The organism is Stenotrophomonas sp. STEN021, from assembly GCF_056760175.1.
The window spans coordinates 1-49,581 of the sequence record NZ_JBRREH010000031.1; the positions used below are offsets into that span (position 1 = coordinate 1).

Below are 49,581 nucleotides of genomic sequence, written 5' to 3' on the forward strand. Positions count from 1 at the left end.
CGAGTTCGAGGCACGCTGGGACAAGGAGTACCTGCCGATTGGCCAGTCTTGGCGGCGTAACTGGACACGGTTAACCCCATTTTTCGACTATCCACCCGAGATCCGTAAGGTTATCTATACAACCAACGCAATCGAGTCGGTGAACATGGGGCTACGAAAATTAACCAAGCACCGCGGCGCGTTTCCGAGCGACGAAGCTCTCATCAAACTGCTCTACCTCGCGTTGCGCAACATCAGCAAACGATGGACCTTACCCATCCGTGATTGGAAGGCAGCCTTGAACCGATTTACCATCCAGTTTGAGGGGCGACTCCCTCAGCTGTAACCCGAATCCCGTTTACACAAAAATCTGCACACGCTCTCATCAGACACGTCGATGGGGTAATGAGATGCTCCGAGACGCATTTGCACGCGGCTCGAACGAACTAGACAGAAGGGACGTTCCACCTATATTTGTGTTTCGCAACACTGGAAACTACAGAGATGTCGTCTTCTTAGGGCTGGCGGTACCAGGTGCAATTGGAGTCCGCCCACCGGAGAGCTTAGTTGCAACATGGCACCAGCTTGACGGAAGGAGATTCCAAAACTATCGAGCTACATTCACGATCCTAGACGCTGGGCGTATCAATCGTGCATGGATATCAGACATTCAACGTGGCGTCGCCCACACATCAAACGCCCCTCTTGCATGGAGTGCATGGATTGATCATGGGCAATACGAACCACTTAGGGCAAGTTCGAGCCAAGCTTACCGTTCAAAAGCAGAACAAACTCCCGCCAAACAGAAGGACGTGGAGCTAATCAATGCTCTGATTGGGCACTACGAAGTAGACCCAGTGGGATTCGAATGGTGTGCGGCTGAGATTACTCGTATGCTACTTCCCAACATAGCATCCATTGATGTAACCAGACCGTCCCGGGACGGTGGACGCGATGCTGTGGGTCGCTATCGAATCGGCCCGGTCGGATCTCGTGTCGAGGTCGAATTTGCTATGGAGGCAAAATGTTACTCAATCCATAACTCAGTAGGGGTACGACAAACCTCACGGCTAATTTCACGACTTCGCCATCGCCAATTCGGCGTAATGGTCACGACATCTCACGTGAACAGCCAAGCATATAAAGAGATTGTCGACGACGGACATCCAATACTCGTTGTTTCCGCCATCGACATTGTTTGCGCACTCAGGTCTCTCGGGATCAGAAACCACTCTGATCTGATGGAGTGGCTCCAATCGGTCGACCGAAAAGCTGGTGCTGCGCCTGCCTGAAAGCCGCCGAATAGCAATGAATAGCAAGCTAGGGCGACCCCTTGAACTGGCCGCCCTAACTAATTCAAACAGACCTCGCATCAAACCCCAACAGGATTAGCCTTCTCCGGATCAATCCCATACTGCTTGATAGCCCGGGCAACATCCTTCGCCGTCATCTTCCCGTCCTTCGCCAGCGCCGCAATTGCAGCGTGAGCGATGTAATAACGGTCAACCTCGAAGAAGCGACGCAGGTTCGCACGCGTGTCCGAACGGCCGAAGCCATCGGTGCCCAGGATCGAATAGGTGGCCGGCACGAAGGCGCGGATCTGGTCGGTGTAGGCGCGCACGTAGTCGGTTGCGGCGATGACCGGGCCCTGGCGGCCTTCCAGCAGCTCGGTGACGTACGGCTTGCGCGGTTCGGCTTCCGGGTGCAGGCGGTTCCAGCGCTCGGCGTCGAAACCATCGCGACGCAGTTCGTTGAAGCTCGGGCAGCTCCAGATGTCGGCGGTGACGCCGAAATCCTTGTCCAGCAGTTCGGCCGCTGCAATGGCTTCGCGCAGGATGGTGCCGCTGCCCAGCAGCTGCACGCGCAGCTCGCCCTTCTTCGGCTTGCCGGCATCGGTGAGCAGGTACATGCCCTTGATGATGCCTTCGGCTGCGCCTTCCGGCATGGCCGGGTGGGCGTAGTTCTCGTTCATCAGGGTGATGTAGTAGTACTCGTCGATCTGGTCTTCCATCATGGCCTTGGTGCCGTGCTGGAGGATGACGGTTACTTCAAAACCGAAGGTCGGATCGTAGCTGCGCACGTTCGGGATGCCGCCAGCAACGATATGGCTGAAGCCATCTTCGTGCTGCAGGCCTTCGCCGTTCAGCGTGGTGCGGCCGGCGGTGCCGCCGAGCAGGAAGCCGCGGGTACGCATGTCCGCTGCCTGCCAGGCGATGTCGCCAATGCGCTGGAAGCCGAACATCGAGTAGTAGATGTAGAACGGCAGCATCGGCACGTTGCTGACCGAGTAGCTGGTACCGGCCGCCATCCACGAGGACATGGCACCCGGCTCGCTGATGCCCTGCTGCAGCACCTGCCCGCTCTGGTCTTCGCGGTAGTACATGAGCTGGTCGGCGTCGACCGGCTTGTACTTCTGGCCGTACGGGGCGTAGATGCCGATCTGGCGGAACAGGCCTTCCATACCGAAGGTACGCGCTTCGTCGGCGACGATCGGCACCAGGCGCGGGCCCAGCTCCTTGTCACGCAGGCTGATGTTCAGCGTCTGCACGAAGGCCATGGTGGTGGAATAGGTGCGCTCGCCGGATTCCTTGAGCAGGCGCTCGTAGGTTTCCAGCTTCGGTGCGATGAAGGACTTGTCGGCCTTCTGGCGACGCTGCGGCAGGTAGCCGCCCATCGAAGCACGACGCTCCTGCAGGTACTTCACTTCCGGCGAATCCGGGCCCGGGTGATAGAACGGCACCTGGCCGTCCTTGAGCTGCTCGTCGGTGACCGGGATGTTGAAGCGGTCGCGGAAATGGCGGACCGATTCGTCGTCCAGCTTCTTGGTCTGGTGGGTGGGGTTGAGCGCTTCGCCAGCGCTGCCCATGCCGTAGCCCTTGACCGTCTTGGCCAGGATCACGGTCGGCATGCCCTTGGTGTTCACGGCCTGGTGGTAGGCGGCGTACACCTTGTGCGGGTCGTGGCCACCACGGTTCAGGCGCCAGATGTCGTCGTCGGACAGGCCGGCAACCATCGCTGCGGTTTCCGGGTACTTGCCGAAGAAATGCTCGCGCGTATACGCGCCGCCGAAGGCCTTGCAGTTCTGGTATTCGCCGTCGACGGTTTCCATCATCAGCTTCTTCAGGACGCCATTGGTGTCCTTGGCCAGCAGGGCATCCCAGTAACCGCCCCACAGCAGCTTGATCACGTTCCAGCCGCCGCCACGGAACACGCCTTCCAGTTCCTGGATGATCTTGCCGTTGCCGCGCACCGGGCCATCAAGGCGCTGCAGGTTGCAGTTGACGACGAAGATCAGGTTGTCCAGGCCTTCGCGGCCGGCCAGCGCGATCGCGCCCAGGGTTTCCGGCTCGTCCGACTCGCCGTCGCCGATGAAGCACCACACCTTGCGGTCGCTCTTCTCGATCAGGCCGCGGTTTTCCAGGTAACGCAGGAACTGCGCCTGGTAGATGGCAGCCAGCGGGCCCAGGCCCATCGACACGGTCGGGGTCTGCCAGTAATCCGGCATCAGCCACGGGTGCGGGTAGGACGACAGACCGCCGCCGTCCACTTCCATGCGGAACTTGTCCAGCTGCTGCTCGCTGATGCGGCCTTCCAGGTAGGAACGCGCATAGATGCCCGGGGCGCTGTGGCCCTGGATGAACAGCAGGTCGCCCGGGTGGTTGTCACTCGGCGCGCGCCAGAAGTGGTTGAAGCCCACGTCATACAGCGTGGCGCCCGATGCGAACGAGGCGATGTGGCCGCCCAGGTCGCCCGGCTTGCGGTTGGCGCGCACGACGGTGGCCATTGCGTTCCAACGGATGATGGAACGAATGCGCCATTCCAGTTCCGCATTGCCGGGGCTCTTGGCTTCCAGCTGCGGCTCGATGGTGTTGACGTATTCGGTGGTGGGGGAGAACGGCAGGAACGCACCCGAACGACGGGTCAGTTCAACCATGCCTTCCAGCAACTGATGTGCGCGCTCGGGGCCCTCGACATCGATAACGGCCTTCAACGACTCGATCCACTCCTGGGTTTCCAGGGGATTCGTGTCGTTATCAAGCATCTCGTTCAACCAGTTCATTAGCGCTCCCAGTTACTGCACGCACGCGCGCGCTTGTCGTTATTTTGAGCCGTAGAGTTTAGCGCACCCGGTACCTGGCAAAGCTGGCTACGCATGCGTATGGAGCGCCAAGAGCCAGTGTCTGCAAGACATTTCGCGACAGTTCTCATGCACCGGCAAGGACAGCCGGGGACAGGTTCCGCACCTCCGTGCAGACGCTTAATGGCACTAAACACCGGGCGAAGTTGCCATCGGCAGAGGTCAGGGCGGTGACAAGCAGGCCATGCTGCGGCGCAGCAAACTACGTGAAATGCAAGCCCTGCTGGTCTGCACCGTCCCATCGGAGGCGACGCCATTTGCGTCGGAAGAGTTTTCGATATATCGTTTTGCGCAAACTCGATATATCGAAAACTTCAATGACCAGCCCGGACCCCCGCCGCTCCCCCACCCCGCGCCCCTTGGGCCGTGGCGATCTGCGCCTGTTGCTGCTGTCGTTGATTGGCGAGCAGCCGCGTCATGGCTATGAGCTGATCCAGCAGATCAGCGAGATGTTCGTACGCGTCTATACGCCCAGCGCCGGCTCGGTGTATCCGCTGCTGGCCGACTTCGAAAAGCAGCGCTGGGTAAGCGCCGAGGAAGACGGCGGGCGCAAGCGTTACCACATCACCAGCCTGGGCCAGTCCCAGCTCAAGCTGCGTGCCGAGGACGTGGAAACCGCACGCATGCGTGCACGCCACAACTCGCGCGTCATCGCCAGGGAAAGCCTGCCGGCGCCGCTGCGCGATGCCATGCACCAGTTCACCCACTCGCTGATGCTGCGCAAAGGCGACTGGCAGGACGCCGACGTCGCACGCATCGCCGGCTTGATTGCAGAAGCCACGGCGCTGGTGCAACAGACCTCGCAACAGGATTGATCCGCATCACCGTTGTTCATTACGACCCAGCCAGAGCGATCCAGCCAGACCGATCCAGCCAGGGCATCCCGGCCTTGCCGATACTGACCCCAGGTACCCCCATGTCACAGCATGAAACCCAATTGATCCGCATGACCCCGCGTTTCCGCCAGCTGCAGGTAGTGCACACGGAACGCCTGACCCCAAACATGCAGCGCGTTGTTGTAGGCGGCGATGCGCTGGAAGGTTTTGACAGCCGCTCACCGGATGACCACGTGAAGCTGTTTTTCGCCAATGCCGAAGGCGAATTTGTATTGCCGGAACTCACCGAGCAGGGCCCGCGCTACCCGGAAGGCAAGCAGCCTTCACCGGCGCGCGATTACACGCCGCGTTTCTACGATGCCGATGCTGGCGAGCTGGTGTTGGACTTCGTGCTGCATGGCGATGGCCCGGCGACCAGCTGGGCGGCCACTGCGAAGGTAGGCGATGAGTTGGTGGTTGCCGGCCCGCGTGGTTCGCATGTGGTGGCCGATGACTTCGACTGCTATGTGCTGATTGGTGATGAGACCGCATTGCCGGCGATTGCACGGCGCCTGGAAGAGCTGCCGGAAGGTGCGGTGGCCGAGGTGTTCATCGAGATCCCGGAAGAAGGTGATCGGCAGCCGCTGGAGAGCTCAGCACAGGTGACTGTGTCGTGGTTCGAGCGCAATGGCTTTGATGCTGCGAGCAGTACCTTGCTGGAGGATGCGCTGGTGGATTTCGAGCAGCCGGATGGTGACACGCATTACTGGATTGCCACCGAGTCCAAGCGTGCGCGGATGATGCGCAAGTTTGTGGAGGGGCATCTGCAGGTGCCGAAGGAATGGATTCGCGCGACCGGGTATTGGAAGGCGGATCCGAACGAGGTGGATTGATTGCTTCGCCCCTCTCCTTCGCTGCGCGAAAGGGAGGGCGAAGCTGTAGTGCCGAGCCATGCTCGGCAGAGGCTTTCCCGGTAAAGCGCCAGCCGAGCATGGCTCGGCTCTACACGGTCAAAAGCTACCCCTCCCCAGCCCTCCCCTTCGCTGCGCGAAAGGGAGGGGGCGAAGCTTTGGCCCTCCCCTTGGCCTTCGGCCAAAGGGAGGGGACTAAAGCTACTGCCCCTTGCCGAACTGGTATGTCACACCCAGCATCGGGCCGGACAGGGATACGTCCAGACGCTTGCCTTTGTCGCGGTAATCCAGGCTCTGGTGGCGGTAGCCCATCGATACGAACAGCTTGTCCGTCGCCTGGTAATTGGCCAATACCAGCAACTGCCAGGTCGAATCCGAACCCACGCCAAAACCGCCTACATCCACATAGGCAATGCTGCTCCAGCGCGGGCTCAGCGTCTGCCGCCAACGCATGCCGGCAATCGGATCAACGAAGGTGGAATCCGAACGCGCCGATACCAAGCCGGGCACGTTCACTGCAGCGTTGATATCCCAATAGCGAACACCGGCCAACAGGTCGATGCCGCTGCGCTCGTTGGCCAGCCAGGCATAGCCAGCTGTCACGGTTGCCGAGGTCTGCTTCACTTTTACATTCGCTGCCACGCCAATCGGCAAGGGTGTCGAATCCGAAGTGGATGCATGGGTGAAATCAGCCTGCAGCACGAAGTTGCCACGGCGCGCGGTGCCGGTAATGAAGGCGGCAGCGTCAAGGTTGTCCATCAACTCGGAGAAGGACTTGTGCACGTCCGCCGTCGGTGCGCTGCGGAACGGCCGAACTTGCCCTTCCATGCCGCTCATCCACACGTAAGGGGTGGCCTGGAAGCGCCAGCTGTCGTCGTTGTCGTTGCTCTGTGCGTGCGCAAGCGGAATGCCGCCCATTGCCAGCAGCAGGCACAGGCATTTTCGGGTAAATCGGATTTTCATTGAAGCTCCAGATGGTGCGTGCCCGCCAGCGCAGGCGCGCCGATTGCCCGCCTTATACGCCCAGGAAACGGAACGGTTTGGCGTCCTTGAACTGAGCGTTGGCCTCACCCGAATAGATGGTGCGCTGCTGGTTGCCAAGGTCCAGGCGCTTCACCTTGCCAGCGCCTGCACTGAAGTCGATCTTCTTCAGATCCACCCAGAACACATTGGTGGCCAGCGCCGATTCGAAGTAGTAACGCATGCGCGAGTGGTCGGACACCGTGCGCCAGCGGGTCGAGGAAATATTCGGCTGGTCCGGGGTGGTGATACCGTAAGGCACCGACACATTGCGGATCACGCCGAACACGCTGGCGGTGGATTCCACCGGATCGGTCGACTTGGGAATGGCGTCGATATAGAACGCCGCGCGTGCGAAGCGGTCGGAGGCGCGGTTGGTGCCCGGCAACATCACCGTGCCGCCGATCTGCCGCCAATAGCTTTCCAGTGCCAGCTGCTCTTCGAAGATCGGCGAGTTGGTCATCACCTTGTAGTCGCGGCTGTGGTGGATGACCTGCTTGCCCTTGATGTACTCGATGATGGCGCTGTCGCCAGTGGAATCAGACAAGGACAGATGCAGCGTTGCCATGCGCTGCTCACCAGGGGCGGCATCACTGACCAGGGTGAAGGGCTCGCTGCTCAGCGCTTTCACCGCTTCATCGACGGTGGCGAAGCTGTCCAGCATGTACTGCGTCCACACCGAGATGCTCAGGCCGGGCTTGCCGCTGTTGCGCTCGGGGTATTCGGACTCGGCCAGCCACAGCAGGTTGGCGACCAGGCCGGCTTCGTTCATGCCGTCGGTGGTGGAGATGTCGTAGGCACTGGCGATGACGCTGCCGTAGCGCGAGGTCCACTTCAGCGTATCCGGGCCGGTCTCGCCGTTGCGCTGCATGCCACGCGGGAACATCCACAGATGGGTGCCGGTGTCGATCTTGTAGTCCATCGAACGGCCGGTGAAGATTTCATTGCCGGCACCGTGATAGACAAAGCGGGTGCAGGCGTCGGCTTGCTGCTGCATGCCGGCCATACCGAACAGCACGGTGGCACAGGCGGCAATGATGGATCGCTTGGCTGATTTCATGGGGTGAGCTTCCTTGGCGTGATCAGGTCAGTGATACAACCGGATCGATCCTAGCAGCCATTCATTGTCCGATCGCGACAGGGTTGGCAGTCTCCAAAATCAGCAATCAGACAATTGGCCGCTGCTATGCTCCGCACATATTCGAATGGAGGAACTGCCCCATGCCTCAGATCACACCGCATCACACCGCCGCCATCCTCCGCCCTTTGCTGGTTGGTGGCCTGCTGAGCATCGCCCTGAGCGGCTGCCTGAGCGCGCCGCCGGTTTCCGACGACCCCAACTTCGGTCGCTGCAGCGATGTCTCGGTGCAGTGGGCGGTAGGCACGGTCAATGACGAAGCCACCGTGCGACGCCTGAAAAAGGAGAGCGGTGCAGGCCTGGTCAATCCGATCGGCCCGACCACGATTGTTTCCCGCGATATCCGTCAGGACCGCCTGCGCGTCTACACTGATGCCAACAACGTCATCACCAAGGTGCGTTGCGAGTAAGTTCTGCGCGCTGCGGCTTGCCGCAAGAACACGTGCACAAACGACGAACAGCAGGGTTTCCCCTGCCGTTCGTCGTTTCACACGCTCACAATGGCGAGCGCTAGGTTCAAACCGCGCTTACTTCAAACCGCGGTTGTGCAGCAGCGGCTCGACGCTCGGGTCCTTGCCGCGGAAGTCGCGGTAGGCCGTTGCCAGGTCGCGGGTATTGCCGATCGACAGGATCTTGTCGCGGAACACCTGGCCGTTCTCACGGGTCAGGCCACCGTTCTCCTTGAACCACTCGAAGGCGTCATGGTCGATCATCTCCGCCCAGAAGTAGGCGTAGTAACCGGCCGAGTAACCGCCGCCCCAGATATGGTCGAAGTAGCTGCTGCGGTAACGCGGCGGCACCTGTGCCAGATCCACCTTGTAGCGCTTCAGCGCATCGGCCTCGAACTTGTCCACATCCTGCAGCGGTGCATCAGCGCCCTGCGTATGCCATGCCAGGTCCAGCAGCGCCGCCGACAGGTACTCGGTGGTCATATAGCCCTGGTTGAAGGTCTTGGCCTTGGCGATCTTGTCGACCAGGTCCTGCGGCATCGCTGCCTTGGTCTGGTAGTGCTTGGCGTAGTTGGCGAACACCTTCGGATCAGACGCCCAGTGCTCGTTGAACTGCGACGGGAACTCGACGAAGTCACGCGGCACGCCGGTGCCGGCCACGCTCGGGTACTTGGTGTTGGAGAACATGCCGTGCAGCGCATGGCCGAACTCATGGAACATGGTGGTCACGTCGTCCCAGCTCAGCAGCGCGGGCTGGCCGGCGGCAGGCTTGGTGAAGTTGCTGACGTTGTAGACCACCGGCTTGGTACCGGTCAGGCCGTCCTGCTCGACGAACACGTCCATCCAGGCGCCACCGGACTTGCTGTCGCGCTTGAAGAAGTCGGCGTAGAACAGCGCCAGCGGCTGGCCGTTGGCATCGGTGACTTCAAACACGCGCACGTCCGGGTGATAGACCGGTAGGTCCTTGCGCTCCTTGAAGGTCAGGCCGTAGAGCTGGTTGGCGGCGTAGAAGACGCCGTTCTGCAGCACGTTGTCCATCTCGAAGTAGGGCTTGATCTGGGACTCGTCCAGGTCGTACTTGGCCTTGCGCACCTGCTCGGCGTAAAAATCCCAATCCGATGCGGTGGCCTTGAAGCCGCCCTTCTGTGCATCGATCACCTTCTGGATTTCAGCCAGCTCGCCACGTGCCTTGGCGGTAGCCGCCGGCACGGTGTCGGTCAGCAGCTTGAGCGCATGCTCCGGCGTCTGCGCCATCTGGTCGGTCAGGTTGTAGGCGGCGAAGTTCGGGAAGCCGAGCAGCTTGGCCTTGGCAGCGCGCAGCTGGGCCAGGCGCTGGATGATCTTGCGGGTATCGTTGGCATCGCCGTGCTCGGTGCGGGTTTCCGAGGCCTGCAGCACCTTGGCACGCACATCGCGGTCCTGCAGCGAGCCGAGTGCCGGCTGCTGGGTGGTGTTCTGCAGGCTCAGCACCCATTTGCCGTCGAGCTTGCGGCCCTTGGCGGCGTCTTCAGCGGCGGCGATATCGCCCTCGGACAGGCCAGCCAGCTGCGCCTTGTCGTCGATCACCACCGCACCGGCGGCGGTGGCCGCGACCAGCTTGTTGTGGAAGTCGTTGGCGAGGGTGGCTTCCTCGGCGTTGTACTGCTTCAGCGTTTCCTTGTCGGTATCGCTGAGCTCGGCGCCGGACTTGACGAAGCCCTTGTAGGTTTCTTCGACCACGCGCAGCTGCTCGGGGTCCAGGCCGGCTTCGGCGCGGCCGTCATAGATGCTCTTGATGCGCGCGAACAGCTTGGCATCCAGGTGGATGGCATCGCCATGCGCGGCCAGCTTGGGCACCACGTCTTCCTGGATCTTCTGCCGCTCCGGGTTGGTATCGGCCTGCACCACGCTGAAGAACACGCGGCTGACGCGGTCCAGGATGGCGCCGGATTTTTCCATCGGCAGCAAGGTGTTGTCGAAGGTGGCCGGCTGGGTGTTGTCGGTGATCTGCTTGATCTCCGCCAGCTGCTGGCGCATGCCTTCCTCGAAGGCCGGCAAGTAGTCACTGTCCTTGATCTTGCCGAAGGCCGGCGCCTGGAACGGCAGCGAGCTGACAGTCATGAACGGGTTGGTGGAAGCATCGCCCGGCTTGGCGGCCTCCGCAGGTGCATTGGCGGTCACGGGGGCAGTGGACTCCTTGCCAGAACAGGCGGCCAGCGCAAGGCTGATGGCGGCGGCCAGAACAACGGTACGCGACATGAAACGGCTCCTTGGGAACGGGCTTCGAACAGCCCTTTACCCTACTCCGTTCCCACGTTGGCAACATGTGCCGATGGTGGCGCCGGCCGGCGCCGGATCTGTCGGCTGCCAGCTCAGCCGGAGCTGTGGTTCTTGCCCTGCCATTGGCGGTACCACTGGCGGATGGCGGCCATGTCGGCCACGTCGTCACCGCTGGTGTGGAATACCGGGCCGAAACCAATGACCTTTTCTGGATAGTGGAAATAGGCCGGAATGATGGGCACATCGGCCATGCGCGCGATCTTCAGAAACCCGCCCTTCCATTCAGTCACCTGCTTGCGGGTGCCTTCCGGCGCCAGCGCGTACCAGACCTGCTCGCTGTCGCGGATCATCGCCACCGCCTGGCCCACCGTGCCCTGCGGCGAACTGCGATTCAACGGCACAACGCCCATTCGCCGCAGCACCACGCTCAGCGGCCACCAGAACAGCTTGTCCTTGCCAAGGATGCGCGCCTCCAGACCCAGCGCCATCTTTGCGGCCAGGCCCCACAGGCCATCCCAGTTGGACGAATGCGGCGCAGCGATCACCACCGCCTTGGCCAGATCAGGAATAGGCCCACGGATCTGCCAGCCGCCCAGGCGCAGGATGCTGCGGCCCAGCCAGCGGCTGAAACGGGCATTCTTGCGCTGCGGCATGGCGGCGGGAATGACCGGAATGGTCGGCGGCGTGTTGCTCAAGCACTACTCCCAATTACGTGTTGAACGGCCGCGCTTGACCTGCGCGCGTTCTTTTTTCTGATCCAGCCGGCGCAGCTTGGAGCCGTACGAGGGCTTGGTTGCCACCCGTGGCTTGGGCACGCTCAGGCTGGCCTGGATGAAGCTGGCAAGACGTTCGCGCGCATCCTGGCGGTTACGGTCCTGGGTGCGGAAGCGCTGCGCATCGATCACCAGCACGCCCTCGCCGGTCACCCGGCGGTCGCGGCGGGCGAGCAGGCGCTCGCGCAAGGGTTCAGGCAGGGACGGCGAGCCGGCGATGTCGAAACGCAGTTCCACCGCGGTGGAGACCTTGTTGACGTTCTGCCCGCCAGCGCCGGACGCGCGCACGAAACGCTCGACGATCTCCGTTTCCGGTATCGCCAAGTGTTCCGAGATTTCAATCTGCTCCGTCGCCATCGGCGCATTGTAAGGGTTGCGGCACCCTCGTTTGCGCGCAGCAGTTGCTCGCACGCTTGCGCGACTGTTGCCCCCTCCCTTGCGCTACGCGCAGGGGAGGGGCGAAGCGTGCACTCGCGCGAGGCCTGCCGGGCGCAGCTGTTACCCCCTCCCTTGCGCGTAGCGCAGGGGAGGGTTGGGGAGGGGTGCTTTTCGCGGCTGAGGTTGAGTGCTTGCGCTGGCTCTGAATACAAGGGCTTGCAGGCTGGGCTTTGCTGCGTGGCTGGAGCTTCAGAAGCCCCCCTCCCCAGCCCTCCCCTTTGCTACGCAAAAGGGAGGGGGTTCAAGCAACAGCACCCCTCCCCAGCCCTCCCCTTTGCTGCGCAAAAGGGAGGGTTCCATTCACTCCCAATACTGCCCCGCCCAGCGCCGGTAGGCGCGGTAGTGATGGATCGCGAACCCGTCAAACGAGGGCTCGTTGCGCAGCGCACGCTCCACCTTGCGCACTTCCTGCTCGAACACCTTCGGTCCTTCTTCATGGAAGGTGACTTTGTTGATGTCGTTGGACGACACCTCCAACCCAATCACCACCTTCTTGCCGACTTCATTGGCATAGGCGATCTCGCTGGACGCGTGCGAGAGGATGCTGTCGCGGCCCTCGGCCTTGTCGCGGTAGTCCATCAAGGCGACGTAGTCGTAGATGTTGATGGTGTGCTCGCTCACCGGACGATGGCGGCCATTCCAGTCCACCTCGATGCCGTCCAGCCAGAACGGAATCGCCGGGCCTACCGCCAGGGTCGCGCCGCTCTCCTGCTTGATGCGCATCACCGCTGCGCTCATGTCCAGAAAACCCACCAGCAGGTCGGCGCGGGTGTCGTCATCCCATTCGTCGAGGATATGCGGTTCGATGTCCAGGTTGGCGCCATCAAACCGCGCCGCTGCCGGCACCGATGCGTTGTAGTCCACCACCCGGCGGAACATTGCCTCAGCCTCCTTGCGGTGCTCCGGCAACACGTACTTCTGCGTGCTCAGATACCAGGAGCCCAGCAAGGCATACACCTTCATGCTTTTGCTGTGCAGGCGCTCGATGAAGGCGCGGTACAACTCCGGCTTCTCGACGATGAGGTTGCGGTCCTTGTAGGCGTCGGCATACAGATAGACGGTATCGATGCGCTGCGATTTTAGATACGCCACCGCCTCATCGGCGACCGCCGGGTCCTCGATCATCGCGTACGACTCGGCCTCCCAGGTCCAGATCGCACGACTGGCCGCTGCCGCCTTCGCCATTGGCACTACACATAGCGCTGCCAGCAGGCCAAGGCCGAACATCCGGCTCATTGCGACTTCTCCACGCCTGCGGCGGCATCCACCGGCAGACGGTAACGGCCCTGCCCGATCGCCTTGCCATTGTCAGGATCGGACGGGAACACCGACACATAACAACGACCGCCGCAATCCTGCGGCAGGCGCAGCTGCAACTGCACCTGCTGGCTGCCGCCCGGCGGCAGCTGCAATGCCTGCCCATACACTTCCTGCAGCTCGCGCCCATCCTCGCTGGACATCACCGCCAGCGGCACGAACACGCGGCTGGGCTTGGGATCGCCACTGCTGAACACCGCCGTCAGCTGCACGCCATCGGCTACCGCGGCGACCTCGGCCGAGGCCAGCGACAAGCCGTGCGCCAGCGGCGCCGCAGCCACTTCGGCAGCCGCTGCCGGTGCGCTGTACGCCACCAGCTTGGGTGTTGCGCCTTCCGGCGTCAGTGCGTTCTTCTGCATGAAGATCGCATTGGCCTGGGTGTAGCGCTGCAACCGCTGCATGGCCCAGGCGCGCACGCTGGCATCGTCGGTTTCGGCCAGGTGCATGCCGTCCTGCAGCTCGTACAACTTGCCGTCATGCAGCCACCAACGCCCGGCCAGATATTCCGGCGCACTGGTCTTGGTCTGCTTCAAGGGGAATTGCTGATTGCTGCGGAAGCTCTCGGCCATGTCCAGGCCGGTACCCAGCCACGGCGTCTGTGCCGGCCGTTTCAGCCCATAGGTGTTGGACAACAGCGCGATCAGCGACGGCGTCACGTCCAGCTGCGAGGACACTGCGCGAATGCGCTTGGGCTGCTTGAGCAGCGGTGAGAACACGATCAAGGGCACGTGGTAACGGTCCACATGCTCGCCCATCGGGATTTCAGGCAGGCGATGGTCGCCGGTGATGACGAAGAGGGTATTGGCATACCACGGGGTTTTTTCCACCGAAGCGAAATAGCGACGCAGCTGCTCGTCGGTGTACAGGATGGTGGCGTAGATATCAGTGCTGGCGCGATAGCTGGCGCGCTCGGCCTCGGGCACCTGCAGCTGCTGCAGGCGCTGCTCGAACTGCTTGCGGTACACATCCTGATCCGGGAACTCGTAGCTGGTGTGCATCGAGATGGTCTGGATCGCGGTCAGGAACGGTGCCTGCACGTTGTCGTTATCGGCAAGTACGCGCGAGATCAGTTCCTTGTCCGGGTAACCCCAGGCACTGAATGGATTGCGTTGATAGCCATCACCAAAATTGTTCATGTCGACCAGCGTCTGCACCTGCTGGCCCTGCATGTAGGCGCGCTCGTTGTCGAAGTTGGTGTCGGTACCGTTGTAGAAGGCGGTGTTATAGCCCTGCTGGCGCAACACACTGAACAGGCCCGGGTGCGCCGGCATGCGATCGCCCAGCCCGGTGAAGCCTTCGTCGGCGAACGGTGCCGAACCAATCAAGGTCGGCAGCACGCCGAAGGTGCGTCCCTGGTTGGCGAGGAAGTTGTCGAAGTACAGGCTGCGCTCGGCCAGTTCATCGAGGAACGGAGTGAAGCTGCCCAGCGATGCCTGCGGACCGGAGAACGAGCGACCCAGGCCTTCGACCACGATCAACACCACGTTCGGCGGACGACCATCACTGGTCGGCGCGAAATTCGGGCCCAAGGCATCCGGGGTCTGCTCCGGGTGCAGGAACGGGAAGTTCGGATCCAGCGGGGCTTCATCGCTGGCGACGGCGCTGGGTACGACCGCGACATCCGACTCGCCCTTGAACCAGCGCCACACATCGCCGCTGAACCAGGCCAGCTTGTTGCAGGCCAGATCGCGCGAGGCGACATCCTTCAAGGCCACCGCGCCACTGGGCAGCGGCAGTATCCAGGCGATGCCACCGGCTACCAACAATGCCGTGCTCCACACCGTGGAGCCGCGCGCATCACGGCGCGCCAGCCACAGCAGGCCCAGCCACAACACCAGCAGCGGCAAAGCCATCGCCAACACGCCGCGTAGGCCAAGCGGCGCACCATCGGCCAAGGTGGTGCGTATTTCTGCAAGGCTGTAGCCGAACAGATCCGCGCCCAGCGGCACGTGCGCGACCTGAAAATACTGGTCGAGCAGCACCTGCACCACGATGAACAGCGACCACAGCAGGCCCAAGGCGATGTAGCGCGGCAAGGCCCGCTTGATTGCCAGCAAGGGCAGCGACAACAACACCAGGATTGGCACCGAACGCAGCAGCATCAGCAGCGCCTGGGCACCGGCAATGCCGGCAATTGCGCCGGTCTGCAAGCCGCCGCCAGCACCTGCAACACCGTTGCTGACCGCCATTGCGACCAGCACCAGCTGCGCAAGCAGCAACACCGGGAAGGCCGAAGAAAAGCGCGCCCAGGCGCCACCGTCATGCGTGGAGATCATCGTCAACTGCTCCGTTACCAGCGCGTATAGATGGAGCCGGACAGGCGCTGCTCCTCAAAACCACCATCGTCGTCGGCATAGCCGGCGCCCAGCTTGAAACCCCAGTTAGGGGTGACCTGATGCCGCCAGGCGACACCGAGGGCCGCGTTGCTGTCACGCACCACGCCGCCGAAGCGATCAAGGTCGGTGCTGCGACCGCTGCTGACGCTGACTTCCAGATAGTCGTCGGCATCGCCCTTGTAGTAATTGCGCAGCAACACCCGGTGGCTCCAGCTGCCCGAGCCAACACCCGGCACGTGCTGCAGCTTGTAACGGCCATACCAGTTGCCGACATAGCGGCCGACGCCGACGCCGTAGAACTCGGTGGTGTCGGAGAAGCGCAACTGGTCGACGCTGGCCGACAGTTCCCAGCCATTGCCTACGCCCTGGAATACCTCCACGCGCCAGCTCTGCTTGGGCAGCACGCCGCTGGACGGACCGCGCTGGTAACGCAGGTTTGCATAGGCGCGCGACCACAGTGGTGCGTAGCCATCCAGCGCCCAGGCAGTGTCGGAGGTGTTGAAGTGATCGGCACGCAGCAGCTCCAGACCCAGCGAACCACGCGGGAAATAGCGGCGCAGGGTCAGGTCGTTGTCGTTCCAGCTCTGGCGGTCACCGCTGAAGCGGGTGTGATCCCAGCCCGCGCTTGCTCCCCAACGGTAGCCATCGGCTGCGACCACATCCGGGTTGGCCATGCGCGGCAACAGGCTAAGGCGCAGCTCGGCGATTTCCTTGGGGTCCGCGCCCAGCGTGGCGGCGGCGTCGAAATCAGCACGCGCAGCAGAAGTCTGGCCGAGCGCACGCAACGCGCGCCCACGCGCGATGCGCGCGGCCAGATCCTGCGGTGCCAGCTCAACCCAACGCGAGTACGCATCGGCGGCTTGCTGCGGGCGGTCGCTCCAGCGGTACATATCGCCCAGCGCCGACCAGGCGTCGGCATAGCTCGGGCTGTTCTTCACCACCTGCTGCAGATCGGCCTCGGCGGCGGCGTATTGGCCATCCCAGGCATAGGTGCGGCCGCGCGCCAACAGCACGTCGCCATTGCCCGGATGCTCGGTCAACAACGCGCTGTAGCGGGCGATGGTAGCGGCGCGGTTGTTGGCGTCGGACTGCTCGCGGATCTGCTGCAGTTGCACGGTCAGGCTGTCCGGTGCCTCCTGCGCAAACGCCAGCAGCGGCGCAGCGGCCAGCGCCAACAACAGGCAACGCGACAGCACATGGCGCGGAGCACGGAGAGAAAGGTGCTGGGTCATGGAACGGTTCCTGGAAATCATTTGTTGATACTCGATTCGCTGATCACCGACGATGCCACTGCCACCGCCATCGGTACTTCTTCTTTGTGGCTCTGCTGCCAGGAACCATCACGACTGATGCGCCCCCAGCTATGCCGTTTACGACGGGTGAACATCCAGCGGATCGTGGCGGAGAAACGCCAAACGGAGTTCAGCTGGCGATAACCGAAGTTCTCCAGAATCGCGACCACGAACAAACGCAGCTGCTGCGCCGGCCGCGAGTACAGGCCGAAAGAAAGTTCCTCCAGCAGCATCGCGTTGACCGAGAGCAGGATGCCCATGCCAACTGCTGCGGCAAGGAAGATCAGGAATACGTCCAGCTGCACCAGCCCGCACAGGGCCAGCACGATCATCGAGACATAGCCCACCACCTCGATGATCGGGCCGAGAAACTCGAAGAACAGCATGAACGGGAACGCCACCCAACCGGCGGCGCCGCTGCGGCGATTGAACAACATGCCGATATTGGTCCACAGGCTTTCGGCCAGACCGCGCTGCCAGCGCATGCGCTGGTTGCGCAGTGATGCCAGATCAGTCGGCGCCTCGGTCCAGCAGACTGGATCGGGCACGAACACGATGCGGTAGTCGCGCTTTTCTTCGCGCAGATTGCGGTGCAGGCGGATCACCAGATCCATGTCTTCGCCGACGGTGTCGGTGCGGTAGCCACCGATGGCGATCACCCTTTCCTTGTAGAACACACCGAAGGCGCCGGAGATGATCAGCAGCGCGTTCATAGGCGACCAGCCCATGCGCCCGAACAGGAAGGCGCGCAGGTATTCCACCAGCTGGAAGCTCGGCAGCCAGCGGTTGGGCAGGCCGATCTTGTCGAGCATGCCGTCACGCACAGTGCAGCCATTGAGCACGCGCACCACGCCACCGCTGGCAACCACGCGGCTGTCCTCCAGGAACGGCCGCACCACCCGCGACAGACTCTCCGGCTGCAGGATGCTGTCGGCATCGACCACGCAGAACAGCGGATAGCGCACGCAGTTGATGCCGGCATTGATCGCATCGGCCTTGCCGCCATTGGCCTTGTCGACCATGCGCACGCGCGGGCAACTTGCCGAGGCATAAACCCCGTGCACCGGCTCGGTCTGCAGACGGGTGCGATAGGCCTCCGGCACTCGCACCAGTCCAAACGCCTCGATCAGCGCATCGCGGGTACGGTCGCTGGAGCCGTCGTTGACGACCACGATCTCGAACGCCGGGTAGCTGGTCTTGAGCAGCGAGCGCACCGAGGAAACCACCGAGGTTTCTTCGTTGTAGGCGGGCAGGATGATGCTCACCGGCGGCTGGTAATCGCGCAGACCAGCCGGCAGGTAATTGGCCCGGTACTCGCGCATGTAGCGGACGATCTGGTAGGCCGAGATGTAGTTGAGCAGCAGATAGGCCAGGTTGATCGCGACGAAGTAGGCCATGAAGAACCACTGCAGCGAGTCGGCGATACTCACCCAGGGAATCTGCTGCACGTAGCTCACAAGCATCTGCCAATAAGCGCTCATGTCGCACTCCTCATTGCGTTCTCGGACAGCACCTGTTCGATGATGTCGCGCCCGTAGCCATCACTCTGCCGCGACTGCACTTCGCGCATCGCATCGGCGCCCATGCCCGGCAAGCCGAACAAGGCCTGCGCGGTGCGATAGCGCACCCACCAGACACTGTCTGAGAGCAGCGCCTCCAGTCGCCCGGCATCGCCAGGTTCGCCGATGCGGCCCAAAGCAGCTGCCGCGTGCATGCGCACATGCCAACGCGACGCCGTGAGGAAACCGATCACCCGCTCGCGGTCCTGGCGATCGTTGATCAGCTGCAGGCATACCGAGATGATGTGATCATCCACGTGCCCTTCCAGCAATTGCCGGACCACAACCGCCGCACGCTGCGGATCGATATCCGCCAGGAAGCGCACCAGCTTCACGGTGGAGTCGGCATTGGCACGCAACAACGCATTGCTGATCTCGCGGGCGGCGCTGCCGTCCTCGTTCTCGGCAAGGATCCGCGCCACGCTGCCCGGCACCCAATCCTCGCGCTCGGTAATCATCGGCACAAAGGCCGACATGGCGCGCGGCGGATCCACCTGTGCCAACGCTCGCGCTGCGCACAACGAGACGATGGGGCTGCGGTCGTTGAGGAATTTGGCCAGCAGGTCGTAGAGATGCCGGTCGCGCAGATGGCCCAAGGCAATGATGGTCATCGCACGGTCGTGGTAGCTGCCACGCAGCATGCGTTGCGCCGCGTCTTCCAGACCGACCCGATGACCCAGCGGGGCCAGCCGCCGTACCGAAGCTTCCGGCAAGGTCTCGCAGACGCTGTTCCAGGCTTCGATGAAGCCTATGACCTCATCGCGTTGCAATCGATGCACCGGTACGGTTTCCCCGCCAAGCTCGCGCTGCAGAACATCGTTCCAGTACTGCCGGGCCTGGGCGTCGCGCTTTTCACGGCGCTGCGCCCTTACCCGCAGAAAAACAATGATCAACAGCAGAACCGTGGCCAACAGCAGGGTGAGAATCGCCACCCAACTGGCCACGACGAGTACGGTCGGCCCCTCGAACAGACTGTCCATCGCAGTTCCCTACTTGTTGCGGGTACGTGGCTTGCGAGACCACCTACCCCCCCCTGAGTGCAGCAATCGGCCTAAAGCATAGACAGAAACGTGACACCAGTCTCTATTTTTCTCAATTTCAGTAAGGTTCCCGTCATCTAATTATGCTAACGGTTGATCGTAAGATGTAAATATTTCATTAAAAACAATGCCCTAGCGCGCACTTCTGCAATCGCAGATGACGTGCGTACCGCCAACAGGACCAGAAAGCTGTCTTCAGACCTGGCAAGGCCGCGGTTATGCTCGGACCCTGCCCACCACAAGGACGATCCATGCAGCGCTGCCGCAAATCCTTTCGTACCCGTTGCGTTCCCCTGCTGGTAGCCGCCAGCCTGCTGCTCGCCGGCTTGGCGCCTGCATGGGCGGCACCGGCCACCGACGCCGACGTCAATCGCCTGCTGGCGGCCTCGCGCGCGCAGAGCATGCTCGACGCGATGCTGCCGCAGATGGAAGCCATGCAGGCGCAGCAGTTTGCGCAGATCGCCGAGAAGCAGCCGCTGACGGCCGAGCAGAAGGCCGGACTGCAGCGCATCCAGCAGCGCACCTCGCAGACCCTGCGTCAGGCCCTGGCCTGGTCACAGATGCGGCCGATGTATGTGGATCTGTACAAGCAGTCGTTCTCGAAGGAAGACGTGCTGGCGATGGCCGAGTTCTACGAGAGCCCGGCCGGCCAGAGCCTGCTCGACAAGACCCCGGCGCTGATGCAGAACCTGATGGTCGCCATCCAGCAGAAGATGATCCCGCTGATGGCGGATCTGCAGAAGGACCTGGAAAAGATCAGCAGCGAAGTCAAATAAGCGCTCTACTGTAGTGCCGAGCCATGCTCGGCATGGGCGTTACCGGTAAAGCTGCTCTGTTTTTGTAGGAACGGCGTCAGCTGCGAAGCTGGCGATGTTGGAATCACCGGCATACCTGCAATCTGACGGTTCATGGGCTTCGCGGCTTACGCCGCTCCTACAAGAGCGGATGGTTCGCTGGTAAAGCTGCTCTGTTTTTGTAGGAGCGGCATAAGCCGCGAAGCTGGAAATGCTGCAATTACCGGCATTCCCGCAATCTGATGGTTTGTGGGCTTCGCGGCTTACGCCGCTCCTGCAATTCCGCACGTATTGATGGGTTTCTGCGGGAGCCCATGCCGAGCACGGCTCGGCACTACATTGGCATTGTTTGTAAGGCCTCTGCCGAGCATGGCCCGGCACTACCTTCAGTCCGGCAGTTTCCAGTTGAACAGGTCCATCGCCTTCTGGAACTCGCGATCCAGCGGTGCGCGCACTTCGATGCGGCGGCCGTCCTGCGGGTGCGGGAAGGCCAGGCGCTCGGCGTGCAGCAGCATGCGGTGCACACCCTGCATGCGGAAGCTGCGGTTGTGCCGTCCATCACCGTGGCTGGTGTCGCCGATCATGTGATGGAACATGTGCTTGAGGTGCCTGCGGATCTGGCGGAAACGACCGGTCTGCGGCTGGCAGCGCAGCAGCGCGTAGCGCGAGGTCGGAAAGCCCGCCGACGGAATCGGCAACTCGCCTTCCAGCAGCTTCTGGAAATGGGTAATCGCCTGCTTCTTGACCGGCTTGCCGGGGCCGCCGTCCAGATCGTGATCGACGGTGAACGCATCTTCAGCCGGCCAACCACGGCATACCGCGAGGTAATCCTTCTCCACTTCGCCGCCCATCAGCGTCTTGCCCAAGGTGCTGGCGCTTTCGCGATCGAAGGCCAGCAGCAGGCAACCACTGGTCGCACGGTCCAGCCGGTGCACGAGGAAAATCGGCTTGCCCAACTGTTCGCGCAGGCGATCAGCCAGGAAATCATCTTCGCCACGCGCCAGCTTGCTGTCGTGAACCATCAAGCCCGCTGGCTTGTTGACCACCGCCAACCACGGGTCTTCGTACAACAGCGGCAGCGGTTCAACGACGACCGGCGCTTCCACTGCTTCATCGACAACATCACTCATCGGCGCAACCACGCCGACGCCACTGCAATCGAACCAGACACGCCGGTTACCCACGACCACAACGGGATCGAAGCAAACTGCGGACCGCCCGCTTCCAGGCCGTACAACAAGGCCGATACCACCATCAAACCGGCACCAGCAACGGCGGTAACCACGCGCCGCTGCATGCGCTGCAGCGTGCCTTCAAGATTGACGATGTCCTGCGAGCGCATCGCCAACTCATGCTTGCCTTCCACCTGCTGGCGCAGCCAACTGTGCAGCAGGGCCGGCATGTCCGGGGCCTGGGTCATGATTTCCGGCAGGCGCTTGCGCAGCTCCTTCAACGCGCGGCGCGGGCTGTAGCGCTCGCGCAGGATGCGCTCCAGCACCGGCTTGGCGACTTCCCAGATATCCAGGTTCGGGTCGAGCTGGCGGCCCACGCCTTCGATGTTCAGCAGCGTCTTCTGCAGCAGGATCAACTGCGGCTGCAGGGTCAGCTGGTAGCGCTGGGCGGTGCGGAACAGCTTCATCAGCACTTCGGCCAGCGAAATCTGTGACAGCGGCCGGGTGAAGTACGGCTCGCAGACCGCGCGCACCGCAGCTTCCAGTTCGTCGATGCGTACCGTGTTCGGCATCCACTGCGCCTGCAGGTGCAGCTCGGCGATGCGGCGGTAATCACGGTTGAAGATGGCCATGAAGTTTTCGGCGAGGTAGAACTGATCCTCTTCCGACAGCTGGCCCATGATGCCAAAGTCCAGCGCGATGAAGCGCGGGTTGTCGCGGCGCGCCGGATCGATGTCGACCCAGATGTTGCCGGCGTGTGCATCGGCATGGAAGAAGTTGTCGCGGAACACCTGCGTGTAGAACACGCGCACGCCCTTGGCGGCCAGCGCCTTGCGGTCGATGCCGGCCTTGTCCAACGCCACGATGTCGTCGGAGGGAATGCCCCAGACGCGTTCCAGCGTCAGCGCGCGCTCGGCGGTGTGGCTCCAGATCACTTCTGGAACGTACAGGTCGTCCGAGTTTTCCCAGAAGCGGCGCAGCACGCTGGCGTTGGCGCCTTCGCGCTGCAGGTCCAACTCGGCGGCCAGGGTGGTTTCGATCTCGGCCACCACTTCGCGCGGGCGGATCTTGTCGGCACGCGGATGGGTGCGTTCGACCAGCGCAGCCAGCGACTTGAGCAGGGCGATGTCACCGGCGATCTGCTTTTCGATATCCGGGCGCAGCACCTTGACCACGACCTGGCGGCCATCGTCCAAGGTCGCCGCATGTACCTGCGCGATCGAGGCCGAAGCCAGCGGCGCGGTGTCGAAGCTGGCGAAGGCTTCGGTGATCGGCAGGCCCAGCGCCTGCTCGACGATCTGCAGCGCATGCTCGCCGTCGAACGGCTTGACCCGGTCCTGCAGCAGTGTCAGCTCGGCGGCGACATCCGGCGGCACCAGATCGCGGCGGGTGGACAGGATCTGCCCAAACTTGACGAAGATCGGGCCCAGCTCCTGCAGCGCCAGACGCAGACGCGCACCGCGCGACTGCGAGGCGATATCGGCACTGGCGCGCGGCACGAACGGCTTGGCAACGCTCAGCCAACGTTCGACCGGAGTGTCATCGAGCAGATCATCCAGGCGGTAACGCAGGATCACCCGGCCGATGCGGCTGGCGCGGAACATGGCGCGGACCAACTTCATGCCGCACCCCCAACGCGCTGACGCAGGCGCGCGATGCGCGCGGCCATGCGTTCGACGTCATCGCGGATCACGTCCACATCATCATGGAAGGCATCCAGCTCGGCACGGGCAACGACATCACGCGACTCCTCGGTAACGTATTCGGCGGCGGTCTCGGCCAGATCCTTGGCGCTGCGCCTGGCCTGCAGCAACGCTGCACGCAGGGTCTGCGCGATCTGCACACCGAGGATCTCGCCAAAGGCTTTGACAAAAGGCTGCTGCCAATCCGGATCAAAACGGGTGGCCAGCTGCTGCAGGCGGCGCGCCAGCTCGGCATCGCCGGAGACCTTGACCCGCCCAGCGGGCGCGCTGTTGCCGCGCCGTGCATTGGCCAGGAAGGGCAGTTGCGCCAGCACCCCGCCCAGCGTGCTGCGCACAGCCAGGTCCGGTTCCAGCGACGGATCGACCGGGCCCACGGTCAGGCGTTCGCCGGCGACCCCGATCTGCATCGCCAGCGACGGCGACTCCAGGGTCAGGGCGATCCGTTGCCCGTCGAGCGAGGCCAGCGCGGTGCGGGTATCCGGGTCCAGCGCCAGCGCGCGGTTCAAGGCCACTTCCAGCGCACGGCCGGCCAGCGGCTTGATCATTTTGAGGGGGGATGCAGGCATGCCGGCATTCTACCGGAGGGGCGGGATCGGGAGCCTGCCATGCACGATGTTGCGACGCCCCGCGACGTAGCCCGGGTAAGCGCAGCGCACCCGGGGCCGTTGGCGGACGCGTGGGAAGCCGGTGCTGGCTTGCTGCCGGGTGCGCTGCGCTTACCCGGGCTACGGGCGCTGATGCATCGTCCGCACAGGGTTTGTTCATGTCAGCGCCCCGCGATAAACAAATCCCGAATCCCGAATCCCCATTTCCGGCGTTTGCGTTCATGCTATGCAGACACCACCAAACACAGCGTCAGGAGCACACAGGCAATGGGCAAGACCCGGGTTGGCATCATTTTCGGCGGTCGCTCGGCCGAGCACGAGGTCTCGCTGCAGTCGGCGAAGAACATCTTCGATGCGCTGGACAAGGAACGTTTCGACGTCAGCCTGATCGGCGTGGACAAGCAAGGCCTGTGGCACCTGTGCGACGCGGCCGGTTTCCTGCTCGATGCCGATGATCCCAAGCGCATCGCGCTGGACACCTCCGGCCCGGTGCTGTCGGTACTGCCCGGCGCCGAGCGTGGCCAGCTGCTGGCCGCCGATGGTCGCGACGTGCCGCAGTTGGATGTGGTGTTCCCGATCGTGCATGGCACCCTCGGCGAAGACGGCACCCTGCAGGGCCTGCTGCGCACCTTGAACCTGCCGTTCGCTGGTCCCGGCGTGCTTGGCGCAGCCGCGGCGATGGACAAGGACATGGCCAAGCGCCTGCTGCGCGATGCCGGCCTGGCGGTGGCGCCGTTTGCCTGCTTCAACCATGTCACCGCTGCCCACGCTGACTACGACGCGCTGGTCGCGCAGCTCGGCCTGCCGCTGTTCGTCAAGCCGGCCAACCAGGGCTCCTCGGTCGGCGTGAGCAAGGTGCGCAATGCCGAAGAGTTCGCCACCGCGATGGCATTGGCCCTGTCGTTCGACCACAAGGTGCTGGTGGAATCGGCGATTGTCGGTCGTGAGATCGAATGCGCAGTGCTGGGCAATGACGTGCCCGAAGCCAGCGTCTGTGGCGAAGTGGTGGTGCATGACGATTTCTACGCCTATGACACCAAGTACATCAGCGCCAGCGGCGCGGAGACGGTGATCCCGGCCGACATCGCTGCCGATGCGCAGCAGCGCATCCGTGAGATCGCCGTGCGCGCCTACCAGGCGCTGGACTGCATCGGCATGGCGCGCGTGGACGTGTTCCTCACCGAGGCCGGCGACGTCGTCATCAACGAACTGAACACCCTGCCCGGCTTCACCAAGATCAGCATGTATCCCAAGCTGTGGGGCGCAAGCGGTCTGGGCTATACCGCGCTGATCACCCGCCTGATCGAGCTGGCGCTGGAGCGCAACGCCGCAGACAAGGGCCTGCGCAGCTCGATCAGCACGTCGGCCTGATCTAAACTGCTGAAACGACGCGGCCCGCACCCTCCACGAGGATGCGGGCCGTTCTGTTTCTGGCGTCAGGAGTGATCAGCCTTTCTTGCGGAACATCGACACCACCGCAAGGATCAGGAAGACGACGAACAGGATCCACGCGATATTGCTGGCCGCACCGGCAATGCCACTGAAGCCGAGTACGGCGGCAATGATGGCGATGACGAAGAAAACGACGGCGTAATGCAGCATGGGCTGGGTCCTCGGTTGGAATCAGGGCTCCATCCTCGGCAATTGCCGGTCGCGATACGGTGACAGGAACGTTAGCGCCGGATGATGACGACACGGTCCATTCAGGATACGGCCGCCAAACGCCGCAAGCCTTCCTCGATGGACACCCTGGGCACATAGCCGAAATCGCGGCGTGCCGGCTCCATCGAATACCAATGCGGCGTGCACAGCTGCTCGGCGAGGAAGCGGGTCATCGGCGGTTCGCCAGACAAGCGCAGCAGCGGCCACAGCTTTTCGCAGACCGAGCCGATGCGGTAAGCGGTCTTGAACGAGATCGACTTCTCCACACCAGGCGCGCCCACCGCTGCAAGCAGGCGGTTGAGCAGCTCGCGCATCGGCAGCGGCTCGCCGTTGGAAATGAAGTAGGCCTTGCCGGCGCAGGCCGCACCAACCACCAGATGATCGAAGGCATCGAAGTGCGCCTGCGCGGCGTTGTCGATGAAGGTGGTATCGACCTTGTTCGTGCCATCGCCGACAAAGCGCAGGCGTCCGGCACGCGCGCGTTCGGCCAAGCGCGGCACCAACTGATTGTCGCCCGGGCCCCAGATCAGCCGCGGGCGCAGCGCGATGGTTGCCAGATCGGCACCATTGGCGGCCAGCACTTCCTGCTCGGCGATGGTCTTGGTGGCGGCATACGGCGCCTGGAAGTCCTCACCGTAAGGCACTTCATCCGCACCCAGGCCTTCGACCGGATGGGTGGCGCGATGGGTGACGCTGGGTGTTGAGGTGTAGACCAAGCGGCGGATGTCGTGCGCCTTGCAGGCGGCAAGCACATTGCGGGTGCCGACCACATTGGCCTGGAAGTAGCTGTCGTAGCTGCCCCAGGCTCCAGCCTTTGCAGCGTTGTGGAAGATGGCATCGACGCCGGCGGCGGCGTGATGCACAGCGTTCGCATCGGCCAGGTCGCCACGGATCTGGCCAACCCCGATTTCCTGCAATGCCGGGTAATGCCCGCGATTGAAGCTCAGCACCTGATGGCCGCGTTCGACCAGGCCACGGCACAAGGCCTGACCGAGAAAACCACCACCACCGGTAACCAGAATCTTCATTCGTTTGATCGCTCTGTTGCTGGGCTTCCGCGCCGACTGGCCGCGGCGGAAGCATTGAGATTTGTCCGTCAGTATCGCAGCAGTGGTGTTCGGGTGCTTTGCCGGGATGTTGGCGGAGAGCGTTACCCCTCCCCAACCCTCCCCTCCGCCTTCGGCGCAAGGGAGGGAGCAAGAGCACCCCTCCCCAACCCTCCCCTTGCCTGCGGCAAAGGGAGGGGGCAACAGCAGCAGCGCTGCGGGTGCGTCGAGCAGCCAGGCTTTAGCCCTCCCTTTCGCGTAGCGAAGGGGAGGGTTGGGAGGGGTGCTCTTCGCCGTGCGCCAAGGCCCGCAGGATGTCCTCCAACACAGCCGGCATCCGCTGCAAAACCTCGTCATTCCAGTAACGCAGCACCCCGAAGCCCAATCCCTGCAGCACCTCGGTACGCCGCTGGTCATAGACAAGCTGCTCAAGATGCTGCCCTCCATCCAGCTCGACGATCAGCCTCGCTTCAAGGCAGACGAAGTCGGCGATGTAGCCGGCCAAGGGTTTTTGTCTGCGGAAGCGGAAACCTGCCAACTGGCGCCGGCGTAGTTGCTGCCACAGGCGGCCTTCGGCATCGGTGGGTGTGTTGCGCAAGGCTCTTGCGCGTGTTCGCAGCTTGTCCATTGCGGCTCTCCGTTCTTGGTACGGAAATCCTGCGGTTGCTGACGATGGGAGCCTGTCAGGGAATCACTGGATTCAAGCTGTCCCTCGACTCAAAGGACACTGCGCTTTACCCCTCCCCAGCCCTCCCCTCCGCCTTCGGCGCAAGGGAGGGAGCAAGAGCACCCCTCCCCAGCCCTCCCCTTGCCTACGGCAAAGGGAGGGGGCAAAGCTTTAGCCCTCCCTTTCGCGCAGCGAAGGGGAGGGTTGGGAGGGGTGCTCTTGCTCTTGCTCTTGCTCGTGCTTCAAGCCTTCCAGCTCAACCCAACTGCGCCTGCGCCCACACTGCCAGCTTCTCGCGCCCGATCTTGGCGTTGTGGCGGATATCCACGGGGAAACCCGGGTGACGCAGGAAGTGTTCAATACCCGCGAAGCGCGGATGAGCCAATGCCAAGATCCGCAACTGCTTCTCGATTTCAGCGAAAGGCTGATCCGGCAGCAGTTCGTAACACAGCACCGGCAGCTGCTGGCCCAAGGCACCAACACCCACCAGAGCCGTGCGCCGTACACCTGCCACGGTGTTGAACACCGGCTCCACCTGCTCGGTATACAGCGGCCCTGTCGCCGTCTCGACCCGATGCGTCTTGCGCCCGCAGAACCACAGCCGCCCTTCGGCATCGAACCAACCCACATCGCCCATGCGGTGCACGATGCGCTCGCCGCCATCGGCCAGTCCTTCGCTGATCTTGGCTGCGGCCGTTGCCTGCGGCCGGTTGAAGTAACTATCGGTCGTTGTCGGACCGACCACAGTGATCTCACCCACCTCCCCGGCCGGCAACTCACGCACCCCATTCCAGTCCGCAATGGGTTCGTCGGTGATGGCAATGATGCGCACGACATTCGGTGCGACCACACGACCAACGCAGGTACCCGCACCAGCCTCGGTGGCCTCACGCGTATCGACCAGTTCGCGGCCTTCAATCACCGCTACCGGCAGGCATTCGGTGGCACCGTAAGGCGTCCAGAACTGGCCGTCTTCCGGCATCAGCGAACGGATCTTGGACACGATCTCCGGCGGCACCGGCGCACCCGCTGAAGTGGCGCGGGTCACCGTTGGCAGCGGATGGCCGTGTTCGGCCAGCACCCGCATCAGGGCCGGCGAACCAAACAGCTGGGTCACACCGAAACGGGCGATGGCATCGTGCAGCTTGCGCGGATCGGCGCTGCCCGGCCGGGTCGGGTCCATGTCCGGAATCACCGACGTCAGGCCAAGCGCCGGGTCGAACAGGGCGAACGGCGGGAAGGTCGGCAGGTCGATGCCACCGGGCTGCATGCCGAAAGCATTGCGCAGCAGTTCCACCTGGCCGACGAAATGCCGATGCCGGTAGACCACGCCCTTGGGCACGCCGGTGGAGCCGCTGGTGAACAGGATCGCGGCTACGTCATCGGGCGCGGTGGCGGCCAGTTGGCTGCCCGCGCCTGCGCCATCGGCCTCGATCTTCGCCAGCGTGGTCCCGCCCCAGCCCCAGCGTCGACCGACGGTGACCTTGACCGTTGCCGCCTTGGCCCAGCCCAGCAGCACCCGCGCAAATTGCGCCAAGGGGATGCCGATGAAGGCCTCCGGCTGTGCTTCATCCAGGCACTGCTTCAGCGCGCGCTTATCAATGCCGGGGTCGACCAGCACCGGCACTGCGCCGATCTTGAACAGGGCGAACATCAACAGGAAGAACTCCGGTCCCGGCCGCACCATCACCACCGCGCGCACCCCGCGGCCGATGCCGTTGGCCGCCAATCCGGCGGCAATGGCGTCGCTGCGGGCGTCCAGGGTGCGGTAATCGAGGATCACGTCATAGGCGGCCATGCCATTGGCGGCGAGCTTGCCAGGGCAGCGAATGGCGATCTGGTCGGGCCGTTCACGTGCCAGCTCGGGCAGGCGCGCGGCGATATTGCAGGTTTCGTTCATCTTCCTATTGTCGCCAATGCAGAAAAATCTTGCGCGCAGGCCGTCACCGTGGAAAATTTCGCACCTTCCTTTTGTCCTAATCCTGCCGCCTAGGCCGGTATCCCATGCCCCATCCCTGCCTGACCTGCGGTGCCTGCTGCACCCAATACCGCGTTGCCTTCCATTGGATGGAATCGGACGAAGTCACCGAAGGCGGCGTGCCCCACCAGCTGACCCAGCGCCTGGACCCGCACCGGCTGTGCATGCAGGGCACCTACTCGGACCCGATCCGCTGCGTGGCCCTGGACTCGGAGATCGGCGTGTACTCGCGCTGCACCATCCACCCGAACCGGCCCAGCGTGTGCCGCGAGGTGGACGCCTCCTGGGAATACGGCAAGGCCAGCTCACAGTGTGACCGCGCGCGCATCGCCCACGGCATGCCGGCATTGACCCTGGCCGACTGGCGCTGGCGCGATGATGCCGACAACGATGGCGATGACCATCCTGACGACAACGGCAACAGCCCGTCATCACCGCCGAATACGCCGATTGCCGCTTGAGGGTGATGCGGTAGTTGAGGGCTCTGGGCTTTTGGCTTTTGGCTTTTGGCTTTGGGCTTTGGGCTTTGGTGTTTGGCTTTGGTGTTTGGCTTTGGCCCTTACGCCGTCATTCCCGCGCAGGCGGGAATCGCTTTGGCTTTGGCTCCCACTCTCGACTCGACTCCAACGAAGGCAAAGCGAAAGTGCCAAAGCAAGAGCGATTCCCGCCTACGCGGGAATGACGGCAAAAAATCAAAGGCAAAAAAGCAAGAGCCGCAGCGGCCTCAAAGCGCCTTGTAACGCCCCCACAACACCTCGAACTGCTGGGCAAAGCTGCGCACCAGGTTGCGGTCATTGCTGACCACCAGGTTCTCATCGTTGTGCTCGGTCGCGGTGCGCGTCCAGTTGAAGCTGCCGTTGGCCAGCTGCTTGCCATCGAACAGCGCGAACTTGTGGTGCATGTGGTATTCGCTGTGGTCCACCCGCACCGGGATGCCGCTCTCGTTCAAGCGACGGACATCGTTGCCGTCGTCGTAGACCTTGTCGTTGTCGCTGATGATGCGCACCACCACGCCGCGCTTGTGCGCATCCAGGATGACCCCGCTCAGGCGGTCATCGGAGATGGTGAATACACAGATGTCCAAGGTCTGCTTCGCGCTGGCGCACAGCGCGCGCAGGCGCTGCATGCAGGCATCGCCCGGGGAGAAATAGGTACTGGTCAGGGTTTCGACCGGGCCTGCGTTGACGTCCAGCGTGCGTACCACCTGTTCAACCCACTTCAGCATTGGCAGCGCTTCAGCCGGATTGGCAGTGACCTGCTCGCGGGCGATGTCGAAGGCGCGGTTGCGCAGGAAGCGTAGGCGGTCGGGCGGTAGTTCGACGCCCAGCTCGCGCAGTGCGGAGCGTTCCTCGTTGCTCAACGCAAGATCCTGCGCGCTGTCACGCAGCTGACGGTCCAAGCTGTCGAAATCCATCCTTCACTCCCTGTGCCAAGAAGCACAGAGCTTCGCACACCCGCACCTGTCTGTAGGAGCGGCGTAAGCCGCGAAGCTGGCAATGCTTCAGTCCACGAGAAATCAATCATCGCGCGAGCTTTGCGCGAAACGCCAGGCAACGGCTTGCAGGATGCGGAGGTAGCCGTAGCGGATCTATCCCTTGCTTCGCGGCTGACGCCGCTCCTACAAGTGCCCGCGCTCCCACAAGCCCCGGCTCACCCCAGCGGGTTGCGCTCCAGGAAGGCTTTTACCGCCGGCACGATCACTTCGTGCTTGTCTTCCAGCACATAGTGGTTGGCATCTTCGAACTCGGTCACTTCCGCCTGCGGCAGTGCCTTGCGGAAGCCGGTAAGGAAATGATGATCGAAGCAAATGTCACGCAGGCCCCAGGCGATGTACACCGGGCGATCCGCGAACGACGGCAGCGCTGCCGCCGCACGCTCCAGCAGCGACCATGCCTTGTCGGCTGGCGACAACGGGATGTCCTGCATGAAGCGGATGGTGGAAATGCGGTTGGCCCAGTTGTTGTACGGCGACACATAGGCGCGACGTACATCGGCCGGCATGCGCCGGCTCACGCCCAGCCACGAGGCGCCGGACGAGAATGCATTGAAGGTGCGGATGAACCATTCGCCCGGCTTCCAGTGCCGGCCCATGGCGATCTGCCATGGCATCGGCTTCTCCGGCGGCAGCGGGAACGAGGCGGTATTGGTGATCACCAGGCGCTTGACCTGCTCGTGGTGCGACAGCGCCCAGCCGAAGCCGATCATGCCGCCCCAGTCGTGCACGGCCAGCGTCACCGGGCCGGTGATGCCCAGATGCTTGAGCAGCGCGTCCAGATCATCCACGCGTGACTGCAGGGTGTACTCATAGCGGCTGTCGTCAGGCTTGTCGGACAGGCCCATGCCGATATGGTCCGGCACGATGCAGCGGTACTTGTCGCTGAGGCCGTTGACCAGGTGCCGCCACAGGTAGCTCCACGACGGGTTGCCGTGCAGCATCACCACCACCTCGCCATCACGCGGACCTTCATCGATGTAGTTCATCGACAAGCCGGGGCGGACTTCGAAGCGGTGGGTCTTGCTGGGGTAACCGGGGAGTTTGTTCATCGGGTCGCACCTGCGGCTGCTAAGCCCCGCTCCCGCCGGGAGAGGGGTTGGGGAGAGGGTTGGCCGGAGTAGAGGAGCTTGAACAACTGCTCTGACTCCCGGCGCTTGCGTGCTGCGCACGCTTACCCTCTTCCGCCCTTCGGGCACCCCCGCCTTCGCGGCGGCAGGCCCTTTGTTCCTCCCACAAGGGGAGAAGGAAAAGCATGCGTTCTGGAAGTTCGCGGCGAGGCCGGAACTTACCAGACCACCTCGGCCATCGTGCAGTTCAAACCCGAGCCAATGCCCATCAGCGCGACGCGGTCGCCCTTCTTGAGCTTGCCCAGCTGGCGTAGCTTGCTCAGCACGATCGGTACCGAAGCCGGGCCGATGTTGCCGTGCTCGCCAAAGATGGTCATCACCTTCTTCGGGTCGATGCCGAAGGCCTTGATGAAGGCATTGGTATGCGGCTGGCTGACCTGGTGGATCACGAACTGGTCGATCTCCTCCACCGCCCAGCCCAGCGCTTCACGCGTGGCTTCAAAGGTCTTGGTGGCCAGCTTGATGCCTTCGATCAGCAGCATGCGGGTGTCGGTGACCATGCGGTCCAGGTTGCCCACGCACAGCTTGTTCCACTGGTTGGCTGCACGGGTCACGCCGCCCTTGTAGCGCGGGGCGTCCGGCACCAGCTCCGAGCGCGCCATCACCATTGCTGCCGCACCGGAACCGGTGGTCAACGCGGCGACTTCGTCGCGCAGCTGCTGGGCGGTGATGTCCGGGGACATCATGCGCTCCAGGGTCTTTTCATAGACCAGATTGGAGGTCTCGCCGTCGACGATCAACGCATAGTCGATGTCGCCGCGCTCCAGCATGCGTGCGGCCACGTCCATGCCATTGATGAAGGCAAGGCAGGCGTTGGCGATGTCGAAGGTGACGCAGTCTTCACCGATGCCCAGGTTGCCGGACACGATGGAAGCGGTGGACGGCTCCAGGTAATCACGGCTGACGGAAGTGTTGACCAGCAGGCCAACCTTGTCGGCAGTGATGCCGGCATCTTCCAGCGCCTTGCGGCCGGCCATGGTGGCGGCGTCCGAGGCCTGTGTACCCTGGTCCCAAAGGCGGCGCGCGTGGATGCCGGCGATATCGCCAAGCACGTCGGCACGAATGCCCAGGCGTTCCAGCGTGGGCTGGAGCCGCTCGTTGATTTCCTTTGAGGTCAGCGTATGCGGCGCATCAATATGCGCCAGTCCCGCGATCGAGACGTTTTGAAAAGGCATCAGAAAGCGCCAAGACTCAGGCGAAGGGGTCGCCATTCTAGCGCCTGCGCATTTTTACCGCATCTTTACAAATCGGCGGCCCGGCGTATGGAGGCGCCGGGACCCTTGGAAGGCCTGGAACCTCAGCGCGGCGGGCACTGGAAGGCTGCAAAGCGCTGGCTGCCATCGGCTGGCTGGCCTGCGGCCTGGATGGCATTGGCACCGGCACTGGGGGCTTCGTTGCGGGCCAGGGTTTCCAGTTCTTCCTGCACGCGCAGCGGGTTGCGGTTGTAGAAACCAACCTTGCTCTTCACCGACACCACGATCTCACCCTTGCTCACGCAGCCAGCTGCCACCGGACCGGCAGGCAATACGCGTACGGTCTTGCCGCTGGATTCAATCGGCACCCAGGTGCAGGCGGCGGTGCTGGCGATCAGGGCGGACAGAAGCAGGACGCGCATGGAGTATTCCTTGTGAAGATCAGCAGGGATTGTGCCGGGAATGGATGAACAGGTGGTGATCCCGGTGGCTGGGCGCGCGGCAAAGACAAAAACACCCCCTCCCCAGCCCTCCCCTTCGCTGCGCGAAAGGGAGGGGGCTGTAGTGCCGAGCCATGCTCGGCAGGGGCTTTACCTGCGAAAAGCTGCCCTCACCCCAACCCCTCTCTCGTGAACGGGAGAGGGGCTTAACGGGAGCGGCAGGCTGCGCCCTACCGCTTACTTCTTCTCCACCGGCTTGCCGTCGGCGTCGATCACTGTCACTTCGCCCAGCTTCAGTGCGCGCACCGGGGCTTCGGTCTGCTTCAGGTCGCCTACCACCACCCAGGTCAGCTTGGACGGATCCAGGGTCTTGGCGGCCTCGGCAACCTGCGCCGGGGTCATCGCTTCGATCTCGGCCTTGCGCTTGAACACGTAGTCGTCCGGACGGCCATAACGCACGATGCCACCGATGGTGCTCATCACCGCCGATGCGGTTTCATAGGCACCCGGCAGGCTCAGCGTCTGGATGTTGCGGATGCGGTTGACCTCGGCGTCGGTGGGCGGACGCTGGCCGCTGGCGAACTGGCTGATCTCGGCGTTCATTTCCTTCATCGCCTCACCGGTCTTGTCGATCTGTACCGGCGCCACCGCCATCCACGGGCGCTGGCCCAGCGCATTGGTGGCCGACGAACGCGCGCCATAGGACCAATGCTTGTCCTCACGCAGGTTCATGTTCAGGCGCGAGGTGAAGTCGCCACCCAGCACGCCATTGGCGATGTCGAAACGGGTGGTGCCCGGGTCCATCGTCGACGGCGCCACTTGACCGGCGAACAGGTTGGCCTGCACCGCGCCCGGCTGGTCGATCAGGAACACGCGCGATGCCTGCGGGCGGTCCACATTGGTCAGCGCCTCAACCTTCGGCCGTGCACCCTCACCCTTCCAGTCACCGAAGCTGCGTTCCAGCAGCGGCACCAGGTCCTTCAAGGTGGTGTCGCCGACCACGATCAGGGTGGCGCCTTCCGGACGAATCCACTGCTTGTGGAAGGAGGTCAGGTCGTCGCGGGTCAGCGACTGGATTGCCGCTTCATTGCCGCTGCCGGTGAACGGAATCGCATACGGGTGGCCGGCGCCGTACAGCAGCGGCGGCAGCACGCGCATCGCCACCGCGTTCGGCTGCGCCTTTTCCTGCTGGATGCCAGCAATCCAGGTGGCCTTGATGCGGTCGATCTCGTTCTGCTCGAAGCGCGGTGCACGCACCACGTCGGCGTACAGCGCCAGCGACGGGGCGAGGTTTTCCTTCAGTGCCGACAGGTACACGCTGGAGCCGTCCAGCGACGCACCGGCATTGACGCTGGCACCCAGCCGCTCGACCGCATCGGCAAACGCCAGCGAGCCGAGCTGGCCGGCACCTTCGTCCAGCATGCCCATGGTGAAGTTGGCGGTGCCCGGCTTGCGCCCACGGTCGGCGGTGAAGCCACCCGGGAACTCGTAGCTGAACTGCACCACCGGAATATCGTGGCGCTCGGCCAGCACCACCTGGGTGCCGTTCTTCAACGTTGCACGCTGCAGCTGCGGGAACTTCAGTTCCGGGAAGCTGGTGGTCTTGGGCACGCCGGCGCCGCGATCCACCTGGCTCGGCAGCGTCTTGTACTTGGGGTCCACGGCGGGCACGTTGAACGGCGCCGGCTTGACCGACGGCAGCTCGGCCAAGGCAACGCGCTCGCCCGGCTCGACCACCAGGGTGTGGTCGCCCACGCCCAGCCACTTGGCACCGGCAGCCTTGATGTCTGCAGCAGTAGCAGCGTCCACATTGGCCAGCGAGGTGCGGAAGCAACCCGGGTTGCCTTCGTAGACGGCGCACTGCGCGAGTGCATCGGCCTTGCCGCCGAAGCCGCCAATACGCTCGATGCCGCGCACGAAGCCGGCACGCGACTGCACCTTGGCGCGCTCGAGTTCATCGGCGGTCGGGCCTTCGGCGATCAGTCGCTTCAGTTCTTCGTCGATGGCCGCCTCGACCTTGGCCGGGTCCACACCCTGCTTGACCGTGGCCATGATCAGGAAGTTGGAGCCGAGCTGCGAGGCATCGGTCATCGCGCTGATGTTGTCGACCAGCTTGTCCTTGTGCAGCAGACGCTGGTCCAGGCGTGAGGACTTGGCACCGCCAAGCACGTAGGAGAACAGGTCGAGCTGGTCGATATCGGTGGTGCCGACCTGGGCCACGTTCCAGGCGCGGTAGATGCGCGCCTGCGGCACCTTGTCGGTCATCACTTCGCGGGTGGTGGCAGCGCGCTGCGCAACATTCACCGCCGGCTGCGCCATGGTCGGGCCGGCCGGGATGTCACCGAAGTACTTGGCGGCCTTTTCCTTGGCGGTGGCCACGTCGATGTCACCGGCCAGCACCAACACCGCGTTGTTCGGGCCATACCAGGTGTGGAACCAGGTTTTGACGTCGTCCAACGAGGCAGCGTTGAGATCGTTCATCGAGCCGATCACACCGTGGTGGTACGGATGGCCCGCCGGATACATGGCGCGGGTCAGCTTGTCCCAGACCTGGCCGTAGGGCTGGTTCTCGCCCTGGCGCTTTTCGTTCTGCACCACACCGCGTTGCTCATCCAGGGCGGCCTGATCGATGGCGCCAACCAGATGGCCCATGCGGTCCGATTCCATCCACAGCGCCATGTCCAGCGCGGTGGTCGGCACGTTCTGGAAATAGTTGGTGCGGTCGGTATTGGTGGTGCCGTTCTGGTCGGTGGCGCCGACCTGCTTGAAGGGTTCGAAGAACTCGCCGTCGTGGTTTTCGCTGCGCTGGAACATCAAATGCTCAAACAGATGCGCGAAGCCAGTGCGCCCGGCCGGTTCGTCCTTGGCACCGACGTGGTACCAGATGTTCACCGCCACGATCGGCGCCTTGCGGTCGGTGTGCACCACCACGCGCAGGCCGTTGGGCAGGGTGAACTCTTCATACGGAATGTCCACCGACGCAGCCGCGGCGGCCGGCTTGGCCTCCGCAACCAGTGGCATGCCAACAAATCCGCCGAGGGCGGCACTCAGGGCCAGGGTCAACAAGGCGGTACGGGGCATAGCTGCGTTCATTCCATTTCCCTTGGGCATGAAGGTGAACGCTGATCCTAACCGGGCACCGTCACAACGGCATACGCCATGCGTCATGGGTACGCAGCAGCTTCAGCTGTGTCCGTCCGGTCACCGCAGACGCGCTGGGTGTCCGGACAGCGGACACTTTCAGAAAACACAAACTTCTTATTAATCAATGCCATGCGGTTGGCACGCATCCTGCTGCCTATTACTCGCAGCCAGATCACTTCAGACAATAAATGACTGGATGCTGAACAAATCAAAAAAAGCAACGAAAGTTCTTGCACTACGAAAATCACTGTACTACCTTACTACCACACCACTGCCCACACACACCAAACAGGTCCCGCCATGAACGCCAAGTCTCTCGCCCTTGCCATCGCCCTCGTCGCCAGCACCGGCTTTGTTTCTTCGGTGCAGGCCTCGGATATCGTCACCCTGGAAACCGTGCAGGTTCGTCCTTCCGCTGATCAGCTGGCGCAGGCCCAGCACGAAGCCAACAGCAACATCCCGACCCTGGCCGCAGTGCAGGTGCGCCCGACCGTCGGCCAGATCGTCGAGCTGATGGCCGAACAGACCGCCAGCCAGCTGGCTTCCGCCAGCCCGGTCGCCATCGGCACCCGTGCCGGCCAGTGGATGGTGTCGCTGCCAGCCATCACCGTCCGCCCGGAAGTGGAGCAGGTGCAGGCCATGGCTGCCGAAGCCGCTGCCGAGGCCATCGGCAAAGTCGTCGCGCAGGGCATGGTTTCCAACTAAGCCTGCGATGACGCAGTACCCGGCGTAAACTGCGCCGATGACTTCTGCCCCTGTTTTCGATGTAGTGCTTTACCAGCCCGAGATCCCACCGAACACCGGCAATGTGATCCGGCTCTGCGCCAACACCGGCGCGCGGCTGCACCTGATCGAGCCTTTGGGTTTCGACCTCAGTGACAAGCAGCTCAAGCGCGCCGGCCTGGACTATCACGAGTACGCACAGATGCAGGTCCATCCGGACCTGGAAACCGCCTTGGCGCGTATCGCCCCGAAGCGTTTGTTTGCATTGAGTACCCGCTCTAGCGTCCGTTACGACACCGTGCAGTTCGCCGATGGCGATGCCTTCCTGTTCGGTCCGGAGACCCGTGGGCTGCCGCAGGATCTGCTCGACTCGCTGCCCGACGGCCACCGCCTGCGCCTGCCGATGCAGCCCAACAACCGCAGCTTGAACCTGTCCAACTCGGTCGCCGTGGTGGTGTATGAGGCGTGGCGGCAGCAGGGGTTCCCTGGCGGCGCGTGATTGGCGCTTTTGGTTTTTTTGTATTTTGTGGGAGCGGCGTAAGCCGCGAAGCTGGTAATGCGTCGGCTGACGATTGATCGCCAAGAGCACCCCTCCCCAACCCTCCCCTTGGCTGCGCCAAAGGGAGGGGGCAAAGCGGGTCGCTGCCATCTGACAGATCGCAGGCTTGCGCCCCCTCCCTTTGGCGCAGCCAAGGGGAGGGCTGGGGAGGGGTAGAGCTTTTAGCTTTTAGCTTTTAGCTTTTAGCTTTTAGCTTTTAGCTTTTAGCTTCCGCAGCAAACCCAACCACACCCAGCTCCCGCAACACCCGCAGCCGCTCACCATCAACGGCGAGCACCTCTCCCAATACCTCAGCGGTGTGCTGCCCCAGCACCGGCGCCGCCTGCTCATAGCGAAGTGGCGTGGCCGAGAATTTCAGCGGATTGCGCACCATCGGCACGTTGCCACCACCGGCATGCGGCAATTCAATCCGTAGTCCACGCGCCTGCACCTGCGGATCGGCAAACACCTGATCGATGCGGTTGACCGGATTGGCCGGTACCACCGCTTTCTCCAGCGCCGCCAACCACTCAGCCGCCGGCCGCGTGCGCAACACCTGCTGCAGATGCGGCACCAATATCTCGCGGTTGGCAACCCGTGCGTTGTTGCTGGCATAGCGCGGATCGCGCGCCAGCTCCGGCTCACCAATCACCCCGCACAAACGTGCGAACTGACCATCATTGCCCACCGCCAGCATGAAATAGCCATCGGCCGCCGGCATCACCTGGTACGGCACGATGTTCGGGTGCGCCGTGCCCTGCCGGGTTGGCACCACGCCGCCGATCAGGTAATTGGAGGCCTGGTTGGCCAGCCAGGCGACCTGGGTATCCAACAACGCCAGATCAATCTGCTGACCAACGCCTGTGCGCTCGGCATGACGAAGTGCGGCAAGAATCGCGGTCGCCGCATACATGCCGGTCATCAGATCGGTCGCAGCCACGCCTACCTTCTGCGGGCCAGCACCGGGCGCACCATCCGGCTCGCCGGTCACGCTCATCAAGCCACCGATGGCCTGGATCGCCGCGTCGTAACCGGCGCGCTGCGCGTACGGACCGTCCTGCCCATAGCCGGTGATCGAGCAATACACCAGTTTCGGGTTGATGACCTGCAGGCTGGCGAAATCCAGCCCGTACTTCTTCAGGCCGCCGACCTTGTAGTTCTCCACCAGTACGTCGCAGTGCATGACCAGCTCACGCAGCAGCGCCTGCCCTTCACTGGTGGTGAAGTCGATCGCCAGCGAACGCTTGCCGCGGTTGGCGCACAGGTAATACGCAGACTCGCTGCTGTCATTGCCCTGGGCGTCTTTCAGGTACGGCGGCCCCCAGCTGCGGGTATCGTCGCCCACGCCCGGCCGCTCGACCTTGATCACGTCGGCACCGAAGTCCGCCAGTACCTGCGTGGCCCAGGGGCCGGCGAGGATGCGCGACAGATCCAGGACGCGAACGCCGTCGAGCAGGTTCATTTCGGCCACCATGTCTTGCAGGCTTCCGGCAGTGTGGGTTGCCAACCAATCGCTCGCTGGAACGCTTCAGCCAGCGCGATCAGGCTCAATTCGTCGCCGACAGTACCGATCAGCTGCATGCCAACAGGCAGCTCGCCCGCAGCTACCGGCAAGGGCACGGACAAGGCCGGATTGCCGGCCAGGTTGGCATAGGCGGTGAGATCGGCCTGACTGGCCGGCGCCGGGTTGCCGAACGCGAATGCACGTTGCGGCGCAGTCGGCATCACCACCACGTCGCACTGCGCCAGCCACTGCTGCAGCTGCACCTGGCCACGATCGGCCAGCTGCGCGGCAGCGGCGAGCTCGGCAGCACTGCGACCTTCGGCCCAGGACATCAGCTTGACCAGCAGCGGCGAGAACTTGCTGCGATCGCCGGCCCAGGCATCGGCGTGCTCGACCAGCAGCTCGGCCTCACTCATCAACAAGCCGGCGCGGCGTGCGCGGGCAGAGGCGAAGGCCGGTGCCGGCAAGGGCTTCAGCTGATGGCCCAAACCAACCAGCACACGCAAGCCATCCTCGAATGCCGTCTGTACATCCGCTGCAACCTCGGCTGCGTCAAACAGATCGACCACACCAATGCGCAGCGCCGACTTGTCAGCAGGCAGGTACTGGACAAAGCGCGACTGCGCGCAATCCGGATCGAAGCCGGACATCAGTTGCAGCAACAAACGCAGATCACGCGCCGAACGGGTCAATGGGCCGATGTGATCCAAGCGCCTGCACAAGGCCACCGTGCCGCGCGTGCTGATCGCGCCCCAGCTCGGCTTGAGCCCGACCACGCCGCAATAACTTGCCGGTATGCGCACCGAGCCCATGGTGTCGGTGCCCAGCGCCGCCGCGCACAAGCCGGCGGCCACCGCTGCACCACTGCCGCCGCTGGAACCGCCTGGCGTATAACCGTGCCGGCTGCCCGCAATGCAGCCACAGCCGGATTGTCGACGTTGGCCGGCGTGCTGTGGCGGCGGGTTTCCATACCCGCGGTGGTGACCATGCCGGCCACGTCGATATTGTCCTTGACCGCGACCGGCAGGCCTTCCAAAGGCCGCGCCAAGCCGCGCTGGCGACGTTGCCGGGACTGCGCTGCCGCAGCCAACGCGCCTTCCGCATCGACATGGATATAGCTGTTGATCTGCGCCTGGCTGGCAGCGATGGCCGCCAGCTGCTGCTCGATCAGTTCAGTACAGCTGACTTCACCGGCCGCCAGCAAGGCGGCCTGCGCCGTCATATCCAAGCTCAACAACTGCGCATCGGCCTTGCTCACACGGTCTTCCTCAAGCGAAACGTTTGTCGATCAGACGCACCGGCTTCTGCCGTACTTCGATACCGGTCAACGCCGCCAGCTCACCCGGCGCGGCCAGCACGATGCTCATTTCAACACCGAGGCGCTGGCGCAGCAACGCGGCAAACTCCGCTGCCAGCTGTGCGTCATCCAGCGCGCCACGGGTTTCAACATGCACCGCCAGATCATCGCGGCCACCTTCGTCGCGGCTGGCGACACAGATGAACTCACCGGCGAACGCGGCGTGTTCTTCCAACACCGGCGCCATCGCCTGCGGGAATACGTTGATGCCGCGGATCTTGACCATGTTGTCGCTGCGGCCGAGGAAGCCCTCGATGCGTCGCAGGTTCATGCCCAGCGACGACGGCGTGGTCAGCACGCGGGTCACGTCGTGGGTGTTGAAGCGGATGATCGGGTAGATGTCGTCCTTGTACAGGCAGGTCACCACCATGTCGCCGGTGTCGCCGTCAGTCACCGGTGCACCGCTGTCCACGTCGAGGATCTCGACGTACTGCGCGTCTTCCATCAGATAGAGACCATCCTGGTCCGGGCCCTGCCCGGCAATCGCACCGGTGTCGCCGACGCCATACCAGTCGTACAACTCGACACCGCCCCAGGCCGCCGACAGCGACTCACGCGATTCACGACCGAGGTGGCCGCAGATCATCCGCACGGGGATGTCCTTGCCCGGTACCAGGCCGTTCTCGCGGGCCACGTCGGCCAGCTTCTTGATGTAGTCGGCGAAGCCAACAATCACATTGGCGCCCATGTTCTTCATCAGCTGCACCTGCTGCGCCGAGCGCATCTCGATGCCGGTGCCGGCCGAACAGAACAGCGCCTGCGTGTAGTGCGTCACCGCCTCGCGCACATAGTGGCCGCCGTTGATCATGCCGTGGCCGTAGACCGAGTGCACCACGTCGCCGGGCTGCATACCCTGCCAGCGGTACAGGCGCGCCAGCAGCAGGCTCTGCACTTCGCGCGAATGCGGCGAGAACACCAGCGGCTGCGGGCGGCCGGTGGTGCCGGAGGTGGTGTGGAAGACCAGCGGCTTGTTGCCGGCTTCGGTGCCGTCCTGCCAGCCGTGGAAATCGCCCAGCGGCGGGTTGGCTTCGACCGAGGCCATGATTTCGTGCTTGCCGAACACCGGCAGCTTGGTGATGTCATCTAGGCTCTGGATGTCTTCTGGCTTGATGCCTGCATTGCCCCATAGGCGCTGGTAGAACGGGATCTGCCAAGCGCGGGCCACGCAACGCAGGAACATCGCGTTCTGCTCGGCGCGCAGTTCCTCGCGGCTGATGCGCTTGAACTTGTCGGTGAAAGCCTGGTCCAGCGGGAACTGTTCAAGCAGCTCCTTGACATCGAACGACTCGAAATAGGTGGCGTAGGTCATGGGGTCTCGACAATCAGCAGGTCAACCAGCCGCCTGACATCGTCGATGTCCTGCAGATGGTCGAAGTGGGAGATCAGGGCATTGCGGTGGCCGGCATCGAACGGACGCGCGGCGTGGTCAAGGCAGTGGTGGAACTTTTCCAGTTGCTGGGCACGCGGCAGCGGCCGTTGCGGCGAGCCGATGGCGGCATCCCGTTGGTTGTGCAACACCCGGCCATCGCGCAGGGTGACCGTGATCGATTGCGGCACCAGCGCATTGGGATCGTCGCAATCGTTCGGCACCAGGTTGACCTGGGTGGCGAACGCCGCCAGCCGTGCGTCGGCCAACTTTTCCGGCGCATACGCCGACAGGCCGACCTTGCCATCAAGCAACACAGTGCCAAGCAGGAATGGCAGGCAGAGCCGTGCGTAGCTTGTCTCCATCGCTGGCTGATGGCTGCGGCCGACCAGCCGGCGCACCAGCGGCGGTGCCTGCACTTCAATATGGGCAACGTTGTCGAGGTCCAGACCGTGCTGCTGGCGCAGTTCCATCAGCATGTCCTGCGCGGCATGCGCGGCGCCGCCGGTCGGGAACACCTTATGGCTGACGGTGAGGATCTGCGCTTCGCGCGCAGCCAGTTTCCGCAGCGATGGGCCGACGTCGAACTCACCTTCAATCAACGGCAAATAACCGAACGGACCTTCCAGCATCTCACGCGGCGCAGGGAAGCCACTGCGCGCCAGTTCCCAGCAGCTCAAGGCGGCGCGCGCGTTCAACGCGACCTGCAAGGCCAGCGTCGGCGAGCCTTCCACATGTGCCTGCATGGTGCCGGACAGGTGGCTGTAAGTCAGGCCGAGCGCGCGGCGCAGGAGCTCCTCATCGGCGCCGTGCAGGTGGGCGATGCCCGCTGCCGCACCCAGTGCGCCGCACATCGACGGGCGGAAGAAACGCATAGGTGCCCGGCCGCTGATGCCGATCAAGGTAGCTACATCGACCGCAACATTGAGCGCTGCGATCAAGGCCTTGCCATCGACCGCCACACCATCGACATTCGCCCGCTGCTCGGCGGCGGCAAACAGCGCCGATTGGATCACCGCCAGTGGATGCACCACGGCCGGCATGTGAACGCAATCAAATTCCTGGCTGTGTATCTGGTAGCCATTGACCATCGCCGTGCTCGCCGCAGGCATGGCTTCACCGGTCACCCAGACCCGCGCGGCATCGCCGCTGCCGAAGCTCGCGGCAGTGCGCCGAACAGTTTGGGTCAGTGGCACCTGCGGACCGGAGCCGGAAATCCCCACCGCAGCCGAATCCATCACGAACACCTTCGTGGCCGCGATCGCCTCGGCGGAAAGGTCTTCAAAACGCAGCGCACTCGCATGCTGCAACAGTGCTTCAGTCAATCGCATCAGGCCACCCGCGCCAACATGGCGTTCAAGGCGTCCAGACTGCCGCCATTGACCAGCGCCTGCACCTGCCCAAAGAGGGGTTGCGCCAAACCCGCCGATACGCCACCCCACTTCGCCAGGGCCAGCGCCTTGGCCAACACGTCGTCGGCCGACATCGGGCATTCCGGGTCGCCCCAGGCGTCGATGCGCTCGGCCTGCACGCTGCGGCCATCGGCAAGCCATAGCTGCACGCTGGCACCGTAATGCACCGGGAAACGTTGGCTGCAGGCCGCATCCTCGATCAGCGCGACACGCTGCCGCCACGGCGCCAGCTCGGCATCGCTGCAGGCTTCGGCGGTGTAATGATCGAGTTGCGGACGACCGTTGACCAGGATCGAGGCCAGCGCATGCTGCAGGCTGAACTTGGCCTCCAGCTCGGTGCGCGGCTCGGCGCGGTCGCAGAAGCGCAGGGCTTCGGCATAGGTGCGTACTTCGATGCGTTCGATCTGGAGGGCGTCAGCGGCATCGAGCTGCGCCATCGCTTCCTGCATCGCATCGATTGCCGGGTGCGCATGCCGGCAGGCCGGCCATGGCTTCAGGCTGGTGCTGTGGATCAGCCAGTCGTCTTCATCGGCAACCACCAGTTCCGGCACGGCATCTGCCGCGGTGGCGGCAAACAGACCCTGCTCGCCTTCCAGTATCCTGCGCGGCCCACGCATGCCCGCCAGCGCCAACTGCGCCGCCAGCCAGCCACTGCGTGCGGCCTCGGCGTTATGCAATGACTTGGTCGGCACCGGTTCATGGCGCATCTGCCACAGCCCGCCGGTGCGACTGCCGGCATTGCCGAGCGCGTCGGCCAGCGATTCAGCCGGCAGGCGCAGCACCGATGCAGCGGCTGCCGCAGCGCCAAACGCGCCGGCAGTCGAGGTGGGATGCCAGTAGCGGTAATGCGCCTTGCCCAGCGCCCGGCCGATGCGGATGGTGGCTTCGTAGCCGCGTACGATCGCGTCGAGCAGCGCCGTGGCATCCGCGCCTTCGGCCTGCGCCGCAGCCAGTGCAACCGGGATGACTACCGGGCCTGGATGCAGGATCGCAGCCCGGTGCACATCGTCCATTTCCAGCACATTGCCGAGTGCGGCATTCAGCAGCAGGGCGTCGGCAGCAGTTCTCCGGCCCGCCCCCAGAGCAACCACATTGCCACTGGCCTGCGCCTGCACCACCGCGCGCAGCTGGTTGGCAAGCGGGTAGCGCAAGGCAGCCAAGGCGCAGCCCAGCCAATCGACCAGTAACAACGCGGCGCGTCGCCTGGCGGCGGCATCGACTGGCCGTTGCATACGCTGGGCGAGCTGTTCGGTAAGGCTGGCAGCAGGCGTGGTCATCGCGCGATGAGGTCTCGGTGCAGGCCCGCAACAGCGGGTTCGGGATGGTGGGAACAGCAACCGCGTGAAAGGAGCATAACCGACTTTGTCCGGACATATCATATGATCCGCTTCCCGACCGCCGCAATCCGCCTCATGCCCCCAATTCTGGATGTCGACACTTTCTTCGATTACCTCGCGCAAGGACCCGAAGTCTTCGCGCCCGGCTGTGCCGGCCATTCACTGCTGTTCGAACACTGGCTGCGCAGCGGCGCCGAGCGCTGCGGCGGGCTGCGCTTCACCGGCGTGCACATCCCCACCGTCAATACCTTCGACTTTGCCGGACTGCACCCGCAGGCACGTCAGCGCACGATCTTCCTGAGCAGCGATCTGCGCAGTTCGTGGCTGGATGGCCGCGTCGACTACCTGCCAATGACCTATACCGCCACCTGGCGCTGGCTGCGCGAAAGCGTGGTCTTCGACACCGTGCTGGTGCAGGTAGCCCCGCCGGACGAAGACGGCAACTGTTCGCTGGGTATCGCCTGCGACTTCACCCCGGCCGCCTGGCCCCGCGCGACCCGAATCCTGGCGCATATCAACCCGCGCATGCCGCGTACGCGCGGGCCGTCCATCCCCTTGTCGCGGATCACCGCCGCCATCGAACAGGATGCGCCGTTGCTGGCTATTCCCGATCCGCCTGCCGATACCGCGATGGATGCGGTCGCGGCACAGGTCGCTACCCTGGTGGAGGATGGCGCGACACTGCAGCTCGGCCTGGGGCGCCTGCAATCAGCGGTGCTGCGCGCGGTGCGCGAGCGGCGCAACCTGCGCATCCACAGCGGCATGGTCTCGGATGGGCTGCTGGGCCTGATCGAATCCGGCGCACTGTCGGCAGCACCGGATGCAGTGGTGGCCGGCGTCGCGCTGGGTACACAGGCGCTGTACGACATCGCCCCGCGCACCATCACCTTCCGCGAGGTTGGCCATACCCACGACCACAAGGTACTGGGTGGCATCCCGCGCCTGACCGCCATCAACAGCGCGCTGTCGGTGGATCTGCTGGGCCAGGTGAACGGTGAATACCTGTCTGGACGCCAACTGAGCGGTGTGGGCGGCCTGCCTGATTTCCTGCAAGGCGCTCGCCAATCGACCGCTGGTCGCGGCATCATTGCACTCCCTGCCAGTACCCCGAAGGGCGAAAGCAGGATCGTGCCGATGCTAGCCGCCGGTCCCGTAAGCCTTGCCCGCGTAGATGCCGACTGCATCGTCAGCGAACATGGCGTAGCCGATCTACGCCATCTCGACGTCCATGCACGGGCCCAGGCCCTTATCGCCATCGCCGCACCCGAACACCGTGAACCCCTGCAGCGCAGCTGGCAGGAACTCTCGCTCAGACTTTGAACAAGGATCTGTACATATGACTGGTACGCGACGCAGCAAGCCCCGCTATGCCGAACTGGGCGATCTACTACAGGCGGCAATTGAGAAGGGCGAGTACGCCGTTGGTACCTTGCTACCCACCGAGCTGGAGCTGTGCGAGCGCTTCAGCGTCAGCCGCCACACCGCACGCGCGGCGCTGGCACAGCTGATCAGCGCCGGCCTGGTGCAGCGCCGGCCCGGCGCCGGCACGCGGGTGATCGCACAGAACTCGGCGATGCGCTACGAGCACGAGATCGACACCGTCGACCTGCTGATGCAGTACGGCAACAGCACCCGCCTGAAAGTGCTGGAGTCCGAGCGCAAGCTGGCAGATGCCGCGATAGCGCAGCGCCTGGACATCCATGAAGGCAAGGAATACCTGCGCCTGCACTGCCTGCGCCTGGAAGAACAGACGCGCGAACCGATCGCTGTCACCGAAATGCTGATTCCGGTACGCATCGGCGTGCCGACCGAGAAGTTGCTGGAAGTTGCCGGTGCCGCACGGGCGCTGGCCAAGTTCCTCGACCCGACCAAGCTGTCGCGGGTGGAACAGGTATTCGACGCGGCGTCCTTCGATGCCAGCGACGCCAAGCTGCTGGACATCAAGAAAAGCGAGCCGGCGATGCGCGTGCAGCGCCGTTACCGCGATGCCAACGGCCGCCTGCTACTGGTCGCGACCAGCCTGCATCCGCCGGGCCGGTTTGCCTATTCGATGGTGCTTTCACGCAGTCACCGCTGATCGAAGCCGCCCTTATTTGCGCCACCCGAGACCCGATGACAGATCCCTGTCATCGGGTTTCCTATGTGCGAGGCCGCCAAAGAGGTAGGCCGGGTAAGCGCTGCGCTTACCCGGGCTACACCTGCCGAGCCGATCAGCCCCATAAGCAGCGCTCCAGGCCTCACCCCTGTGCTGCCAACGCCCGCGATCCGCAACAGCGGCTTGACACCCCGGAGCCAAGAACTGAGGCTTACGCCATGAGTATCGACCTTACCCCTCTTGATCTTCGAGAGCTCAACACTCTCATCCGCGCCGCACAGGACAGGCACAAAGCGCTCACCCAACGTCAACCTGCGGACAAGGTCAGGCGCAAGCTCACCGCATTGGCCAAGCAGACCGGCTATACGATCGAGGAACTGTTCGGCCCCGGTGCAGATGCCGTTGCAACCAAGAGCAAGCCCTCCCGGCGCAAAGGGCCGAAGGTCAAACCGAAGTACCGCGACCCCGAGAACCGTTGGAACACCTGGACTGGCCGCGGCAAGATGCCGCTCTGGCTGGCCTCCAAGATCCGCTTCGGGCAGACCGCCACCGACTTCCTGATCCCCGGCGTGGCCAAGCTCACCCCGAAGGAAAAAGTGCTCACAGGCAAGCGCAAGCTGTTCAAGCCCGGCTGAGTCAGAACGGCAAAACCGGGGTCAGAGTGGGTTTCGTGCCCAACCCCACTCTGACCCCGGTTTTGATTGGCAGGCAACAACGCCACCCGCATTGGCGTTAACTGCTAGATTCCAAGGCTTCTCCAAGCTTGGACAAAGCCGCCCATGCGTAGTCGTCTGCTGTGGATGTTGCTCTGCGTGCTGGCACCGGCCAGCAATGCCGAAGTACTGGTGCACTCGATCAGCTACCAAGGCAACGACCGGCAAACGCCATTGGCAGCCGGCAACTACCGCAACCCGATCCTGCCCGGCTTCTACCCGGACCCGTCGATCGTGCGCGTTGGCGATGACTTCTATCTGGTCAACTCCACATTCGGCTATTTCCCCGGCCTACCGGTCCACCACAGCCGCGACCTGGTGAACTGGACACAGGTTGGCAATGCCATCAACCGCCCCGGCCAGATCAACTACGGCAAGGACGAACTGACCCGCGGCCTGTTCGCCGCCTCGATCAGTCACAAGGACGGCCGGTTCTACATCGTCAACACCTGCTTCTACTGCGACGGTGGCAACTTCATGATCCGCGCCGACAACCCAGCCGGGCCATGGTCCGACCCGGTCTGGCTGCAGGTGCGTGGGATCGATCCTTCGCTGTTCTTCGATGCTGATGGCAGCAGCTGGGTAGTCCACAACGATGTGCCCGATGGCGAACTGCGCTACGACGGTCACCGCGCGATCTGGCTGCAGCAGATCGACCTGACCAACGGCAACGCCATTGGTGAGCGGCGTCTGCTGGTGGACGCCGGCGCTGACCCGGCCAGCAAGCCCGAGCACATCGAAGGCCCGCATATCTTCAAGCACGACGGCTGGTATTACCTGACCGCCGCCGAAGGCGGTACCGGCGAACAGCATGCGCAGATGATCTGGCGCAGCCGCAGCCTTGCTGGTCCCTACCAGGCAGGCCCCACCAACCCGGTGCTGACCCAACGCGACCTCGATCCAAAGCGCGCCAATCCGGTGACCTCGGCTGGGCATGCGCAGTTCGTGCAGCTGGCTGATGGCAGCTGGTGGGCAGTATTCCTCGCCACCCGCCCCTACCGCGGCAATCAATACAACCTTGGCCGCGAAACCTTCCTGCTGCCGGTGCAATGGCAGGATGGCTGGCCGCAGGTGCTGCCACGCGGCGCCGACGTGCCGGTGCAGCTACCGCGCCCGCAGATTGCCGGCGCGAATGCGACTGTCACCGATAGCGCCGAATCCACCTGGACGGAAAACTTCAGCGACGCGAAGCTGCCGCCACGATGGCTGACCCTGCATCCACCGAAGCGCGCATGGTTCAACACAGGCGCTGGAGGATTGAAGCTGCAAGCCGGCACGACGCCGCTGGGCGCCGAGGGTGCTGAAGAACAGGCCCACTATCTGGGACATCGCCTGCAGCACCATCGCGCGACCTTGGATATGCAGCTGTCGGCCGCGTCTGTGGCTGATGGAGAGCTGGCGGGATTGGCCTGGCTGCAGAACGAACGCTATCACTATGTGTTGGGCGTTGAAGCCAGCAACGGTGCGCGCCAGGTAGTTCTGTACCTGCGCGCCGGCAAGGACTCACCGGAGGCAGGAACGCTGTTGGCGCAGAAGGAACTGAGCAGCGCTGGCAACAACACGGGGCTGCGATTCACCCTGGATGGCGCACGCGCGCAGGCATGGTTCTCACCACGGCCCGGGCAATGGCAACGCATAGGTGAAGCCCTTGATGCGAGCCTGCTCAGTACCGATACCGCGGGCGGATTCATCGGCAGCACATTTGGTGCGTATGCACTGAAGCGATGAGCAAAACTGGAACCGACCACAGCGCGCTTCTGCCCCCCTCCCCTTGCCGCAGGCAAGGGGAGGGTTGGGGAGGGGTGCTGTTCGCGGTTGATCTGCGGCTGATGCATTGCCAGCTTCGCGGCTTGCGCCGCTCCTACAACGCTGCTTGCAAGGCCCCTGCCGAGCATGGCTCGGCACTACGCCACCTCCCTTTGCCGCAGGCAAGGAGAGGGTTGGGGAGGGGTGCTGTTCGCGGTTGATCTGCGGCTGATGCATTGCCAGCTTCGCGGCTTACGCCGCTCCTACAGCGTTGCTTGCAAGGCCTCTGCCGAGCATGGC

At 63.6% G+C, this 49,581-nt stretch carries 41 protein-coding genes and 1 pseudogene; 14 read left to right on the forward strand and 28 right to left on the reverse strand.

Annotated elements, in window-relative coordinates; translation table 11 throughout:
* A partial coding sequence (locus ACVOL0_RS08710; protein ID WP_481548751.1) for a transposase occupies window positions 1-325 on the forward strand: 325 nt, incomplete at its 5' end.
* The gene (locus ACVOL0_RS08715) at window positions 300-1,271 is read left to right on the forward strand and encodes a restriction endonuclease (protein WP_481548752.1); all 972 of its coding nucleotides are present in this window, start codon (window positions 300-302) and stop codon (window positions 1,269-1,271) included. The genes ACVOL0_RS08710 and ACVOL0_RS08715, both read left to right, overlap by 26 nt.
* A gap of 80 nt (window positions 1,272-1,351) precedes the next feature.
* On the opposite strand, the gene aceE is transcribed toward ACVOL0_RS08715, so the two are convergent.
* A complete protein-coding gene (aceE, locus tag ACVOL0_RS08720) occupies window positions 1,352-4,039 on the reverse strand; it encodes a pyruvate dehydrogenase (acetyl-transferring), homodimeric type (protein ID WP_481548753.1) in 2,688 nt (895 codons plus the stop codon).
* A gap of 395 nt (window positions 4,040-4,434) precedes the next feature.
* On the opposite strand from aceE, the gene ACVOL0_RS08725 reads away from it, so the two are divergent.
* Both ACVOL0_RS08725 and ACVOL0_RS08730 read left to right on the forward strand, forming a co-directional pair.
* Window positions 4,435-4,932: a PadR family transcriptional regulator gene (locus tag ACVOL0_RS08725; RefSeq protein WP_481548754.1), complete on the forward strand. Its 498-nt coding sequence runs from the start codon at window positions 4,435-4,437 to the stop codon at window positions 4,930-4,932.
* 101 nt (window positions 4,933-5,033) lie between these two features.
* Entirely contained in the window at window positions 5,034-5,825 is a 792-nt protein-coding gene (locus ACVOL0_RS08730) for a siderophore-interacting protein (RefSeq protein ID WP_481548755.1), read from the forward strand.
* A gap of 219 nt (window positions 5,826-6,044) precedes the next feature.
* Here the strand turns inward: ACVOL0_RS08730 and ACVOL0_RS08735 are convergent, their stop codons facing one another.
* Complete coding sequence (locus tag ACVOL0_RS08735; protein WP_481548756.1) at window positions 6,045-6,806, reverse strand: porin family protein; 762 nt, start codon at window positions 6,804-6,806, stop codon at window positions 6,045-6,047.
* Window positions 6,807-6,858: 52 nt separating this feature from the next.
* Window positions 6,859-7,923, reverse strand: a complete 1,065-nt coding sequence (locus ACVOL0_RS08740; protein ID WP_481548757.1) for a linear amide C-N hydrolase — start codon at window positions 7,921-7,923, stop codon at window positions 6,859-6,861.
* Window positions 7,924-8,084: 161 nt separating this feature from the next.
* On the opposite strand from ACVOL0_RS08740, the gene ACVOL0_RS08745 reads away from it, so the two are divergent.
* Entirely contained in the window at window positions 8,085-8,411 is a 327-nt protein-coding gene (locus ACVOL0_RS08745; protein WP_481548758.1) for a hypothetical protein, read from the forward strand.
* Between the two features lie 117 nt (window positions 8,412-8,528).
* Here ACVOL0_RS08745 and dcp read toward each other — a convergent pair whose 3' ends face one another.
* From dcp to ACVOL0_RS08785, 8 genes are all read right to left on the reverse strand, one after another.
* The gene (gene dcp, locus ACVOL0_RS08750) at window positions 8,529-10,688 is read right to left on the reverse strand and encodes a peptidyl-dipeptidase Dcp (protein ID WP_481548759.1); all 2,160 of its coding nucleotides are present in this window, start codon (window positions 10,686-10,688) and stop codon (window positions 8,529-8,531) included.
* 113 nt (window positions 10,689-10,801) lie between these two features.
* A complete protein-coding gene (locus tag ACVOL0_RS08755) occupies window positions 10,802-11,404 on the reverse strand; it encodes a lysophospholipid acyltransferase family protein (RefSeq protein WP_481548760.1) in 603 nt (200 codons plus the stop codon).
* A gap of 3 nt (window positions 11,405-11,407) precedes the next feature.
* Window positions 11,408-11,839, reverse strand: a complete 432-nt coding sequence (gene arfB, locus ACVOL0_RS08760) for an alternative ribosome rescue aminoacyl-tRNA hydrolase ArfB (RefSeq protein WP_481515882.1) — start codon at window positions 11,837-11,839, stop codon at window positions 11,408-11,410.
* Window positions 11,840-12,220: 381 nt separating this feature from the next.
* Window positions 12,221-13,156: a hypothetical protein gene (locus ACVOL0_RS08765; protein ID WP_481548761.1), complete on the reverse strand. Its 936-nt coding sequence runs from the start codon at window positions 13,154-13,156 to the stop codon at window positions 12,221-12,223.
* The gene (locus ACVOL0_RS08770; RefSeq protein WP_481548762.1) at window positions 13,153-15,513 is read right to left on the reverse strand and encodes an LTA synthase family protein; all 2,361 of its coding nucleotides are present in this window, start codon (window positions 15,511-15,513) and stop codon (window positions 13,153-13,155) included. The genes ACVOL0_RS08765 and ACVOL0_RS08770 overlap by 4 nt, the downstream gene beginning before the upstream one ends.
* 14 nt (window positions 15,514-15,527) lie before the next feature.
* Window positions 15,528-16,805 carry a YaiO family outer membrane beta-barrel protein gene (locus ACVOL0_RS08775; protein WP_481548763.1) on the reverse strand — a complete coding sequence of 426 codons (1,278 nt, stop codon included), beginning with the start codon at window positions 16,803-16,805 and terminating at the stop codon, window positions 15,528-15,530.
* 17 nt (window positions 16,806-16,822) lie between these two features.
* Window positions 16,823-18,346, reverse strand: a complete 1,524-nt coding sequence (locus ACVOL0_RS08780; RefSeq protein ID WP_481548764.1) for a glycosyltransferase family 2 protein — start codon at window positions 18,344-18,346, stop codon at window positions 16,823-16,825.
* Entirely contained in the window at window positions 18,343-19,404 is a 1,062-nt protein-coding gene (locus tag ACVOL0_RS08785) for a HEAT repeat domain-containing protein (protein ID WP_481548765.1), read from the reverse strand. The genes ACVOL0_RS08780 and ACVOL0_RS08785 overlap by 4 nt, the downstream gene beginning before the upstream one ends.
* A 311-nt stretch (window positions 19,405-19,715) precedes the next feature.
* Here ACVOL0_RS08785 and ACVOL0_RS08790 point away from each other — a divergent pair, with 311 nt between their 5' ends.
* Window positions 19,716-20,240, forward strand: coding sequence for a DUF2059 domain-containing protein (locus tag ACVOL0_RS08790; protein ID WP_481548766.1), 525 nt, complete (start codon window positions 19,716-19,718; stop codon window positions 20,238-20,240).
* 404 nt (window positions 20,241-20,644) lie between these two features.
* On the opposite strand, the gene ACVOL0_RS08795 is transcribed toward ACVOL0_RS08790, so the two are convergent.
* From ACVOL0_RS08795 to ACVOL0_RS08805, 3 genes are read right to left on the reverse strand one after another with little or no spacing between them, the layout of a single operon-like run.
* On the reverse strand, window positions 20,645-21,388 hold the full coding sequence (locus ACVOL0_RS08795) for a pseudouridine synthase (protein WP_481548767.1): 744 nt from the start codon (window positions 21,386-21,388) through the stop codon (window positions 20,645-20,647).
* On the reverse strand, window positions 21,385-23,052 hold the full coding sequence (ubiB, locus tag ACVOL0_RS08800; protein WP_481548768.1) for a ubiquinone biosynthesis regulatory protein kinase UbiB: 1,668 nt from the start codon (window positions 23,050-23,052) through the stop codon (window positions 21,385-21,387). The genes ACVOL0_RS08795 and ubiB overlap by 4 nt, the downstream gene beginning before the upstream one ends.
* Window positions 23,049-23,699, reverse strand: coding sequence for a ubiquinone biosynthesis accessory factor UbiJ (locus tag ACVOL0_RS08805; RefSeq protein ID WP_481548769.1), 651 nt, complete (start codon window positions 23,697-23,699; stop codon window positions 23,049-23,051). Before ACVOL0_RS08805 ends, ubiB begins: the two co-directional genes overlap by 4 nt.
* 306 nt (window positions 23,700-24,005) lie before the next feature.
* Here ACVOL0_RS08805 and ddlA point away from each other — a divergent pair, with 306 nt between their 5' ends.
* A complete protein-coding gene (ddlA, locus tag ACVOL0_RS08810) occupies window positions 24,006-25,109 on the forward strand; it encodes a D-alanine--D-alanine ligase (protein WP_481548770.1) in 1,104 nt (367 codons plus the stop codon).
* 75 nt (window positions 25,110-25,184) lie between these two features.
* Here the strand turns inward: ddlA and ACVOL0_RS08815 are convergent, their stop codons facing one another.
* The 4 genes from ACVOL0_RS08815 to oleC all read right to left on the reverse strand — a co-directional run bounded on the left by ACVOL0_RS08815 (window position 25,185) and on the right by oleC (window position 29,013).
* The gene (locus tag ACVOL0_RS08815; protein ID WP_282269396.1) at window positions 25,185-25,340 is read right to left on the reverse strand and encodes a DUF1328 domain-containing protein; all 156 of its coding nucleotides are present in this window, start codon (window positions 25,338-25,340) and stop codon (window positions 25,185-25,187) included.
* Window positions 25,341-25,441: 101 nt separating this feature from the next.
* The gene (gene oleD / locus ACVOL0_RS08820; RefSeq protein WP_481548771.1) at window positions 25,442-26,428 is read right to left on the reverse strand and encodes a 2-alkyl-3-oxoalkanoate reductase; all 987 of its coding nucleotides are present in this window, start codon (window positions 26,426-26,428) and stop codon (window positions 25,442-25,444) included.
* A 259-nt stretch (window positions 26,429-26,687) separates the two neighbouring features.
* Entirely contained in the window at window positions 26,688-27,074 is a 387-nt protein-coding gene (locus ACVOL0_RS08825) for an endonuclease domain-containing protein (protein ID WP_481548772.1), read from the reverse strand.
* 295 nt (window positions 27,075-27,369) lie between these two features.
* Window positions 27,370-29,013 (reverse strand): olefin beta-lactone synthetase, encoded by a 1,644-nt coding sequence (gene oleC / locus ACVOL0_RS08830; RefSeq protein WP_481548773.1) that lies wholly within the window; start codon window positions 29,011-29,013, stop codon window positions 27,370-27,372.
* Window positions 29,014-29,117: 104 nt separating this feature from the next.
* Between oleC and ACVOL0_RS08835 the strand changes: the two genes are divergently transcribed.
* Window positions 29,118-29,552, forward strand: a complete 435-nt coding sequence (locus tag ACVOL0_RS08835) for a YkgJ family cysteine cluster protein (RefSeq protein ID WP_282269389.1) — start codon at window positions 29,118-29,120, stop codon at window positions 29,550-29,552.
* A 263-nt stretch (window positions 29,553-29,815) separates the two neighbouring features.
* On the opposite strand, the gene ACVOL0_RS08840 is transcribed toward ACVOL0_RS08835, so the two are convergent.
* From ACVOL0_RS08840 to ACVOL0_RS08860, 5 genes are all read right to left on the reverse strand, one after another.
* Window positions 29,816-30,505 (reverse strand): phospholipase D-like domain-containing protein, encoded by a 690-nt coding sequence (locus ACVOL0_RS08840; protein ID WP_481548774.1) that lies wholly within the window; start codon window positions 30,503-30,505, stop codon window positions 29,816-29,818.
* Between the two features lie 236 nt (window positions 30,506-30,741).
* Window positions 30,742-31,635, reverse strand: a complete 894-nt coding sequence (locus ACVOL0_RS08845) for an alpha/beta fold hydrolase (protein WP_481548775.1) — start codon at window positions 31,633-31,635, stop codon at window positions 30,742-30,744.
* A gap of 236 nt (window positions 31,636-31,871) precedes the next feature.
* Window positions 31,872-32,888 (reverse strand): 3-oxoacyl-ACP synthase III, encoded by a 1,017-nt coding sequence (locus ACVOL0_RS08850; protein WP_313174064.1) that lies wholly within the window; start codon window positions 32,886-32,888, stop codon window positions 31,872-31,874.
* Between the two features lie 122 nt (window positions 32,889-33,010).
* Window positions 33,011-33,328 (reverse strand): DUF4156 domain-containing protein, encoded by a 318-nt coding sequence (locus ACVOL0_RS08855; protein ID WP_481548776.1) that lies wholly within the window; start codon window positions 33,326-33,328, stop codon window positions 33,011-33,013.
* A gap of 255 nt (window positions 33,329-33,583) precedes the next feature.
* Window positions 33,584-36,439, reverse strand: a complete 2,856-nt coding sequence (locus ACVOL0_RS08860; RefSeq protein WP_481548777.1) for a M16 family metallopeptidase — start codon at window positions 36,437-36,439, stop codon at window positions 33,584-33,586.
* A 351-nt stretch (window positions 36,440-36,790) separates the two neighbouring features.
* Between ACVOL0_RS08860 and ACVOL0_RS08865 the strand changes: the two genes are divergently transcribed.
* Complete coding sequence (locus ACVOL0_RS08865; protein WP_481548778.1) at window positions 36,791-37,195, forward strand: hypothetical protein; 405 nt, start codon at window positions 36,791-36,793, stop codon at window positions 37,193-37,195.
* 37 nt (window positions 37,196-37,232) lie between these two features.
* Window positions 37,233-37,712, forward strand: coding sequence for a tRNA (uridine(34)/cytosine(34)/5-carboxymethylaminomethyluridine(34)-2'-O)-methyltransferase TrmL (gene trmL / locus ACVOL0_RS08870; RefSeq protein WP_057627589.1), 480 nt, complete (start codon window positions 37,233-37,235; stop codon window positions 37,710-37,712).
* A 256-nt stretch (window positions 37,713-37,968) separates the two neighbouring features.
* On the opposite strand, the gene ACVOL0_RS08875 is transcribed toward trmL, so the two are convergent.
* From ACVOL0_RS08875 to ACVOL0_RS08895, 5 genes and pseudogenes are all read right to left on the reverse strand, one after another.
* Window positions 37,969-39,225, reverse strand: coding sequence for a CaiB/BaiF CoA transferase family protein (locus ACVOL0_RS08875; RefSeq protein ID WP_481548779.1), 1,257 nt, complete (start codon window positions 39,223-39,225; stop codon window positions 37,969-37,971).
* Window positions 39,210-40,477 (reverse strand): annotated as a pseudogene (locus ACVOL0_RS08880) (amidase). The gene ACVOL0_RS08875 and the pseudogene ACVOL0_RS08880 overlap by 16 nt, the downstream one beginning before the upstream one ends.
* Before the next feature lie 46 nt (window positions 40,478-40,523).
* Entirely contained in the window at window positions 40,524-41,921 is a 1,398-nt protein-coding gene (locus ACVOL0_RS08885) for a phenylacetate--CoA ligase family protein (RefSeq protein ID WP_481548780.1), read from the reverse strand.
* On the reverse strand, window positions 41,918-43,309 hold the full coding sequence (locus ACVOL0_RS08890; protein ID WP_481548781.1) for an MmgE/PrpD family protein: 1,392 nt from the start codon (window positions 43,307-43,309) through the stop codon (window positions 41,918-41,920). The genes ACVOL0_RS08885 and ACVOL0_RS08890 overlap by 4 nt, the downstream gene beginning before the upstream one ends.
* Window positions 43,309-44,667 carry an MmgE/PrpD family protein gene (locus ACVOL0_RS08895; protein ID WP_481548782.1) on the reverse strand — a complete coding sequence of 453 codons (1,359 nt, stop codon included), beginning with the start codon at window positions 44,665-44,667 and terminating at the stop codon, window positions 43,309-43,311. Before ACVOL0_RS08895 ends, ACVOL0_RS08890 begins: the two co-directional genes overlap by 1 nt.
* A 135-nt stretch (window positions 44,668-44,802) precedes the next feature.
* Between ACVOL0_RS08895 and ACVOL0_RS08900 the strand changes: the two genes are divergently transcribed.
* From ACVOL0_RS08900 to ACVOL0_RS08915, 4 genes are all read left to right on the forward strand, one after another.
* On the forward strand, window positions 44,803-46,047 hold the full coding sequence (locus ACVOL0_RS08900; protein WP_481548783.1) for an acetyl-CoA hydrolase/transferase family protein: 1,245 nt from the start codon (window positions 44,803-44,805) through the stop codon (window positions 46,045-46,047).
* A 16-nt stretch (window positions 46,048-46,063) separates the two neighbouring features.
* A complete protein-coding gene (locus tag ACVOL0_RS08905) occupies window positions 46,064-46,804 on the forward strand; it encodes a GntR family transcriptional regulator (RefSeq protein ID WP_481548784.1) in 741 nt (246 codons plus the stop codon).
* 236 nt (window positions 46,805-47,040) lie between these two features.
* Window positions 47,041-47,457, forward strand: a complete 417-nt coding sequence (locus tag ACVOL0_RS08910) for an H-NS histone family protein (RefSeq protein ID WP_481548785.1) — start codon at window positions 47,041-47,043, stop codon at window positions 47,455-47,457.
* Window positions 47,458-47,601: 144 nt separating this feature from the next.
* The gene (locus ACVOL0_RS08915) at window positions 47,602-49,263 is read left to right on the forward strand and encodes a glycoside hydrolase family 43 protein (protein ID WP_481548786.1); all 1,662 of its coding nucleotides are present in this window, start codon (window positions 47,602-47,604) and stop codon (window positions 49,261-49,263) included.
* The last annotated feature ends 318 nt before the right edge of the window (window positions 49,264-49,581 follow it).

Bases quoted from the DNA above. Each gene is read 5' to 3' on its own strand.
- ubiB (WP_481548768.1), bottom strand. From the start codon at position 23,052: ATGAAGTTGGTCCGCGCCATGTTCCGCGCCAGCCGCATCGGCCGGGTG.
- ACVOL0_RS08735 (WP_481548756.1), bottom strand. From the start codon at position 6,806: ATGAAAATCCGATTTACCCGAAAATGCCTGTGCCTGCTGCTGGCAATG.
- ACVOL0_RS08865 (WP_481548778.1), top strand. From the start codon at position 36,791: ATGAACGCCAAGTCTCTCGCCCTTGCCATCGCCCTCGTCGCCAGCACC.
- ACVOL0_RS08740 (WP_481548757.1), bottom strand. From the start codon at position 7,923: ATGAAATCAGCCAAGCGATCCATCATTGCCGCCTGTGCCACCGTGCTG.
- ACVOL0_RS08795 (WP_481548767.1), bottom strand. From the start codon at position 21,388: ATGAGTGATGTTGTCGATGAAGCAGTGGAAGCGCCGGTCGTCGTTGAA.
- ACVOL0_RS08845 (WP_481548775.1), bottom strand. From the start codon at position 31,635: ATGAACAAACTCCCCGGTTACCCCAGCAAGACCCACCGCTTCGAAGTC.
- ACVOL0_RS08825 (WP_481548772.1), bottom strand. From the start codon at position 27,074: ATGGACAAGCTGCGAACACGCGCAAGAGCCTTGCGCAACACACCCACC.
- ACVOL0_RS08835 (WP_282269389.1), top strand. From the start codon at position 29,118: ATGCCCCATCCCTGCCTGACCTGCGGTGCCTGCTGCACCCAATACCGC.
- ACVOL0_RS08765 (WP_481548761.1), bottom strand. From the start codon at position 13,156: ATGAGCCGGATGTTCGGCCTTGGCCTGCTGGCAGCGCTATGTGTAGTG.
- ACVOL0_RS08860 (WP_481548777.1), bottom strand. From the start codon at position 36,439: ATGAACGCAGCTATGCCCCGTACCGCCTTGTTGACCCTGGCCCTGAGT.
- ACVOL0_RS08855 (WP_481548776.1), bottom strand. From the start codon at position 33,328: ATGCGCGTCCTGCTTCTGTCCGCCCTGATCGCCAGCACCGCCGCCTGC.
- ACVOL0_RS08895 (WP_481548782.1), bottom strand. From the start codon at position 44,667: ATGACCACGCCTGCTGCCAGCCTTACCGAACAGCTCGCCCAGCGTATG.
- ACVOL0_RS08850 (WP_313174064.1), bottom strand. From the start codon at position 32,888: ATGCCTTTTCAAAACGTCTCGATCGCGGGACTGGCGCATATTGATGCG.
- ACVOL0_RS08785 (WP_481548765.1), bottom strand. From the start codon at position 19,404: ATGGACAGTCTGTTCGAGGGGCCGACCGTACTCGTCGTGGCCAGTTGG.
- ACVOL0_RS08775 (WP_481548763.1), bottom strand. From the start codon at position 16,805: ATGACCCAGCACCTTTCTCTCCGTGCTCCGCGCCATGTGCTGTCGCGT.
- ACVOL0_RS08790 (WP_481548766.1), top strand. From the start codon at position 19,716: ATGCAGCGCTGCCGCAAATCCTTTCGTACCCGTTGCGTTCCCCTGCTG.
- ACVOL0_RS08875 (WP_481548779.1), bottom strand. From the start codon at position 39,225: ATGGTGGCCGAAATGAACCTGCTCGACGGCGTTCGCGTCCTGGATCTG.
- oleD (WP_481548771.1), bottom strand. From the start codon at position 26,428: ATGAAGATTCTGGTTACCGGTGGTGGTGGTTTTCTCGGTCAGGCCTTG.
- ACVOL0_RS08770 (WP_481548762.1), bottom strand. From the start codon at position 15,513: ATGATCTCCACGCATGACGGTGGCGCCTGGGCGCGCTTTTCTTCGGCC.
- ddlA (WP_481548770.1), top strand. From the start codon at position 24,006: ATGGGCAAGACCCGGGTTGGCATCATTTTCGGCGGTCGCTCGGCCGAG.
- ACVOL0_RS08910 (WP_481548785.1), top strand. From the start codon at position 47,041: ATGAGTATCGACCTTACCCCTCTTGATCTTCGAGAGCTCAACACTCTC.
- arfB (WP_481515882.1), bottom strand. From the start codon at position 11,839: ATGGCGACGGAGCAGATTGAAATCTCGGAACACTTGGCGATACCGGAA.
- trmL (WP_057627589.1), top strand. From the start codon at position 37,233: ATGACTTCTGCCCCTGTTTTCGATGTAGTGCTTTACCAGCCCGAGATC.
- oleC (WP_481548773.1), bottom strand. From the start codon at position 29,013: ATGAACGAAACCTGCAATATCGCCGCGCGCCTGCCCGAGCTGGCACGT.
- ACVOL0_RS08885 (WP_481548780.1), bottom strand. From the start codon at position 41,921: ATGACCTACGCCACCTATTTCGAGTCGTTCGATGTCAAGGAGCTGCTT.
- ACVOL0_RS08840 (WP_481548774.1), bottom strand. From the start codon at position 30,505: ATGGATTTCGACAGCTTGGACCGTCAGCTGCGTGACAGCGCGCAGGAT.
- ACVOL0_RS08725 (WP_481548754.1), top strand. From the start codon at position 4,435: ATGACCAGCCCGGACCCCCGCCGCTCCCCCACCCCGCGCCCCTTGGGC.
- dcp (WP_481548759.1), bottom strand. From the start codon at position 10,688: ATGTCGCGTACCGTTGTTCTGGCCGCCGCCATCAGCCTTGCGCTGGCC.
- ACVOL0_RS08900 (WP_481548783.1), top strand. From the start codon at position 44,803: ATGCCCCCAATTCTGGATGTCGACACTTTCTTCGATTACCTCGCGCAA.
- ACVOL0_RS08745 (WP_481548758.1), top strand. From the start codon at position 8,085: ATGCCTCAGATCACACCGCATCACACCGCCGCCATCCTCCGCCCTTTG.
- ACVOL0_RS08730 (WP_481548755.1), top strand. From the start codon at position 5,034: ATGTCACAGCATGAAACCCAATTGATCCGCATGACCCCGCGTTTCCGC.
- ACVOL0_RS08805 (WP_481548769.1), bottom strand. From the start codon at position 23,699: ATGCCTGCATCCCCCCTCAAAATGATCAAGCCGCTGGCCGGCCGTGCG.
- ACVOL0_RS08915 (WP_481548786.1), top strand. From the start codon at position 47,602: ATGCGTAGTCGTCTGCTGTGGATGTTGCTCTGCGTGCTGGCACCGGCC.
- ACVOL0_RS08905 (WP_481548784.1), top strand. From the start codon at position 46,064: ATGACTGGTACGCGACGCAGCAAGCCCCGCTATGCCGAACTGGGCGAT.
- ACVOL0_RS08815 (WP_282269396.1), bottom strand. From the start codon at position 25,340: ATGCTGCATTACGCCGTCGTTTTCTTCGTCATCGCCATCATTGCCGCC.
- ACVOL0_RS08890 (WP_481548781.1), bottom strand. From the start codon at position 43,309: ATGCGATTGACTGAAGCACTGTTGCAGCATGCGAGTGCGCTGCGTTTT.
- ACVOL0_RS08780 (WP_481548764.1), bottom strand. From the start codon at position 18,346: ATGAGCGCTTATTGGCAGATGCTTGTGAGCTACGTGCAGCAGATTCCC.
- aceE (WP_481548753.1), bottom strand. From the start codon at position 4,039: ATGAACTGGTTGAACGAGATGCTTGATAACGACACGAATCCCCTGGAA.